Annotated in this window: 46 protein-coding genes (1 of these 46 only partly in view); 23 read left to right on the top strand and 23 right to left on the bottom strand. The window is 41.0% G+C overall.

Features of this window, described 5'->3' with window-relative positions:
* Positions 1-93: 93 nt before the first annotated feature.
* Together H6G08_RS15245 and H6G08_RS15240 are read right to left on the bottom strand one after the other, a co-directional pair.
* On the bottom strand, positions 94-849 hold the full coding sequence (locus H6G08_RS15245; protein WP_190544005.1) for a superoxide dismutase: 756 nt from the start codon (positions 847-849) through the stop codon (positions 94-96).
* 298 nt (positions 850-1,147) lie between these two features.
* A complete protein-coding gene (locus H6G08_RS15240; protein WP_190544002.1) occupies positions 1,148-2,659 on the bottom strand; it encodes a group II intron reverse transcriptase/maturase in 1,512 nt (503 codons plus the stop codon).
* A 359-nt stretch (positions 2,660-3,018) separates the two neighbouring features.
* Here H6G08_RS15240 and H6G08_RS15235 point away from each other — a divergent pair, with 359 nt between their 5' ends.
* Positions 3,019-3,246: a hypothetical protein gene (locus H6G08_RS15235; RefSeq protein ID WP_190543999.1), complete on the top strand. Its 228-nt coding sequence runs from the start codon at positions 3,019-3,021 to the stop codon at positions 3,244-3,246.
* Here the strand turns inward: H6G08_RS15235 and H6G08_RS15230 are convergent.
* Entirely contained in the window at positions 3,230-4,651 is a 1,422-nt protein-coding gene (locus H6G08_RS15230) for an NADP-dependent isocitrate dehydrogenase (protein WP_190543996.1), read from the bottom strand. The genes H6G08_RS15235 and H6G08_RS15230 overlap by 17 nt on opposite strands.
* Positions 4,652-4,997: 346 nt before the next feature.
* Between H6G08_RS15230 and H6G08_RS15225 the strand changes: the two genes are divergently transcribed.
* Together H6G08_RS15225 and H6G08_RS15220 are read left to right on the top strand one after the other, a co-directional pair.
* On the top strand, positions 4,998-5,711 hold the full coding sequence (locus H6G08_RS15225; protein WP_190544041.1) for a GUN4 domain-containing protein: 714 nt from the start codon (positions 4,998-5,000) through the stop codon (positions 5,709-5,711).
* A 189-nt stretch (positions 5,712-5,900) separates the two neighbouring features.
* Positions 5,901-7,019 carry an ABC transporter ATP-binding protein gene (locus H6G08_RS15220; protein WP_190543993.1) on the top strand — a complete coding sequence of 373 codons (1,119 nt, stop codon included), beginning with the start codon at positions 5,901-5,903 and terminating at the stop codon, positions 7,017-7,019.
* 384 nt (positions 7,020-7,403) lie between these two features.
* Here the strand turns inward: H6G08_RS15220 and H6G08_RS15215 are convergent, their stop codons facing one another.
* On the bottom strand, positions 7,404-8,303 hold the full coding sequence (locus tag H6G08_RS15215) for a type IV pilin-like G/H family protein (protein WP_190543990.1): 900 nt from the start codon (positions 8,301-8,303) through the stop codon (positions 7,404-7,406).
* 452 nt (positions 8,304-8,755) lie between these two features.
* Here H6G08_RS15215 and dapB point away from each other — a divergent pair, with 452 nt between their 5' ends.
* The 3 genes from dapB to H6G08_RS15195 all read left to right on the top strand — a co-directional run bounded on the left by dapB (position 8,756) and on the right by H6G08_RS15195 (position 12,088).
* On the top strand, positions 8,756-9,592 hold the full coding sequence (dapB, locus tag H6G08_RS15210; RefSeq protein WP_190543987.1) for a 4-hydroxy-tetrahydrodipicolinate reductase: 837 nt from the start codon (positions 8,756-8,758) through the stop codon (positions 9,590-9,592).
* Positions 9,593-9,733: 141 nt separating this feature from the next.
* Positions 9,734-10,450 (top strand): DUF8619 family protein, encoded by a 717-nt coding sequence (locus H6G08_RS15205; protein ID WP_096643954.1) that lies wholly within the window; start codon positions 9,734-9,736, stop codon positions 10,448-10,450.
* Between the two features lie 402 nt (positions 10,451-10,852).
* Positions 10,853-12,088, top strand: a complete 1,236-nt coding sequence (locus H6G08_RS15195) for an RNA-guided endonuclease InsQ/TnpB family protein (protein ID WP_190543981.1) — start codon at positions 10,853-10,855, stop codon at positions 12,086-12,088.
* Between the two features lie 51 nt (positions 12,089-12,139).
* Here H6G08_RS15195 and H6G08_RS15190 read toward each other — a convergent pair whose 3' ends face one another.
* The 5 genes from H6G08_RS15190 to H6G08_RS15170 form a co-directional block, all read right to left on the bottom strand.
* On the bottom strand, positions 12,140-12,760 hold the full coding sequence (locus tag H6G08_RS15190; RefSeq protein ID WP_190543978.1) for a precorrin-8X methylmutase: 621 nt from the start codon (positions 12,758-12,760) through the stop codon (positions 12,140-12,142).
* A gap of 151 nt (positions 12,761-12,911) precedes the next feature.
* Positions 12,912-13,721, bottom strand: coding sequence for a TPM domain-containing protein (locus H6G08_RS15185; RefSeq protein ID WP_096643952.1), 810 nt, complete (start codon positions 13,719-13,721; stop codon positions 12,912-12,914).
* Positions 13,722-13,977: 256 nt separating this feature from the next.
* Complete coding sequence (locus tag H6G08_RS15180; RefSeq protein WP_190543975.1) at positions 13,978-14,520, bottom strand: DUF948 domain-containing protein; 543 nt, start codon at positions 14,518-14,520, stop codon at positions 13,978-13,980.
* 14 nt (positions 14,521-14,534) lie between these two features.
* Positions 14,535-14,912: a YtxH domain-containing protein gene (locus H6G08_RS15175; protein WP_190543972.1), complete on the bottom strand. Its 378-nt coding sequence runs from the start codon at positions 14,910-14,912 to the stop codon at positions 14,535-14,537.
* A gap of 154 nt (positions 14,913-15,066) precedes the next feature.
* Entirely contained in the window at positions 15,067-15,399 is a 333-nt protein-coding gene (locus tag H6G08_RS15170) for a hypothetical protein (protein ID WP_190543969.1), read from the bottom strand.
* 129 nt (positions 15,400-15,528) lie between these two features.
* Here H6G08_RS15170 and H6G08_RS15165 point away from each other — a divergent pair, with 129 nt between their 5' ends.
* Complete coding sequence (locus H6G08_RS15165) at positions 15,529-16,917, top strand: 1-acyl-sn-glycerol-3-phosphate acyltransferase (RefSeq protein ID WP_190543966.1); 1,389 nt, start codon at positions 15,529-15,531, stop codon at positions 16,915-16,917.
* A 269-nt stretch (positions 16,918-17,186) separates the two neighbouring features.
* Here H6G08_RS15165 and H6G08_RS15160 read toward each other — a convergent pair whose 3' ends face one another.
* The 5 genes from H6G08_RS15160 to H6G08_RS15145 all read right to left on the bottom strand — a co-directional run bounded on the left by H6G08_RS15160 (position 17,187) and on the right by H6G08_RS15145 (position 24,157).
* Complete coding sequence (locus H6G08_RS15160; protein ID WP_190543963.1) at positions 17,187-18,059, bottom strand: SGNH/GDSL hydrolase family protein; 873 nt, start codon at positions 18,057-18,059, stop codon at positions 17,187-17,189.
* A 342-nt stretch (positions 18,060-18,401) separates the two neighbouring features.
* On the bottom strand, positions 18,402-18,557 hold the full coding sequence (locus H6G08_RS37200) for a hypothetical protein (RefSeq protein WP_190555607.1): 156 nt from the start codon (positions 18,555-18,557) through the stop codon (positions 18,402-18,404).
* A 170-nt stretch (positions 18,558-18,727) separates the two neighbouring features.
* Positions 18,728-20,248 (bottom strand): pyruvate kinase, encoded by a 1,521-nt coding sequence (locus H6G08_RS15155; RefSeq protein ID WP_190543960.1) that lies wholly within the window; start codon positions 20,246-20,248, stop codon positions 18,728-18,730.
* Positions 20,249-21,037: 789 nt separating this feature from the next.
* Positions 21,038-22,681: an acetolactate synthase large subunit gene (locus H6G08_RS15150; protein WP_190543958.1), complete on the bottom strand. Its 1,644-nt coding sequence runs from the start codon at positions 22,679-22,681 to the stop codon at positions 21,038-21,040.
* A gap of 108 nt (positions 22,682-22,789) precedes the next feature.
* Positions 22,790-24,157: an NAD-dependent succinate-semialdehyde dehydrogenase gene (locus H6G08_RS15145; protein ID WP_190543955.1), complete on the bottom strand. Its 1,368-nt coding sequence runs from the start codon at positions 24,155-24,157 to the stop codon at positions 22,790-22,792.
* 523 nt (positions 24,158-24,680) lie between these two features.
* Between H6G08_RS15145 and H6G08_RS15140 the strand changes: the two genes are divergently transcribed.
* Complete coding sequence (locus H6G08_RS15140; protein WP_190543952.1) at positions 24,681-26,012, top strand: cytochrome P450; 1,332 nt, start codon at positions 24,681-24,683, stop codon at positions 26,010-26,012.
* A gap of 134 nt (positions 26,013-26,146) precedes the next feature.
* Here H6G08_RS15140 and recQ read toward each other — a convergent pair whose 3' ends face one another.
* Both recQ and H6G08_RS15130 read right to left on the bottom strand, forming a co-directional pair.
* The gene (recQ, locus tag H6G08_RS15135) at positions 26,147-28,309 is read right to left on the bottom strand and encodes a DNA helicase RecQ (protein ID WP_190543949.1); all 2,163 of its coding nucleotides are present in this window, start codon (positions 28,307-28,309) and stop codon (positions 26,147-26,149) included.
* A 307-nt stretch (positions 28,310-28,616) separates the two neighbouring features.
* The gene (locus H6G08_RS15130) at positions 28,617-29,729 is read right to left on the bottom strand and encodes a S1C family serine protease (protein ID WP_190543946.1); all 1,113 of its coding nucleotides are present in this window, start codon (positions 29,727-29,729) and stop codon (positions 28,617-28,619) included.
* Between the two features lie 812 nt (positions 29,730-30,541).
* On the opposite strand from H6G08_RS15130, the gene H6G08_RS15125 reads away from it, so the two are divergent.
* Together H6G08_RS15125 and H6G08_RS15120 are read left to right on the top strand one after the other, a co-directional pair.
* On the top strand, positions 30,542-31,267 hold the full coding sequence (locus H6G08_RS15125) for a sigma factor (RefSeq protein ID WP_190543943.1): 726 nt from the start codon (positions 30,542-30,544) through the stop codon (positions 31,265-31,267).
* Positions 31,268-31,315: 48 nt separating this feature from the next.
* Complete coding sequence (locus tag H6G08_RS15120) at positions 31,316-32,458, top strand: DUF1822 family protein (RefSeq protein ID WP_190543940.1); 1,143 nt, start codon at positions 31,316-31,318, stop codon at positions 32,456-32,458.
* A 98-nt stretch (positions 32,459-32,556) separates the two neighbouring features.
* Here H6G08_RS15120 and H6G08_RS15115 read toward each other — a convergent pair whose 3' ends face one another.
* Positions 32,557-35,307, bottom strand: coding sequence for an ABC transporter substrate-binding protein (locus tag H6G08_RS15115; RefSeq protein ID WP_190543937.1), 2,751 nt, complete (start codon positions 35,305-35,307; stop codon positions 32,557-32,559).
* A gap of 526 nt (positions 35,308-35,833) precedes the next feature.
* Here H6G08_RS15115 and H6G08_RS15110 point away from each other — a divergent pair.
* The 6 genes from H6G08_RS15110 (at position 35,834) to H6G08_RS15085 (ending at position 42,011) form a co-directional block, all read left to right on the top strand.
* A complete protein-coding gene (locus tag H6G08_RS15110) occupies positions 35,834-37,270 on the top strand; it encodes an aspartate ammonia-lyase (protein WP_190543934.1) in 1,437 nt (478 codons plus the stop codon).
* Between the two features lie 73 nt (positions 37,271-37,343).
* The gene (locus H6G08_RS15105) at positions 37,344-38,315 is read left to right on the top strand and encodes an Npun_F2552 family protein (protein WP_190543930.1); all 972 of its coding nucleotides are present in this window, start codon (positions 37,344-37,346) and stop codon (positions 38,313-38,315) included.
* 885 nt (positions 38,316-39,200) lie between these two features.
* Complete coding sequence (locus H6G08_RS15100; RefSeq protein ID WP_190543928.1) at positions 39,201-39,386, top strand: TLTLP motif-containing protein; 186 nt, start codon at positions 39,201-39,203, stop codon at positions 39,384-39,386.
* A gap of 489 nt (positions 39,387-39,875) precedes the next feature.
* Complete coding sequence (locus H6G08_RS15095; protein ID WP_190543925.1) at positions 39,876-40,388, top strand: inorganic diphosphatase; 513 nt, start codon at positions 39,876-39,878, stop codon at positions 40,386-40,388.
* 330 nt (positions 40,389-40,718) lie between these two features.
* Positions 40,719-41,102: an aspartate 1-decarboxylase gene (gene panD / locus H6G08_RS15090; protein ID WP_190543922.1), complete on the top strand. Its 384-nt coding sequence runs from the start codon at positions 40,719-40,721 to the stop codon at positions 41,100-41,102.
* Positions 41,103-41,114: 12 nt separating this feature from the next.
* On the top strand, positions 41,115-42,011 hold the full coding sequence (locus H6G08_RS15085; protein ID WP_190543920.1) for an MBL fold metallo-hydrolase: 897 nt from the start codon (positions 41,115-41,117) through the stop codon (positions 42,009-42,011).
* Between the two features lie 84 nt (positions 42,012-42,095).
* Here H6G08_RS15085 and H6G08_RS15080 read toward each other — a convergent pair whose 3' ends face one another.
* The 6 genes from H6G08_RS15080 to H6G08_RS15055 form a co-directional block, all read right to left on the bottom strand.
* On the bottom strand, positions 42,096-43,169 hold the full coding sequence (locus tag H6G08_RS15080) for an anthranilate phosphoribosyltransferase family protein (RefSeq protein WP_190544038.1): 1,074 nt from the start codon (positions 43,167-43,169) through the stop codon (positions 42,096-42,098).
* Between the two features lie 109 nt (positions 43,170-43,278).
* The gene (locus H6G08_RS15075) at positions 43,279-44,226 is read right to left on the bottom strand and encodes a LysR family transcriptional regulator (protein WP_190543917.1); all 948 of its coding nucleotides are present in this window, start codon (positions 44,224-44,226) and stop codon (positions 43,279-43,281) included.
* 216 nt (positions 44,227-44,442) lie between these two features.
* Positions 44,443-45,741, bottom strand: coding sequence for a HEAT repeat domain-containing protein (locus H6G08_RS15070; RefSeq protein ID WP_313941857.1), 1,299 nt, complete (start codon positions 45,739-45,741; stop codon positions 44,443-44,445).
* Positions 45,742-46,132: 391 nt separating this feature from the next.
* Positions 46,133-46,324 carry a type II toxin-antitoxin system RelE family toxin gene (locus H6G08_RS38700; RefSeq protein WP_339381695.1) on the bottom strand — a complete coding sequence of 64 codons (192 nt, stop codon included), beginning with the start codon at positions 46,322-46,324 and terminating at the stop codon, positions 46,133-46,135.
* A gap of 67 nt (positions 46,325-46,391) precedes the next feature.
* Positions 46,392-46,604 (bottom strand): RelB antitoxin-like protein, encoded by a 213-nt coding sequence (locus tag H6G08_RS15060; protein ID WP_096644422.1) that lies wholly within the window; start codon positions 46,602-46,604, stop codon positions 46,392-46,394.
* 260 nt (positions 46,605-46,864) lie between these two features.
* Positions 46,865-47,293 (bottom strand): QcrA and Rieske domain-containing protein, encoded by a 429-nt coding sequence (locus tag H6G08_RS15055; protein ID WP_190543914.1) that lies wholly within the window; start codon positions 47,291-47,293, stop codon positions 46,865-46,867.
* Between the two features lie 399 nt (positions 47,294-47,692).
* On the opposite strand from H6G08_RS15055, the gene H6G08_RS15050 reads away from it, so the two are divergent.
* The 7 genes from H6G08_RS15050 to H6G08_RS15020 all read left to right on the top strand — a co-directional run.
* Entirely contained in the window at positions 47,693-49,249 is a 1,557-nt protein-coding gene (locus H6G08_RS15050; protein ID WP_190543911.1) for a ferredoxin--nitrite reductase, read from the top strand.
* Positions 49,250-49,368: 119 nt separating this feature from the next.
* The gene (locus tag H6G08_RS15045; protein ID WP_190543908.1) at positions 49,369-50,688 is read left to right on the top strand and encodes a CmpA/NrtA family ABC transporter substrate-binding protein; all 1,320 of its coding nucleotides are present in this window, start codon (positions 49,369-49,371) and stop codon (positions 50,686-50,688) included.
* 57 nt (positions 50,689-50,745) lie between these two features.
* Complete coding sequence (ntrB, locus tag H6G08_RS15040) at positions 50,746-51,585, top strand: nitrate ABC transporter permease (RefSeq protein ID WP_190543905.1); 840 nt, start codon at positions 50,746-50,748, stop codon at positions 51,583-51,585.
* Between the two features lie 90 nt (positions 51,586-51,675).
* Positions 51,676-53,664, top strand: coding sequence for an ABC transporter ATP-binding/substrate-binding protein (locus H6G08_RS15035; RefSeq protein ID WP_190543902.1), 1,989 nt, complete (start codon positions 51,676-51,678; stop codon positions 53,662-53,664).
* Between the two features lie 241 nt (positions 53,665-53,905).
* On the top strand, positions 53,906-54,754 hold the full coding sequence (locus H6G08_RS15030; protein WP_190543898.1) for a nitrate ABC transporter ATP-binding protein: 849 nt from the start codon (positions 53,906-53,908) through the stop codon (positions 54,752-54,754).
* 540 nt (positions 54,755-55,294) lie between these two features.
* Positions 55,295-56,797: a NarK family nitrate/nitrite MFS transporter gene (locus tag H6G08_RS15025; protein ID WP_190543895.1), complete on the top strand. Its 1,503-nt coding sequence runs from the start codon at positions 55,295-55,297 to the stop codon at positions 56,795-56,797.
* A gap of 101 nt (positions 56,798-56,898) precedes the next feature.
* Positions 56,899-57,671, top strand: the 5' end (the start) of a protein-coding gene (locus tag H6G08_RS15020; RefSeq protein ID WP_190543893.1) for a molybdopterin oxidoreductase family protein. The gene runs 1,417 nt beyond the window's last position; only the first 773 of its 2,190 coding nucleotides appear in the window; the start codon lies at positions 56,899-56,901; its stop codon lies off the right edge, out of view.

The following is a 57,671-nucleotide window of genomic DNA, read 5'->3' as shown; positions in this document are numbered from 1 at the left end:
TAAGTGCTTCTTAGAGAATCCCCCGACTTTTTGTTTAAATGAGCGTAGCGAAATTTAAACAGTCGGGGGAGTGTCAAAATAGCTGATTGTGATTTAAGCAGATTTACTTGCAGCCGCAAATCGCTGATTAATCTCATCCCAATTTAAGACATTCCACCAAGCTTCTAAGTAATCAGCGCGGCGATTTTGATAGTTGAGATAATATGCGTGTTCCCAAACATCATTACCCAAAATGGGGTATAGTCCTTGGCTTAAAGGCGTATCTTGGTTAGCTGTAGTCGTCACCTCTAGCTTGCCAGCTTTATTACGCACCAGCCAAACCCAGCCACTACCAAATTGGGCTGCACCTGCGGCGTTAAATTGTTTTTTAAAATCAGCGAAACTACCGAAATTTTCTTTAATTGCAGATGCGATCGCACCTGTGGGTTCCCCACCACCTTGGGGTTTCATAATTTGCCAAAACATTGAATGATTAACATGTCCGCCGCCATTATTGCGGACTGTTTTCCGGATATCTTCTGGCACTCGATCCAGTTGACGTAACAAGTCTTCTACAGTTTTACCTTTCAGTTTTGGATATTTTTCTAAAGCAGCATTGAGATTTTTTACATAAGCAGCATGATGCTTATCGTGATGAAACTGCATTGTTTTCGCATCAATATGTGGTTCTAATGCGTCATAGGCATAGGGTAACGGTGGTAATTGAATAGCACCAGTGGTATCTGGTTTTGGTTCGGGGCTAGTTTGGCTACCGCTAGGAGATTGTTCGGCAGAAGCACAAGCTTGTAAAGCTAAAGTCCCCGTACCTGTAGCAAGTAAAAACAAAAAATGGCGTCGATTAATAGTCATAAAAAATTTGCAGCCAAATCAATGAAAATATCTCGATAGCTTTTATTTTCGATGATTAAGGCTGCAAAAAGATAGGAATTTGGGCATGGGGCATTGGGCATTGGGCATTGGGCATTGGGCATTGGGCAGAGACGCGATGAATCGCGTCTGTACAATTGTCCCCCTTCCCTTGTCCTCCTTGTCCCCCTTGTCCCCCTTCCCTAGCCCCTAACGTTAGAGTCGATGGGCGGTATTATCCGCCGCACCTCTCTGTTCAATCTGGGCGTGCAAGTTTCCCTGCACCCAGCTTTCGATGTCCTTAGCTTTCGCTTTTACCCATGTGGATGTAATCGTGGCAGCTTTCGTGTATAGCCAGAAGGTTGTTGTTTTTCCAGTTATTATGGTTTCCATCGACATGATGTAGATGTACCTTCTCATCACTAAGCAGTTTTAATCCACAGTATCCGCATTTATGGTTTTGCCGTTTTAGGGCTTTAGAGGTAGCACTATCATAGAGTTTGCTGTTTCGCTCGCTCCAGTAGGTTAAATCTCCGTCGAAAGGTGATTTCTCGCCTCTGACTTTGATGTGCTTATTCTCGGAGTAGGGAACTTTAGGGAACGCTTTTTCCATTAGTTTTTTTGTGGATTGGCGGTTTTGCTTAGGTTCCCTGTTGAATACCTTGGCTGCTCTTTCTTTGATGTTGTTGAGCGTGAGTCGGTTTCCATCCATCTTGCAGTAGCAGTGGTATCTTCTCCAGCCTCTAACTACAGGGGCTAGTTTCATAGCCTTTGTTGTAGCTCCATAATTCGAGTTGTTGACGATGTGTTTTACTTTCTTGCGGAAGGTTTTGAAGTTATCCATTGAAGGGAAGCATCTAAACTTTCCGTTGCCTTGCACTCTAAAGTGCCAGCCGAGGAAATCAAACCCATCTGTCGAGGCGGTTAGCTTGGTTTTCTTTTCACTTACTTTCATCCCTCGTTCTGCGAGAAACTGGCTTATTTTCCCAAGTATTTCGTCGGCGTTGTCTTTGGGTTTGAGCAGTATTACCATGTCGTCCGCGTAGCGGACTGATGGGTGTATGCTTTCTATTCCGTTGAGCGCGATGTTGGCTAATAAGGGACTTACCACTCCCCCTTGTGGGGTTCCTTGTTCGGGATATTCTGGGTTGACTCCTGCTTTTAGACATCGGAAGATTCCGAGTTTGATGCCTTTTGGGGCGACGAGTCGTTCCATTATGGCTGAGTGGTTTATCCTGTCGAAACATTTTTCGATATCGAGTTCTATGACTCGCTTATCTTTTCCGTTTGCGTGGGAGTTTAGGTTATCATACAGGTGTTTTTGTGCATCGTGTGCCGAGCGTCCTGGTCTGAAACCGTAGCTTCTAGCGTGAAACGTTGTTTCGTGTGCTGGTTCTAGCGCATATTTGGCTAGGCATTGCCAAGCCCTGTCTGCGATGGTGGGGACTTTGAGAATGCGGGTTTTTCCATCCTTTTTTGGGATTGGAATTTCCCGTAGTGCTTGATGGCTCCAATTGTTGGCTTTAGATTTGAGTTCTTCACTCAGTTTCAGCCTTTGCTCAAAGGTGAGCGATGCCTTACCATCAGTTCCTGCTGTCTTTTTCCCAGCGTTTAGCTGTGTTACTTGACGGATTGCCAGTAATATCGCCGAGGTGGATTTCAGTATAAGCCTTTGCAGGGACTTTGCTTTCCGCGTGTCTCCGACTCGAACGGCTTTGTACACTCGTTTTTGTAGGCGGAAGAGATTTTTGCGGAATTGCTTCCACGGTAGGTTCTTCCAGGATTCACTAGCATTGTTGCTGTGTCTAATCAAGCTCTGACTCCAATTTGTGTATTCTGAACACCTCGACCCAGTTACGGGTCGTCCTACCCGAATTAAGGGATTTCCGCTACTCGTCTAGCCTACTTGGGGTTCGACCTCCCCTAGACCCTTAGTTCGTTTTTCTTCGTTCCCTCGGTTAGATTGTTATGTCCCGTTAGGTGGAACCAGTTCAACCACTGGATTCCCTAGACTCTTGCCATGTCCTAGACATAATTATGGCGGGAATGCGGTTTGTCTCCAGTCAGGTCAGGGATTTTATTGTTGTGCCCTTGCCTTTTAGTGGGTTGCTTTTTTAGGTTCTGTTTTCACCGTAGGGACTCCCTGTTAGCGCCAGTGTCATCCCACAACTGATGTCTGATTGCGCCCTGTTCCCAGCTTCACTCTCCAGAAACCGAGTCTGGTCGGTGTGGGCAGATAAGGAGTCACAACTGAGTCTGTTGGGCGGAGCTTTCATCCGCATCAGACCGAGAGTTCAACCCTTAGTGACAGTAATCTGCTGTCGGGTTGGTGTGATTATGTGCGGGCTGATTACCGCGATTCATCACACAACGAATCGCACGCCTAGCCAAAATGCTTAATGATTGCGTCGGCGAATTCAGAACATTTCAAGGGTTCTACTGCTGGTTCGAGCAAGCGTGCTAAGTCGTAGGTGACTTGACGATTTGCGATCGCATCTCCTAAACCTTTCTTAACTAAGTCTGCGGCTTCTTGCCAACCCAAATATTCCAGCATCATGACGCCAGACAAAATCACAGAACCGGGATTAATCCGATCTAAACCGGCGTGTTTGGGTGCTGTACCGTGGGTAGCTTCAAAAACTGCGCAAGCATCGCCAATATTCGCCCCTGGCCCCATGCCTAAGCCGCCGACAATCGCCGCAGCCGCATCGGATAGATAATCGCCGTTTAAGTTCATTGTCGCCAGAATTGAATATTCATCAGGTCTGGTTTGGATTTGTTGAAAAATACTATCAGCAATCCGGTCGTTGACCATGATTTTATCTTTCCACTTGCCGTTGCCGTGGCTATCCCAAATTGCGTTAAGAACTGTTTCAACTTCCTTGACAATTTGCGTTTTTTTCTCTTGGGTTAGAGCATCAAATCCCGGATCTATTTGCCGCGCGTTGTCTTCTAAGGAAATATTCGGGTTTTTTTCCTTATTACTCAAAATCCAAGATTCCCGTTCGGTGACTGTTTCTTGGCGGAATTCGCTGGTGGCGAGTTCATAACCCCAATCGCGGAAAGCGCCTTCGGTGTACTTCATGATGTTGCCTTTATGCACCAAAGTCACTTGCTGTTTGTCTTTGGGCAATGTTAAGGCATGTTTGATGGCACGGCGTACCAAACGCTGAGAACCCTTTTTACTGATGGGTTTAATACCAATACCAGCATCTAGGGGAATTTGCTTTTTCCCGTGTTCTGGGGTGGCGGGGATAAGATCCTCATTGAGAATTTTAATTAAGCGATCGCCAATTTCGCTGCCTTGTCGCCACTCAATTCCCAAATAAATATCTTCTGTATTTTCCCGATACACAATTACATCAAGCTTTTCGGGGTTTTTGTGGGGTGAAGGCGTACCGGCATAATAGCGGCAAGGACGCACGCAAGCATACAAGTCAAAAATTTGTCTGAGCGCCACATTTAAAGAACGAATGCCACCACCCACAGGAGTGGTTAACGGGCCTTTAATAGCAACACCATATTCTTCAATTGCTGTTAATGTATCTTGAGGTAAATACTGATAAGTACCGTATAAATCGCAAGCTTCATCGCCAGCATAAACCTTAAACCAACTAATTTGCCGCTGACCGTTATATGCTTTTGCTACCGCCGCATCAAGTACCTTTTGGGCAGCAGGCCAAATATCTATGCCCGTTCCATCGCCCCGAATAAAGGGGATAATAGGGTTATCGGGTACAACCGGCTCACCATTCTTGAAGGTAATTTTTGCACCAGTTGTAGGGGGTTTAATCTTGTCGTACATAACTTACACACTCCTGATTGATTGGCTGTTGGGATTAGGGCATAGGGCATTGGGCATGGGGCATTGGGCATGGGGCATTGGGCATTGGCAACAAGGCAATAGGCATTTATCCCCCTTGTCCTCCTTGTCCTCCTTGTCCCCCTTATCCCCCTTATCCCCCTTCCTAGCCCCTACCTATTGAAGCGCAGATTATCCCCTGATAGGACTTCAAGTATGGGATGAAGTGAAACGATCGCAATTTTGTACGATCAAAAATAGTAAACTACATTTCGCTATCAGTGTTTCACTTTTGGTAAAACCTTATAGCGATCGCTTTTTCACGCACCCGCTAAAACGAGTAATTGGCATGACAGACCCAATGATTGTATCAGGCCCTGCTAATGACATCGACTCCCTCCGACAAACGTTAATCGCTGGGTCTATTCAAGTCCAACAACAAATTATCTCAAAGTTAGCTGACTTGGGTAATGAGGGATTGGATGTATTGATAGAATTCTTACGGAAACGTTCTGACACCCCGGCAACTTGGATTGATGGCAAAGCCTACCAAGTACTTTACAATTCTGATGCACCATTAGCCAAAGAATTTCTGCTTTCTTCTTTTCCTGAGGGCATTGTACCTCTAAAATCAGATTGCGGGATAGATTACCATCCCTTACAGCAGCTATTGGCTAGTCAAGACTTCCAAGCAGCAGATCGTCTCACCATCCAAAAGATGTGTGAATTAGCAGGCCCAGCAGCTTTACAAAGAAAATGGTTGTATTTTACGGAAGTTGACAGTTTCCCTATTATTGACTTACAAACCATTAATCATCTGTGGTTAGTCCACTCTGAAGGTAAATTTGGCTTTTCTGTACAGCGAGAGATTTGGTTAGCTTTGGGGAAAAACTGGGATAATTTTTGGCCGAAAATAGGTTGGAAAAATGGTAACAATTGGACACGCTATCCTCATGAATTTATTTGGGATTTAAGCGCCCCGAAAGGCCATTTACCTCTATCTAATCAATTACGTGGAGTGCGCGTCATTGCTGCTTTATTTGCTCATCCTGCTTGGAAGTAGTCATCATACCAATTTTGGATTTTAGATTTTGGATTTTAGATTTTAGATTTTAAACTGGGGATGAAACTTCTCAGCGTGAGACAATCTAGAAATCTCCAACAATACTAATTAATCCAATTTGGTATATTCATGAGTCCTGATTTCTCAAGGACAACTGACAATTGACAACTGACAACTGACAAATGACAAATGACAAATGTTCGTCTAGAAGACATTAAACGTAGATTCAACAACGTCACAGCCATCGAGGATATTTCCTTTGAAATTCCCGATGGTGAATTTTGGGTTTTGGTAGGGCCTTCAGGGTGCGGTAAATCGACCATTTTACGCACAATCGCCGGTTTAGAAACAGCTACATCTGGTAACCTGTTTATCGGCGATCGCTTAATGAATAACATACCCGCTAGACAACGGGATGTGGCGATGGTATTCCAAAACTATGCTCTGTATCCGCACATGACGGTAGCGCAAAACATTGCTTTTGGCTTGCAGATGCGGAAAGTTGACGCGAAAATTATTCAGGAACGGGTGATTAATGTAGCGCGATCGCTTTCTTTAGAACACCTATTAGATCGCAAACCCAAACAACTCTCTGGGGGACAGCAACAACGGGTAGCCTTAGGGAGAGCGATCGCCCGTCAGCCCCAAGTATTCTTATTAGATGAACCTTTGTCTAATTTAGATGCCCAATTACGCGATGATACAAGAGCAGAGTTAAAACAACTGCATCAAAATCTAGCCATTACAACTATATATGTTACCCACGATCAAGTTGAGGCTATGACCTTGGCAGATAAAATTGTGGTGTTAAATCGCGGGCGAATTCAACAAATTGGCGACCCTCAAAGTATTTACGCTCTACCTGCAAATCAAATGGTGGCATCTTTTTTAGGCAATCCACCAATGAATATTTTACCAGCAATTTATCAGTATTCAGGGTTTAATATTAGCGGGCAATTATTAGAAATTCCTCCAGATTTACAGGCAAAATTACCCTTATCTCAAGGGCAAAGTGTAGATTTAGGAATTAGACCAGAGCATATTCATATTCACCAACCACAACCACAAGCAAACCAAGATGACACAGTTGTTAACTCATCACAGTTGATGGTGGAAGTCAAGGTAGTAGAACCTTTGGGAAGGGAAACTTTGATTCGCGTCAGTTTACCCGATTCATCCGCATTATTGAACGTGCAGCTTGGTGGTGGCGTGCGGTTGCGTCCAGGCGATCGCTTAACTTTACAATTAGATTTAAATCAATTGTTTATCTTTGACTCAACTACTGGTGAGAGAATTTGGCCTAATTAATTAATTTGCCAAACATCTGGGAAATTGAGCCATATTCTGCCATGTATTCAAGCTAATTACTAATTCGTAAAAAAAATAAATTATGCCAAATTGTAGAGGCGGGGTAACTCCCATACTTGTCAACGTAACGTAAAACCCCTATCCTAACTGGCTCCCATGCTCTGCGTGGGAGCGATGATCCTGAGGCTCTGCCTCAATTTATTAGCTTTCGAGGCAGAGCCTCGCAATACGCATTTCCAGCCGGAGGCTGGAAACGAGATAGAGAAAGGTTTTAAACTTAAGTTGACACCAATGGGGGTTACCCCGCCCCTACGAGTTACGGGTTTGGTAAGTTAACGATCGCAATATTTTTTATTTGGAAGTCCCGTAAATTGAGAATTCTTGTTAATTGTTCACATCAACATAGCCAGCAGGACATTGTATATCTTCTTGTGATAGCTGAGGTTGTGGTGGCAGATCATGAGTTGGCTGAGTACTTTCACACAGTTTAGCCAAGGTAATTGCTTCACCAGTTGCAGCATCTTTCTTCAGATAAGCTATCCCTGTGTAAGTATGCAATCCTTCTATTTTTGCTAAAGCTATGTTCTGGACAGCAGCCTTGTCATCAATAACAACAACACTGTAATCGTAGCCTTCTGTACTAGGGTTGATGCCTAGTCCTAATTTGTCTAAATCTGGGGCAAATTGGCCATTTTCCAAAAAGAAGGCTTGTTGTGCGCGATTCATTGAACCAGTATACTGTTTTCCCTCTGCTTCTTTGGCTTTATTTGCTGAGTTGACTACTGTAATGCCAGCAGGAAGTGAAGCAAGATCAGAAACTTTCTGCAATGATTGTGTATTTGAACCGAACTCGGAAGAGTTTGCAGATACACCATTATCCATTCGTAACTGATTATCTGATGTCAATTCAAAAATTGCTATTTGTGGAGTTGGATTAGCAGAATTTGAGATAGTTAATTGATTTGGTTTAGTCTGATCGTTTACTTGATAGCTAGACTCTGTAGCTTCATTAGAATTAGGCGCTATAACGAACAGCTTTCCTTCAGGAGTAAAAATGAACTTAGTTGAATCTTGTTGCTGCCACTGACCCAATAGGCGGTTAGGCTGAGATTTTTCTGTAGTCGTATTTGCAGCAGTACTTGATGAAGAAGAATTGCTGGCAGGTTTTGATGCTACTAAATTCCACAGACCAAAACCTGCAAGTGCCAGTATGATTGTAGAACCAGAACCAATTAAAATCCATTGCCAAGGCTGTAGGTTAATATTTGTTTGTGGAGAATTCATAATGTTATTGTAATTATTGAAAAGTTATTTTTGTAAGCCACATCAAGTGGGTAAATATTTTTAAGTATTTAAATATTTATATTTATTTGCTATTTTCCTTTTGGTTAGGTTTAGCTTGACTTGTAACTGAATTATTTCTGTTCATTCTGTAAACAATTGAAATTTAAATGACAGTATTAATAATGTTATATAACGTCTGTAAACATATATACATGAGTGGATATACGTATATAAATCATTATTAACCCGACATATAGCCGTAGCCAGATAGATTAGGACATCAAGCTAAAATAAAATCTTGACAATAAAAACCTTTCCAGTCTGTCAACAGTCAACAGTCAACAGTCAACAGTCAACCGTCAACCATCAACAGCCACAACATAAGAAAATCACCGTATACAAAGAGATTGCTCTACAATTCCTTTGTTGGTTAAAAAAGTTATGCTCAATTTATGACGAATCAAGCTCCTATCCCAGTAATTGTTAATGGTGCTGCTGGCAAAATGGGCCGTGAAGTGGTAAAAGCTATAGCGCAAGCACCAGACTTAAACCTAGTGGGTGCAATCGATCATAGCCCTGAACATCAAGATAAAGATGCTGGTGAATTGGCTGGTTTAAGCGAACCCTTAGAAGTACCAATTACCAATCAATTAGAACCAATGCTGGGATATGTAGCTGGGGACAGACAAGGGCCGCCAGGGGTAATGGTAGACTTTACCCATCCTGATTCAGTTTATGATAACGTTCGCAGCGCGATCGCTTACGGGATTCGTCCTGTAGTGGGAACTACCGGGTTAAGTCCAGCACAACTGCAAGATTTAGCAGACTTTGCCGATAAAGCCAGTACAGGCTGCTTAGTTATTCCCAACTTCTCTATTGGTATGGTACTGCTCCAACAAGCCGCGATCGCCGCTTCCCAATATTTCGATCATGTAGAAATTATCGAACTACATCACAATCAAAAAGCCGATGCGCCTAGCGGTACAGCAATTCAGACCGCACAATTACTAGGGGAAATGGGTAAAACTTTTAACCCTGCCGTTGTTCAAGAAACAGAAAAAATCGCTGGTGCGAGGGGTAGTTTAGCAGAAGAAGGCATTCGCATTCATAGCGTGCGCTTACCGGGATTAATTGCCCACCAGGAAGTAATTTTTGGCGCAGCTGGTCAAATTTACACTTTAAGACATGATACAAGCGATCGCGCTTGTTATATGCCAGGAGTCCTACTGGCAATTCGCAAGGTCATACAGCTAAAGTCATTAGTATATGGATTAGAAAAGTTACTATAAACTTTAATGGTCATTTGTTAGAGACGCGATTAATCGCGTCTGTACATTGGTCATTAGTCATTAGTATTTCTCCCCTGTCTCCCTTGTCCTCCTTGTCCTCCTTGTCCCCCCTCCTCCCTTCGTCCCTCATAACCAGTACTCATGCTTGTCCCACTGACTCGACAAAAATTTGAACAAGTCATTCCTTTAATCGCCAGTGGCCCCCAGTATAAGTACTACTGGGGAAAATTTTCCAGCTTCATACAGAGGCTATTAATTTCTGTAGTCGCTGTAGTTGTGGTTTTACTAGTCAAAGTCTTATTCAAGTTTGAGTTTGATCTCATCGTATTTATCCTGGGGATAATTGGCGCATTTTTTTGGCTTTGGTATCCCGTGTTTCAGGCAAGTATCCGGAATTCCAAATGCCGTCGTTACAAGTACTGCGGTTTTTTCCGGGGTCGAATACTAGATTGGTGGATTACAGATCGGTTGATTGGTAAACAAGAAACTGTTAATAGTAAAGGGGAATTAGTAATTGTCGAAAACCGAGAAAAAAGAATTAACTTAGAAATCGGCGATGATACAGGATTTACCATTGAGTTTGACGCACCACTAAAACCTGCTTACAAAGTAATTAATCGGGGACTAGTTGCCGAAATGGTAGTCATGTCTAACCGCCCAGATTTAAGCAGAATTGAAGAATTCAGTGATGTTTATATTCCGAATCGCGATTTGTGGGTGAGCGATTACCCTTATGTGCGACAGGATTTTTTTAGCGAAGTTAGCATTCGCTTGCGTGAAGATGCAGACGAAGATAGGCCGCGTCGCCGTCGTCGTCCACAAAGACGGCGGGATGAAGATTATGAAGACGAATATTAATTCACAACTGTTTTTTCCCCTGCTCCCTGCTCCCCTGCCTATAAAGCAATGAGATACCTTTATAAGGAAGGCAGGCTGAAAACCCTTGAGGAACAGGCGCACAGCGCCGTATTCCGTACTTTAGGCAAGGGATGAAAGCTGCCTGGAAGTGTTTACGCCTCCGTGACGCAATATTTTCTAATCATCGCCTCTAAATATTCACTAGCGCTTACGTCGTTTGTTGCGGCTAATTCTTGCACAGAATGCCAAGCGGTATCTGTGAGCATAACACCTCTTTTCTTCTTCGTTTCATTGTATAAAACAGGTGTATTTTTTACTCTTTTCTTACCCTTTCCTGTTGACATACTTAGAACATTCACCCATACTATATACAGTATAAGCAAAACAAGGGGGTGAGTCAAGTTGCTAGTTCTAGAGTACAAAGTCAAAGCTAAAAAACTTCAATATTTAGCAATTGAGGAGGCTATCAAAACAACTCAATTCATTAGAAATAAATGTTTGAGATATTGGATTGATGCGCCAAGAGAGGCAAAAATTGATAGATTCGCACTCAACAAGTATTCAACAGAACTACGCAATGAATTTAAATTTGTGGCTAACTTAAACTCAATGGCTGTACAATCATCAGCCGAAAGAGCATGGTTAGCCATATCGAGGTTTTACGAGAATTGTAAAAAGAAAGTAGCGGGTAAAAAAGCGGAAAACGCGGTCTTGGGGTCTCCCCAAGTGGAGCGATTTTCCAAGACAGGCTATCCCAAATTCCAACATAATAATCGCTCAGTTGAGTATAAAACGTCAGGATGGGTGCTAAACCCAATTAAACGCCGTATAACCATTACTGATAAAAAAGGTATTGGAGAGTTAAAACTGCTGGGTAAGTGGGATATTCAAACCTACCCTGTTAAATCAATTAAGCGTGTTAGGTTGGTTCGTCGTGCTGACGGCTATTACTGTCAGTTTTGTATTGATGTTGAAGCTTCAGATATTCAACCACTAACAGGTAATGAAATCGGTTTAGACGTAGGAATTGAGAGTTTTTACACTGATTCTAACGGACATCAAGAAGCTAACCCTAAGTTTTTTAGAAAAGTTGAGAAGTCTGTTAAACACGCTCAAAGACGCATTTACAAAAAGAAAAAAGGTTCATCAGGACGTAAAAGAGCTAGAGCTATATTTGCCTCTAAGCACTTAAGAATAAGTAGGCAACGGAATGAACACGCCAAGAGAATGGCGCGTAACGTGTGCAAGTCTAACGACTTAGTAGCCTATGAAAACCTGCAAGTGCGTAACTTACTCAGAAACCATTGTTTGGCTAAGTCAATTGCTGACGCTAGCTGGTATTTGTTTAGGCAATGGATTGAATATTTTGCTGGTAAATTTGGTAAATTAGCGGTTGCTGTTGCGCCACATTACACATCACAAAAATGTTCAAATTGTGGCGCAATTGTGAAAAAATCTCTATCAACTCGCACCCATGTTTGTAGCTGTGGATGCAATTTGCATAGAGATGAGAATGCAGCAATTAACATTTTAAATCTTGCTTCTGAAGCTAGGACGGGGCACGTCCAAAGTAACGCTGTAGGACTCGTAACCTCTACTCTTTTAGGCGAAAGCCTATTAGAGCAAGTGACGAGGTAGATTACAGAATCTCCGTGGCTTTAGCCCGGAGAGTGTCAATAGTTGAAATTCTTATTTCTGATCTTGTCCGTAAGCTTGCCAAGCCAAGTCTATCAACCCATCCATAATTGCCGCCGCTACAACCGCATTTCCTTTGCGGCTGTCAATTGTGATATTGGGCACTAAAGATTCTTGTAAGCGTTCTTTAGCAACATCCACATCCACAAATCCTACGGGAGTTGCAATTACCAAAGCTGGTCTAATTTCTTCCGCTTCAATTAAATCCACGAGTGTAGTTAGCGCCGTTTGTGCCTGACCTACCACAAAAATACCTTCTGGATAACGTTGCGCTAAAGTTTCGATTCCCCCAGCTACGCGGCTTTTTTCTTTTTGCGGACGGATGGGAGTCTCCAAACTAGAATATACCGGATTGGCAAAGGTATTTTGAATATCGTAGCTAATGCCTACTTGTACTAGGGGCACATCTACAACAATACTGCTACGTGCCGCTAAGGCTGCTGCACCAGCCTGTAAAGCATGTTCAGAAAAGCGAATTAAAGACTTATACTCAAAATCGGCTGTGGCGTAAATTACTCGTCGGACAATTTCATACTCTGCTGGCGAGAATACGTGATCGCCAATTTCACCATCAATAATTGCTAAACTTTGAGCATCAGTTACGTGCCATTCCATTATTATTTCGCTCTCTCAATTTCAGCTTTCAGCTTATCAGCTTCAAACCATTCCGAGAATAGTGCCCTTTAACTTCGCTCTCAGCGCATGTTAAAGGGCACGGTGTTTAAGGGCACAATCACGTTTGATATAATATTTTCTGCTAATCTCCTTAAGATTCAGCGTTAGAAGAAGGACGATTGAAAACTGGTGAGAGATAAGCTACTAAAGCACCGATGAGGAATCCAGCGATATTGCGGAATAAAGGTAGCCAATCGCTAGTTCTGGTTACAACTGGGCCAATACCGAAGGCAATAAACAAAATCCCCCATAAAGGCGAAAAAATTAAAGCCCATTGCCATGAAAAAATTTGTCCTTCGCGCTGGGGTTGAGATGCAAATCCGCAGACTATACCGCCAATCACCGATGTAACTAGGGTGAGAATCCACTGTTCTCGCGGTAAACCGGGAACAACTTTACAACCACCATTAACTAAACAACCTTTAACTGAATCTAAGGCTTGGAGAATAGCTTGGTCTTCACCTTGTTCGCGGACAAAATACAAATTACCAAAACGGGTTTGTAATTCTATCCAAAAAGTTCGCGGTAAAAGTTCGTAAACTGCGTCACCCACACTAAAGCTGAGAATGTTACCACCACGGGAATCAGCAACTAACAAAATACTTTTGTCATCTAATCCCCAAAAATTGATGACAGCTCGACCCGGAGTCCGGTCATATTGGGTTAATACTCGCAATTTCCAACCAGTTTCTGTTTCAAACTGCTCTAAATCGTGAACGAGCTTTTCTTCTTGTACATCAGTGAGCGATTTGGCTAAGTCTACAACTGGAGTTGGTGTACTGGGTAATAACTCAGGATTGTCATAAGCCAGTGCTGGGGGAGTATGCATCGCCCAAATTGACCCAGCCAAGAAAAATGCTGCAATAGATAGGATAATTCGTCGCCAAAAACAAGACTGCATGGACGTTTTTATACAAATATCAACAGTAGAAGTGAACAAGTTGTTTTAAAAGGTATGGGAAAAGTGATAGTTCTTTACACTTGTTTACTTTACTCTAATCTTGGGTAATTAATCTATAAGGTGTCAGTTGTCAGTTGTCAGTTGTCAGTTGTCAATAGTCAATAGTCAATAGTCAATAGTCAGTGGTCAGTTGTTAAGTATCAATACTTTATCTCCCCTGCTCCCTGCTCCCTGCTCCCTGCTCCCTGCTCCCTAGTTACTCTTGGTCGTCAAAACTTTTTTCCCAGTCAGGATTGTCGTTGTAACCGTCATTATTGGTGTATATTTCTGATTTAGAACGGCGATTTTCCGATCTGAGTGTTTCGCGATCGCGTAGATTTAAAGGTTTTTTCTCAGGAATCGGTAAGCGCTCAAAAGATGAGCGTCGAGAAGGTTTTGGACGGGTGAAGGTTTTCCAGGCGGTTTTCACACCCACGAAAATACTGCGCGTGTTGACTTGAATATTCTGAGCTTGTTTTCTGGCACCATCTAAGCTTTGATCGACTTGTTTAACCACTTGACTGGCGCTTTTAACACCTTCGCTGACATCATCGGTTAAATCAGTAATTTCTAAGCCAGTAGTGCGAATCGCATTTAAAGTTGGCGGTAATTCCCGTGAGAGGGTATCAAAGAATTTTTCGGCACTGCGAGCGGCACGGGCGACTTCTTGCAATGCAGGAATAGCCGCTACTAAAACAGCCGTGAGACTAGCAGCGACTAAAAGTATGGAAAGTCCCAGCCAAAACAGGGGATCGGTCACGGTTATGCTATCTATTAACGTTCTAGATGCTGGGTAAGAGAATCGGAGTCTTCTTCTGTTTGCGCATCGCTGTGGCGAGTTTCAACAACGTTTTGCCGTTTTAAGACTTGGCTTTCTCTTTGAGAGGCAATAATACCAGCTGCGATCGCATCTCGCAGCCGATCTAATGTTTCATCCCAGTTACGTAGTGCATTGGCAGAAAGACGATCTGCCTGTAACTGTACGCTTGTTGATAAATCTTCTGCCAATTCTGGTAAAGCATCAGCAGATTTTTTTAATAGTTTACGTGTTTCGCGCCCTGTGCGTGGAGCGACAAGCAACCCGGTTAAGGCTCCGATAGTTGCTCCTAGCATCATACCGCCAATAAATACTCCAGAACGGTTGTTAGACATTTTTATATTGGTTTCTCTCCTTACACTCATTTTAGGTGGGTTTTCTTTCCTTGCAAGACTCCAGTGATTTTATTTATTAAAGGGCATGGGGCAATGGGCAAGAAGAGACGCGATTCATCGCGTCTCTACAATTTTCCTCCCTGTCCTCTCAGCTTTAAGAATTGCGAATTTGCTGTAATGTTAATAGCTTGCTACTCAGATAACGCTGCCAGATTTGTCTTCCTAAAATCAACAGGCTCATAATTTGCCGTATTTGCTGAATTTGTAGCTCTAGGCGTTGATTTCCTTGTCTTAGATGATGAATATTCTGCTGCAAACAATAAATTTTTTCTGGGGCTGTATATAATAATGCATGACTACATTTTTCATAGTTAGTTAATGTATCTGATATCAGGCGCAAGATTCGCTTAAACTTCCATACGCGCCAAGCAATATAAAATAACAGTAAAGAAATTAAAGTATTTATAACTACAACAAGTGTGACCATTTTGACTGGTGTGTTAATTATAGACAGTAAGCATGTAAATAAACTGTTGGTGAACTATTGGCGATCGCTCAATTTTAAAAGTGTCAAAATCAAGGAGGCGACGCTAAAAAACATCATCTGGAGTTTAACTTGCCGAAATCGATTCAATCCATTCAACCACCACTAAAATTTATTCCTCCGCGCTTTAACGCAGTCATACTCCAGATTACTAGATGGTTGTTACCATTAATGCTGCGCTTGCGGTTGCGGCCTTGGTTACCTGCTGGTATCGTCCAAATTGAAGCTAAAAATGCTGAGGTATTAGTTCAGCTTTATCAACAATTCCAAGCTGGCAAAATTAGGTTTTTACTAGCCTTTCGCCATCCAGAGGTAGACGATCCATTATGTATGTTTTATCTACTATCGCGGATTGTGCCACAAGTTGCTCGTCAGCAGGGAATAAAATTAGCATATCCAGTTCATTCTCATTTTCTTTATGACCGAGGGATGACTTTGTGGGCTGGCGATTGGCTGGGGTGGTTTTTCTCTTGTTTAGGGGGTGTAGCCATTCGCCGGGGTAAGCGCTTAGATAGACAAGCGATCCAAACAGCTAGGGATTTATTTGCTAATAGTAATATGCCGATCGCAGTTGCACCAGAAGGTGGTACTAATGGTCATAGCGGCTTTGTTAGTCCTTTAGAACCTGGTGTTTCTCAATTGGGGTTTTGGTGTGTCGAAGACTTAGTTAAGGCACAACGTCTAGAAACAGTTTTGATTGTACCCGTTGCTATTCAGTATCGCTACGTTAACCCACCTTGGGCAAAGCTGGAACAGTTATTGCAAAAATTAGAAGCTAAAAGCGGGTTATCATTATCGCCAATTGATAATAGTATCAATGCACAACCAGAAATTTATTATCAACGCCTCTATCGATTGGCGGAACATGTAATTTCCGAAATGGAGGAATTTTACCGCCGTTTCTATCATAAAAATTTGACTGATATCCCAAATCAAGATATTAATTCTCGTCTTCACCGCCTCATGGATACGGCTTTACAAGTACCAGAGGAATATTTTAATGTTCAGGCTCAAGGAAATTTTATCGATCGCTGTCGTCGGTTAGAAGAAGCTGGTTGGAGTTACATTTACCGCGAAGATGTAGCGGATATCGCGGCGTTATCTCCTATACGACGGGGTTTAGCAGACTGGATTGCAGAAGAAGCAGACTTACGAATGCGACACATGCGTTTAGTGGAAAGTTTTGTAGCTGTGACTACTAACTATCTGCAAGCACAACCAACTGCGGAACGCTTCGCTGAAGTGACGTTGATTATATTTGATATGCTGTCACGAATTAGCGATACTAAAACACCTGCGCGTCCGCGTTTAGGTTGGCGAAAAGCTAAGATTAGCATCGGTGAACCCATTTCTGTGACAGAACGCGCTGCAAATGCCCAAGGCGATCGCCAAGCCACTAGACGCGCTGCAAGTCAATTAACACAAGATTTGCAAGTTACCTTAGAACAATTAATTAAGTAGGGTGGTGCAATTAAAGATAACTGGCGAGGTTTGTCATTTGTCATTTGTCATTTGTCATTTGTCATTGGTAAGGGTTTCAAGCATGTTTACATTGCACGACATAGTTTGTTGCAATTGCCGACTTACTTAGAGCAATTTGAAAAAAGAATGCAACAGATGGTAGGGGCACGGCATCCACAATCTTCTCGTATATACAATAATATTACTTGTGCCGTGCCTCTACAGTGTTGTCTATTTACCTGAAAATTGCTGTAATGTGTTGCGAGTATTTACCGCGTTACAGAAATAGCTTTTAGAGCTGCATCTGCCAATATACGATGTGCTGCTGTTGTCGGATGAATCGCATCCCAAAATAAAAATTGATCTGGATTGTTACAGCTAGTAACACTAGATAAACAAGAAGCAGTCACATTAGTAAATCCAAATTGTGCAGGTTGGGTAATTGCATCTCGATAGAGGCGATTAGTATCAAATTGGATGATATTTTTCCCGGAACCAAATTTTTGTTGCAAGGAATTAACCGATTTACTCAACTCTAAATTATGTTGATTGGTGACTGCACTTAAGCTGTTAGCTTTTGCAGTATTGTAAGTAGCAGGAATTTTCCCTAAATCTGGTAAATTAGCAACCAAAACTGTTTTCGCCCCGGCTGTTAATAAGGAATCAAGTGCATTTGATAAATTGGCGATCGCTCCATTGGTGCTAGTCGTACCGTAAAGATAATCATTGGCTCCAGCCCAAAGGATGTAAAGGGCATTTGGGTTTATCTTTGGTTGAGATTTTGTATAACTATTAACTTGTGCTAATGCTCCAAGAATACCGTTAGCAGTACCGTTAATAGTCGTCGCTCCACCAAGAGCAAAATTAATATTCTTGCTAGGATTCAAGCCTAATTTAGTACCAAGATGTTCCACCCAAACTGGCCCGTTAGAATAACGTCCTTGAAAGTAGGGCGGGCTAGGGGGATAAACTCCGTTTGTAGCTTTGAAGATATTACCTGTATCGGAAAGACTATCCCCAAAAACATAGATTTCATTAATGTTTTCTTGAGAAAAGCTTTGAGAATTCTGGGTAGAAGCCGCAAATATAACCATAATAAATGTTAAAAAAGCCAGTGCTACTGCAAAAAGTTTCTTGTTCACGCCGAAAGTTTTTGTTTAAAAACTAGGGAAAAATTTAACCAAGCACAAGAAATATATATCAAGCACAAGATATATATATAGGGTGGAAGCATCCTAATTTTGATGCAATACCCTTGAGGTTATTGCTATACAAACAAAGCCTGCTCTTGCAGGCTTCGTATTTATAGCCCCACCTTTGGGGTGAGGCATTTTTACTTATAGTTAAGGGAGCTTATATCTTAAATTTCTCCCAAATATAACTGCTTGATACCGCGATGGTATTGCTTTTCTTGGTTCTAGGTAGCAGCTTACTGGCTGCTGACTTCTTAAATATAACAAGCTAAACTTCACTTCTTTGGAGTATTAACCGTACTTTGTTTGGATGGTTATACTAGGTTGAGAATGGGCATGGGGCATGGGGCATGGGAAATAGAAGTTTTTCTCTATATTTGGTTGTGATACCAATTTAAATAATGTTGGCAGTACATGACTATATTCTAGAGGGCATGGCAATGCCATGCCCCTACCGTCTGTGGCATTCTTTTTTCAAATTGGTATGAGATTTTCTCGTGAAAGACTAGTTTGATTTTGGTAGAGGCTTAATGTTCTGGTTGCTTGTTTTGGTAATCAATCAAGTTGTTTCACCAAGGAAAAATAATGGCGATCGCATTTAATTGGGTGTTGTCTAATTACCAGGAATTTAAAGCGCGCAATTGGGGTGTCTTTTTCTGTTGATGGGCTTCCATTCTGGTTAAAACATCATCCAAAATTGTCACAGCTTCGGCAATAAAGGGGCCTTTATTTAACATGACACATTCCGCCCGTTCTGCCATTGCAGCGTCGGTAATTTCTGCGCGTGAGGGAATTCCTTTTTTCACGAGTTTTTCTAAAACCTGTGTCGCCCAAATTACAGGTACATGGGCTGCTTCACACAGCCAAAGAATTTCTTCTTGAATTTCTGCTAACCGTTGATAGCCAATTTCAATTGCTAAATCTCCTCTCGCAATCATAATTCCAAATGATTGTTTACCTGCTGCTTGTACAATTAATTCGGGAAGATTGCGTACAGCTTGCGGTGTTTCAATTTTAGCGACAATTGCAGGGGGTTGATTTGGCCTTCTGCGTTCTAATTCCCATTGCAAATGCTCAATATCTGCTGGTTGTTGAACGAAGGAATAGCCAATGATATCCGCATGAACTGCGACAAAATCTAAATCTTGCAAGTCTTTATCTGTTAAAGGATTGAGCTGCAAATCTGTATCTGGAAAGTTTAAACCCTTTTCGTGGGGAATTTTGTTACCTTTTAAGTCAGCATAGGTGATGCGTAACAAAACGCCATCGGGTGTGATAGATTCAACTTGGGCACCTATATTACCATCATCAATCCAAACAGTAGCGCCAACTTTTAATTGTTCTAGAACTTCGGGAATAGAACAGTTAGCTTGAAAGCAGTCTGAGGAGATTGTGGTAGGTAAATTACCAGTGAGTAAGATACTGTCTCCTCTGTATAAACGCTTAGGAGAATTAGGCGCGATCGCCATGCCAATGCGCGGTTTGGGGCCTGCTAAATCCATCAGCACTTTGCAAGGATATCCTCTTTCTCTCTCGGCTATGCGCACGTTAGCAATCATCGCTGACCATTCGGTAGCGCTATCATGGGCACAGTTGATGCGTACACAATCGCATCCACGTTGTAGCAAATTTCGCACTAAGTCATAATTGCTAGCTGCTACGGTGGGTAAGGTAACCATAATTCTTACCCGACGATTACCAGGTTTGTTACCAAATAAGTCATCTGTATTTTCTTTGAGTAGGCGATCGCCTGCAAAAAATTCCTCTAATGATGGACGATGAGGTAATGAATCGGGATCGGCTTGGCAAATTGCACCCAAAGTTGCGATCGCTGCATCTAAATTTGGCAATACCCTCGATTCAATCCGTCCCAAGGAAGACAAACCCCAAGGTATCAAGGCTGCTTGCAATGGACGCAAATCGTGTCGCCGCAAGGCTAAATAATAGGCGAGATTTTTGCTACTGCTGATAAAAGTTGACCTTTGGATCTGCGATCGCCATTCCTGAAAAATTTTGTCTCCCTCTTGTATTACCATCTGACGCAATTGTTGTAGCGTATTTAGCAAATTCTCAGCATTCGATAATTCCATAGCTGAATAATTATGTCCAATTTGGCGATTTTTATCTAACTTAAACATCACGCTTTACCTTTAAAAGATATTTGCTCTTGTAACCAATAGAACATTGATTATCAATTAAATATTTAAGTCGATTGTGATAAGAATCACTATTTTACAAGGTTGTTTTAATATATTAAATACATGTTGTTTAATGTTTTTTTAACCAATGCTTAACCGGTGATTAATATTGGAAAATTATGTAAAGTCAGTATTTTTCAACAATTCACAATTAAGGATTAACTATTAATAAGTTTTCAATATTTTTTAATATAAATATTGGATATATACTCAAGACTACGATCCCAAAAGTCAGGGTTTACTTACTATCTACCGACTTTTATTTTTTGATGAGAAAATAATAATATTATTATTGATTTAACGATGGTAATAACAATTTAAATAGTGTTGGCGGCACATCAATATATTCAAGAAGGCATGGTATTGCCCATACGTGTCAACTTAAGTATCTCTAGCTTACCCAACAGACCGCCCACAGGCTGTAAGCCTGGGGCTAACGTTACAAAGCCCACCTGCGTGGGCTAGATTTTCTTAGCCCACGCAGGTGGGCTTTGTTCAATTAGCCGCACCCTTGGAGGGTGACGGCGGTTTATTGGGTAAGCGAGGGGTTGGGGATGAGGACAAAACCTTTTCAACCAAAAGGGTTTCACGTTAAGTTGACACCTATGGCCATGCCCCTACAATCTGTCGTATTCTTTTTTCAAATTGGTATAAAATGCAATTAGCCGTAAGGGTACGGCATCAACAAAGATTGAGATTGCTGCACCCTTACAGAATGTGGCTAAATAACTACACCGAACAGCTTAACTCACCGGCTTTTTGCGTAAAGCGGCGATTTTCGCGATAGTCTACCGGACAATCAATTACCGCAGGTACATCTTGCGCTAAGGCTTCTTTAAGTACAGGAATTAAATCAGTAGCAGCTTCAACTCTGTAACCTTTTAAACCCATACTTTCAGCTAATTTGACAAAATCGGGATTACCAAACCGAACAAAAGCAGATTGTCCGGGGCCGAAATGATTTTCTTGTTTCCATTCAATTAACCCATAGCCACCATCATTAAATATGAGGGTGACAAAGGGAGTACCCACACGCAAAGCTGTTTCTAATTCTTGACAGTTCATCATAAAACCGCCATCGCCGGTGACAGCGACTACTTTGCGGTTCGGGTAGACAAGTTTTGCAGCTAAAGCACCGGGAATCGCAATTCCCATTGCCGCAAAACCATTAGAAATAATGCAAGTATTGGGGCTATGACAATGATAATGGCGAGCCATCCACATTTTATGCGCGCCAACATCAGAGATGACAATATCATCTGGCCCCATGACTTGACGCAAATCATAAATTAATTTTTGCGGTTTAATGGGGAAACCATCATCATGGGCGTGTTCTTCGTAATCGGCGCGAATATTTCCGCGTAAGCTGATAGCGTAGGGATTAGGTTTACCTTGTCTATCTGCTAATTTTAAAATTTCAAACACCGAATCAGAAATATCACCAATTACTTCAGCACAGGGAATATAACTGCTGTCAATTTCCGCCGCACTTAAGCCGATATGAATAACGGGAATTTCCCCGTCAGGATTCCATTTTTTGGGAGAAAATTCGATTAAGTCGTAGCCAATCGCAATTACTAAATCTGTGTTATCAAAGCCACAAGTAATAAAATCTCGTTGTTGTAATCCTACTGACCATAGGGCTAAGTTGTGGGTATAGGGAATGACACCTTTACCCATAAAAGTATTAGCTACAGGAATATTTAATTGAGTAGCAAATTGGGTAACAGCATCACTAGCTTGGGCACGAATCGCCCCATTCCCAACTAAAATTAAAGGATTTACGGCTTGAGAAATTGCGGCGGCGGCTGCACGAATACTCGCAAAAGATGCATAAGTTTTTTCAATTTTATCTTTGTGTAATGGCTTGCCTTCTACAGACATAGCCGCAATATTTTCGGGTAAATCGATATGTACAGCCCCAGGCTTTTCTGATTGCGATCGCTTAAAGGCTTTGCGGACAACTTCTGGTGTAATACTAGGGCGGACAATTTGTTTATTCCACTTAGTAACCGGGGCAAACATTGCCACTAAATCTAAATATTGGTGGGATTCAATGTGCATTCTATCTGTTCCCACTTGTCCGGTAATGGCGACTAAAGGCGCACCATCCAGGTTAGCATCAGCAACGCCTGTCATCAAATTTGTTGCCCCAGGGCCAAGAGTAGAAAGACATACCCCAGCTTTTCCCGTCAAACGTCCATAGACATCAGCCATAAAAGCTGCACCTTGTTCGTGACGAGTAGTGATAAATTTAATCGAAGATTTTTTTAAGGCTTCTAAAACATGCAAATTTTCTTCACCAGGAAGACCAAAAACGTATTCTACACCTTCATTTTCTAAACATTGAACTAATAACTCTGCTGTATTCATTTGATTTCCTCTATTTTGTCAGTAGAGACGCGATTAATCGCGTCTGTACAATTGTCAGTTGTTGCTTGACTATTGACTATTGACTATTGACTATTGACCATTGACTATTTATTTGACCCACACTGTTTTAACATTGACAAACTCATGTATCCCCTGGATACTCAATTCTCTGCCATAGCCAGAACGTTTTATACCGCCGAAAGGTAGACGGGGGTCGGATTTGACCATACCGTTGATAAATACGGCACCGGCTTCGATTTCTTCGACTAAGCGATCGCATTCTTGTTCGTTAGTTGTCCAAGCGCTTGCGCCTAAGCCAAAGGGTACAGAATTAGCCAGTTTAATCGCTGCATCAATATCAGGGACGCGGAATAGTAACGCTACTGGCCCGAAAAATTCTTCTTGGGCGATCGCACTATCTTGGGGGATATCTGTGATAATCGTCGGTGCATAGTAATTACCAGGACGATCGGCTATTGCCTGTCCACCGGTGAGGACTTTTCCGCCACTTTTGACAGCAGCTTGCACTTGTTGGTCTAAATCCTGGAGAATACCAGGAGTCGCCAAGGGGCCTAAGTCAGTGTCTAGTTGCATAGGATCGCCAACTTTTAAGGCCAGGAATTTATCTAACAACAGTTTTTCAAATTTATCAGCGATCGCTTCTGCAACAATAAAACGTTTCGCTGCTATACAAGATTGCCCGTTATTTAACATTCTTGCTGTAGTTGCTGTGACAACTGCTGCTGTTAAATCAGCACTCTCTAACACGATGAAGGGGTCACTTCCACCTAATTCTAAAACTGTCTTTTTAATTTGCTTTGCCGCCGCTACTGCTAAAGATATGCCTGCGGGTTCGCTTCCGGTTAAGGTAGCAGCTTTAACTCTGTCATCAGTCATGATATCGGCAACTTGCGCCGCCCCAATTAACAGAGTTTGAAACGCACCTTGGGGAAAACCTGCCCGTAAAAATATATCTTCAATTGCTAAGGCGCATTGAGGTACATTAGAAGCATGTTTGAGTAAACCTACATTACCCGCCATTAATGCCGGTGCAGCAAAGCGAAACACTTGCCAAAATGGGAAATTCCACGGCATCACAGCCAGAATTACACCTAAAGGTTGGTAGCGGACAAAACTCTGACTTGCATCGGTTTCTACGGATACATCAGCGAGAAAACTAGCAGCATGTTCGGCGTAGTAGCGACAGACAAGGGCACATTTTTCAGCTTCCGCGATCGCAGCTTTCAAAGGCTTACCCATTTCCAGAGTCATCACTTGAGCAAATTCAGCCTTTTCTTGCTCTAGAATATCAGCAGCTTTTTGCAGCCATTGCGATCGCTCTTGAAAACTAGTTTTGCGGTAATGCTCAAAAGCCTGACCGGCTAAATCCAACTTAGCAGCGATTTCGGTATCATTCAGCGCCTCAAAGGTTTTGAGCGTCTCCCCAGTAGCGGGATTAATGGTGGCGATAGCCATTACCTGACCTCCCGTTTAAAAATAACTTGAGCAGCTTCTGAGTATTACACAGATAAATTGTGGAAGCTACCAACCAAATTGTAGTCTTTTAATAAAGAAGTCGTGGGTTAATATTACGATTTCAAAATAAAAATAGAAATAAACTATACAATATGTTCTGTATTTATACTTGAACCTATAGCAATCTTAAACAAGTCATAAATACTCATCAAAAAAGGGAATAGGGAATAGGGAACAGGGAACAGTTTTTCTTATTCCCTATTCCCTCTAGGAGTAAAAGACCCCTAATTCTACAAAGTAGCAAGTTTTAGGTGGGGTTTAAATTCACAGACATTACATTCTGTTCCCTGTTACCCGTTCAGAGTTCCCTCTTTAACTTTCTAGTCCCCCTTGTCCCCCTTGTCTCCCTTGTCCCCCTTGTCCTCCTTGTCCCTTTTGTTTACATATCAAATATGATTGCTATATACAGGAGTTAAATCTCAACTTCACTCAATTCCCGCGCCAGCAAAACTCACCGAATTTTATGTCACTTCCCGATAGTCCCAAAATTCCCAAATTTATGCAGCTATTGCAGTGGATTTATAATCCATTGCATCTCATGTCCGCATCTAAGAAAAGTTGTGGCGATTTATTTACCCTATGGCTAATCAACAAACAGCCAATGGTATTTCTTAGCCATCCCCAAGCTATTCAAGATATTTTTACCACTCATGCAGAAAAGCTAGACTCTCGAAGTACAGCCACAATTTTACAACCATTATTAGGGGATAATTCCTTATTACTCATCACAGGAAAAACTCATCAACGTCAAAGAAAATTATTAACACCGCCTTTTCATGGCGATCGCATGAAGGCTTATGGCGATTTAATTACAGGACTTACCAAAGATGCGATCGCTAAATGGCAAATTGGCGAACCTTTCTCTGCGGCTAAATCCATGCAAGAAATTACTTTGCAGGTAATTTTACAAGCGGTATTTGGACTACAAAAAGGCGATCGCTACAATCAATTGCGAACAAGCTTATGCTCAATTTTGGAGTTATCATCTTCTTCCTTACGCTCTTCGTTATCTTTTTTCCCTGCATTACGCATAAATTTAGGACGCTGGAGTCCTTGGGGAAATTTTCTCTATCAACGTGAAAAAATTGACAAATTAATCTATGCAGAAATTGAAGAACGCAGAAATCATCCAGATGCCAGCCGCAATGATATTCTTTCTTTGATGATGTCAGCCCGTGATGAAAATGGCGAAGCCATGACTGATGTAGAGTTACGCGATGAGTTAATGACTTTACTTCTCGCTGGGCATGATACTACAGCTTCGGCTTTAACATGGGCATTATACTGGGTTCACCATCTACCCGCAGTCCGTGAGAAACTATTAGCTGAATTGAATAGTTTTCACGATGCAGATTTCAATGAAATCGCCCGTCTTCCTTATTTAACGGCTGTATGTCAAGAGACACTGCGGATTTATCCAATTCTGATGATGACAATTCCCCGCATTGTCAAATCACCTATAGAAATTATGGGTCATAAATTTGCACCAGGAACAAACTTAACTGGCTGTATTTATTTAATACATCATCGTCCAGATTTATACCCTGAACCAGACAAATTTATCCCAGAAAGATTTTTAGATAAACAATATTCACTATATGAATATCTACCTTTTGGCGGTAGTAATCGGCGTTGTATCGGAATGGCTTTTGCATTATTTGAAATAAAACTAATTTTGGCGACAGTTGTAGCGAATATGGATTTAAAATTAGTCGAAAATTATCCAGTTAAACCTCAACGTCGCGGCGTAACCTTAGTACCTTCAAGTGGCAAATGGTTAATTCGTAATTCGTAATTCGTAATTACAGCAGATTGCCAGTGAGGTACAGATTATCGTTGATTGTAGGGGCACTGGCACTGCCATGCCCCGAAGCGCGTACCTTATTTACCTGAATTTTGAATTTTGAATTTTGAATTTTGAATTAATAATTACTTCCCCTTTTCTCGTCGCCATTTTCCCCTGACTAAGCGAATTTCATCATAACTATAATTCTCTCCCAACTGTTCGCGAATTGGTGTGAGTGCAATATCACCCAACACTTCTAAAACTTGCCAAATTTTCTTTTGCTTTTCTAAAGGAACTAATTGATTTATATCTACTGGTTGATTTTTGGCAATTAAATCTTCTAGATGACGAATAATAGTTGTTGGGCGAAAATTTCTTTTTTGGGCTATTTCTTCAACGCTCAAACCACGTTGATATAATAGTAATGTCGCTAATTCTGTATCAGAAGGTAAGGTATTTCTCACCATCGGTTGAGAATTATCTGGCGGATCTATCAAACCTTGTTCTTGACGATAAGCGCGAATTTCTGCAAGAAATTTTTCGCCATATTGCGCGAGTTTATGACTACCTACACCAGAAAGTTTCGCAAACTCCGTTAAATTTCTTGGTTGTACCTGCGCCATTAATTTCAAGGTGGAATCTTGAAAAACTACATAAGGCGCTACAGATTGTTCATCTGCAAGTTGTTTACGGAGCGATCGCAATCTTTGCATTAACAGTTCCGCATCCGCAGCTTTTTCGCTTCCCTCTTCCCAGGTAATCTTTTGCACTGTAGGAACAGCCAAGCTAACTGTGCGCTGTCTTCGCATGACTTCCCAACTCAAGGCGTTCAGCTTTAATACAGAATAGCCATCGGTAGTTTGTTCTAATAAACCTTGATGTAAAAGCGATCGCCCCAGTATTCGCCATTCATCCACAGTTCTATCTTTACCAATTCCGTATGTAGACAGCTTATCATGTTCGTTTTGGATAATTTTCTGACTTTTCCCACCCCGCAACACATCAATAATGTGCAACATGCCAAATCTTTCTTTACAACGCGCCACGCAAGATAGAAATTTCATCGCTTCAATTGTCCAATCTTGCATTGGTTTGGGATAGCGACAATTATCACAGTTACCGCAATTTCCCGCAAAGCGTTCGCCAAAATAACTTAACTGAATTGTCCGCCGACAATCTGTACCCTCGGCGTAATCTATCATTTGTCTTAATTGTTGTTTGGCGATTAATTGTTCTTGCGGATCGGTTTTTTGGTCAATACTCCATTCAATAGTTTTAATATCACCAAAACTAAAAAAGATTGTACAGCGCGAGGGTTCCCCATCTCGACCTGCCCGCCCTGATTCTTGATAGTAACTTTCTAAATTACGGGGGATATCAAAATGAACTACTAACCGCACATCTGGCTTATTAATCCCCATTCCAAAGGCGATAGTCGCCACCATAACGCGCACATCATCGCGAATAAATCGCGTTTGATTTTTACTGCGTTCCTCATCAGGTAAACCTGCATGATAAGATAAAGCAGAAATCTTATCTTTTTGCAGTTTAAATGTTAGTTCTTCTACTTTTTTGCGCGTTAAACAATAAACAATAACTGCACCGGAAGTTTCTCGAATTAATTCTAATAACTCTGCATAAGCATATTTAGTTTTCCCTCGGACTTCATAATAAAGATTTTGGCGATTAAAGCTAGCAATGTGGATACTCGGTTGCTTTAACCCTAATTGTTGAATGATATCACTACGGACGCGATCCGTAGCCGTAGCAGTCAACGCCAAGGTGGGAACATTGGGGTAACGTTTGCGCACAGATCGTAACTGACGGTATTCTGGGCGGAAGTCGTGTCCCCATTCCGAGACACAATGCGCTTCATCAATTGCAAAGGTAGAAATCCCCATTTGGTGATTGATTAAATCGAGAAAGGGGAGAAATCTTTCACTCAGTAGCCTTTCTGGCGCAACGTAGAGTAATTTTACCTTACCTGCGAGGATCGCTTCTTCCCGCGATCGCACTTGGTAAGCATTCAAACTACTATTCAAGAAGGTGGCAGAGATATTATTATTGCGCAACCCTTCCACCTGATCTTGCATCAAAGCAATCAACGGCGACACCACCACCGTTAAACCCTTCTTTAACAGCGCAGGTAGCTGAAAGCACAAAGACTTACCACCACCCGTAGGCATCACCACCAACAAATCCCGATTTTGCAGCGCATCTTCGATAATTTGCCGTTGTCCCGGACGGAATCGGTCATAACCGAAGTGATATTTTAGCGCTTGTTCGAGGTTGGGATACTGAAGCATAGCGATCGCTGTTTCTAAACCCTGCTGCGTGAGTTGTTATGATAACAGGATTTTAGCAATCTCTCTGAGGAAAAGGCACAAGGGAACGCAAACAAGAAAAATATGGGGGATGCAATTTGAACAATTTAGGACTTACGCAACTGTCACAAAAAATGAAAATTTTTTCTCTGTAGTCAGGGCTTCATACCCATTTAATATGAAGATGCATACAATTAAATTAATTTAGCCTGCGCAAGCAAGCTTTGTTTGTATAGCCCCAGGCTAGAAGCCTGAGGGCTTGAATATGCAACTTCACAGAGAATAGATTTTAGATTTTGCTAGCTATAATTTCTTGACAATTTTTCAGAAACTTTTCCACCTCAGAATGTTGCGGAAAAAGACTTTTAACTAACTTAAATCGCTGCAATGCTTGTGAGTAATTTCCTTGATTGTAAAATTGCAGACCTTCCTGATATTGTCGATTAACTAAACTTTGTTCGTTAATAATACCAGCTTTTTGGAGGAACTCTTGAATAGTATTACTAGTGAACAGAAAGATATAATTATTGCTGTCAGGTACACCAAAAGTTACCATACCAATAACTTCACCTTGTTCATTTAATACTGGCCCGCCAGAATTTCCAGGTGCAGCAGCAGCACTAATTTGAATCACAGGTATATCAGGATCGAGGTTTTTTTTGGCAGAAACTATTCCCTTAGTAAAAGTAGCTTCTTGAAAAGAATTTTCTTTCCAATCAACCGGAAGTCTTTCTACTACACCTGGATAACCAACAGCTATTACTTGATCCATCAGCTTGACTTGCTCAGAATCTGCTAGCTTAAGAGCAGGAGCATTTTTTAAATTAACCTGAATAATAGAAACATCCTTACCTTCACCCACAGGATCGCCAGAAATAATTATTTTGAAAGGAAGTTTCTCACCATTAGGTAAATAAACTAAGTTTATAGGTTTATTTTCAATCCACTTCAAATCTTTTTCAACATCTTCTAAATTCTCTTTATCAGTCTTTAATTGGTCAGATAATTCTGACTTTAAGATGTATTGACATTCCTCTGCGCTGAACTGTGTTACATGAGCATTGCTAGCAATAGTGCCACTTCGATGCACAAAAAAACCAGAACCATGACTAATGATTTGGCTTAATTTATAAACTTTGCCATTTTTTGGCAAGTAAACTTTAGCTTCACAGCCTAACACTACTCGGACTACTGATGGCTTAACAGTCTCCGCTACTAAATTGTCTGGTGATAATTTAGCTGGATTATTCTTAACTGTTTTCGCCTGACTAGACTTTGTTGCTACTTGATATTGTCCAGTTTCAGTAGTTTGAGATTTAGCGGTATTAAAGGGAATTAGAGTAGTAAATAATGCAGATAACCACAGGAAGGTTTGAAATCGTAGTTGCGCTTTTGACAACATAATATTTACCCTGGATTCACGAATTATCAATGTAAGACTTGCTGATTGTCTTGTTATTTACTTCTGAAGTATTCTCTAACTTTTACGCAAAAGAACAGATTTTTTAGTTATTTGACTAGAGTAAATTTTTGTTAATTACTCAACGTCAGTGTAAAATCGTCCTCCGAGAAAACTCATCAGCGATATTGAGAAAGTAATGCTTGCTTACCCTCTCAATATCTAATTCCGAAAAACTTCAAAGCTTTTACGCAAATTACCTAAATTTTTGCTCGCTAACTTGGCGAGAACAAAGCAAATTATATATTTGGCTCTGACACTACTTATAAGTGTCAACTGAATTATGGGAGAGACTTTTCCGGTTGATTGATTCGGGTAGCTGCGTAGCTGCGTAGGTTGGGTTGAGGAACGAAACCCAACAAAGCCGCGATAATGTTGGGTTTCGCTTACGCTCTACCCAACCTACAATTATCGTTAGCTGAACTGTATTGGTTGATTGATTCAGGGTAGTCGTTGATTGATTCAGGGTACAAAACCCAACACCCCTAATGCTTTGTATATGTTGGGTTTGGTTCTCTTCTACCCATTTGTCGCTGCTGTAGATAATTTGATGTGAGTACTTTGTTACACCTCAACGCCAACAGCAGTGTAACTACATCCCCTCTACCTCAATTTGTAAACTTATATTAAAAATTTAGGCTTTTGCGTCAAACCCTTCCACATCTCCAGATTAGACATTAGAGGTTCAACCAACGTGGGTATACCTAAGTATATAAGGCATTAAAACTTTTATCTGGCCCCGGATGATGACTATTATGACCTTTGATGAGCCATTTAATGATGAATTAAAACTTCTCGCCCTAGAAGTTCAAAAACAACCACCTCTAACTCCTAAAAGACAGCTGGCTTTGAATAAGCTGCTGCAAGCAATTCAACAACCATCAGAAACTACAAGACTTAAAACAAGTCTCAGAGCAAAATATCCAAAGTTACGAAATGAGTTTCAAGACCTATTTGATGAAGCACTGCAAGAAACTTTAATTGCAATTAGCAAAGGTATTGATAGTTATAATCCTCAACAGCAGCGATTTATTAGTTGGGTTATTGGCATTTTGAAGAATAAGTTTTCTGATGTTCAAAAAAAATACTCACGGACAGGCTTCAAATTCATGCCCCATTCAAAATCTCAACATCGAAACTTACCAGTACAAATCATATCTTTTGATGGATTAGAAGAATTCGTGGTTGATTCTGAATTAGAAAAATCAATTTATTATGAAGAACAATTAGCACAAAAAAAATTAGCATCCAACTGTGATTTTCTTAGAGAACTGCTAATAAAAGACCCAGATAATCAATTTCAAAAGCATATCAAGGGCAAACCAGAGCTAACTTTTCAATATATTGCTAAAGCTTTATATATAAAAGGTATAAAAATGACTTATCTTTCCAAAATGTTAAATTTACCTAATACCACCCTTACTAGTTTTTTCTCCAGAGAATTGGAACGATTAAAGCCATATTTTCAGGAAAAATTATAGGTATCGATGTAATTTACAAAATCAATGACAATTAACCGAGGATTAATCATGACTAACTCTGCTGAAACTTTAACCTTTACCGTACCTCTTTCTTTTAGCGCACATTCCTTAGCACAACAGTACAGTAAACAACATCATCAACCAGAAAAAGCCAAACAAGTTTATCTTAATACTTTGGCTATATATGCAGTAGAACATTACTTTAAATGCATGGGATTTGAAAGCGATTGGGAAAATAGCGATAGTCGTAATTTGATAGTGCAAAAATTTCTAGATATAGCGGATTTAAATATCAAGAATCTGGGTAAATTTGAATGTCGCCCTGTATTAACACATGCCGAAGTTTTCACAATACCCTCTGAAGCTTGGGAGAATCGCATAGGTTATGTAGCAGTACAGCTAAACTCATCTTTAAGACAAGCCACACTACTAGGATTTTTACCACAATTAGCACCAGAACAAGAAAATGTACCTTTAAAAGATTTGCATTCCCTAGAGGAATTTCCTGATTATTTAAGCGAGAAAAGAAAACAATTACAACAGATTGCAGAAATCCCCAAAATTGTGCATTTAGAAAATTGGTTAAATAATATTTTTGATGCAGGTTGGCTAGCTGTAGAAGAACTTATTCGCAATCAAACACCTAGTATGGCTTTTCGGTTTCGTAGCATAGCATCTGCAAGAGTTGATCCCAATGATACTCACAGTATTAGGCGTTTGATTGCACAGTTATACGCTAAACAATCACAAAATATTTCTCTAGCTGAATTAGAACCTAGTACAGCCTTAAGCCAACTTATAGAATCTACTCAAGATGAGCAGATTCGCTGGAAAGCAGCTGAACTTTTATGGCAAATAAACCCTCAACATCCCGATGCTGGCGCAAGAAGAATAATTGATATAAGTATGCGTTTAGGAGGTATTCCAGTGGCGCTGATGGTTGCAGTTTTACCCACACCTAATACTAGAAGATCCATTCTACTGCGAGTTTATCCAATAGGTAGCCAATCTTTTGTACCCGCAGGTTTAAAATTATTGGGTTTAGATGAAGCTGGTAACATTTTTTATCCGGTTACAGCTAAGAAAGAAGACAATTATATTCAGTTCATATTTAGTGCAGATTTAGGCGATAAATTTAGTGTCAATGTTACTTTGGCTGATGCTAGTGTAACTGAGTTTTTTGTTGTTTAAAATTTGAAATGTAAATAACAATATGTTCAGATCCCCGACTTCTTAATGAAGTCGGGGATCTATAATATTTAGCGCAGATTTGGCGGATAAATTTAGTGTCAAGGTTGCTTGGGCAGATTATATTTAACAAACTTGCAGGAATTATTACTAGTACATTTAACTTTTACCAATACCCCAATTTCATCTGAATTCGTATCGTTACGTATACGTTCGCCATATTGAGTAAATATTACTGGTTTCGTAGCACCTTGAATTGAAGAATCATCGGGTTGCAAAAGTTTGTCTTTAAGCTGCTGGCGATATGTTTTAAGCATTTGGGGATTGTATTGTAAGTTTATTTGCGTTAAACCTGCAATAATTGCTTGAGTTGCATCATACGCCATAGCGTTTCGCCAGTCTACTTCTACATTATTACCCCAAAGATTATTAGCCTCTCTATTGAAAGGTAATTGCTCGTCATCTGAGTGCCAAGGAACAGCAAGCACCAAATTACTTTTTTCTACAGTCTTTTTCTTGGTTTTACTGTGGTATAAAGAATCTCCACCTATTAGTATCAGATTTGGATTTGGAATCTGAGAAACTTGCTCAATAATGGTTAATGCATTATCTAAAGTTGTACCTTTAGCAGAAGTAATCAGTAGTAAAACAGTCGGCGTATTGGTTTCTATTTGTTTTAGAATATCTTTTGGTTTTTGAGTCAACAGATCGAATTCTGCATCATACTGTGCTAACGCAAACGAATTTTGAAAAGTCTTTTTTAAAGAGTCGCTATAAGGATTACCTTTAGTATATGCAACAATAAATTTTAAATTTTGACGCTCGCTTTGATTTAATGATCTCAATCTTTCCTGAACATAACTAGACAAAATTTTTGCACTACTATTGTCATTAATAGTAGTGCGAAAAATTTGAAACCCATACTCATTTATGTCAGAAGAGGTACTGCTAGGAGAAATGACAACAATTTTATTATTATATATCTTTAAAGATGCAATAGTAGTTTTGCTCGAATAGTGACCGATAACTGCTAATATATTCCTATCAAGTTTAATAATATTTTCTGCTAGTTTGGCTACATTGTCTGCGTTATCCTGATCGTCTACTATTTCAACTACTAATGGTTGCTTATTAATACCACCTTTGCAGGTATTCAAAGCTGTACTGCTATCATTTTTAATAACATTAATAATATTATCCACACTACCGCAATTTAGTCTGCTTTGAGCATGGGCGACTCCTCGTAAAATGTTTTCAGAACGCTCAAGGTCTTTAGTCATAGGAACGCTTACTGCAATTGTAATATAGTTTTGGTTTTTTTGTTCCTTTCTTAGCTCTGCTATAGCATTATTTAGATAAATTAGTGTTTCCGGATCATTTTTTTGTAATTTTAAATATTTACTAAAATAATCAATAGCTGCTTTCCACTGTTTATTTTCAAATGAATTAATTCCTTGCTCTTTTTCACGATTTGTATACTTTTGATCTGGTGAGATTAATGTTTTTTGACCACGACTAAAGAATTGTTCGTTAGGGTTAATATTTGCAGTAGAAATTGGTGAAACTGCTGTAACTGTAGGGGTAGAAGGAGGATTGGGAATCTTTACTGAGCAATTATTACTTAGTGTACATTTTATTTGAGGAAATAAGATAACTATAAAGCAGCATATCAAAAATAAAAAGATATATATCGCTAAATTGATATTACGCCGAAGCTTTTTTATGCCACGGTTGAGCTTATAAATGTTAATCAAGTGAGGCCAAACTGGCGACTTTGCTGCGGGGTTTTGATAAATAACAGGTAGCCAGGAAGCGCAAGGATATTGATTTTCTATACTCTGTAAATTCTCTTGTGCTTTGCGCACAGCTAGATAAAACAATTCACCTTGGGAAAATAACTGCAAGAATTCTTTTAAAAATTGATATGCGACTTCATCTGGTACCAGTTCCCGCATAATAATTACTTGGGGAATTTGAAATTGCATCAATTTATTTGCTAAACCTGAACCATCGCAAGAACTGAAAATTACTAATTTTAAGCCGTTTCGTATAGCGCCTCTAAATGCATTTCTTAACTCTCTCATAGATGGACTATCGCTAGGGTTGATCTGCAATTGTCCATCATTGTTTGTATTTATACTCCAACTATGTCCTGAAAAACAGACAATATCCCAAGAGTACTCATTTTGTAATTCTTGACAAAGTTCTTGGCGCGTTGGTGTTGGTAATTTTTTGACTCTTGCACCAGGTAAATTGTTGAATAAGTTTCCATCACGTTCAAAATTATTGGTATTTGGATCGGTATTTTGATCGCTACCCAAAATAGCTAAAATTCTTACAGGTCTTTTTAGTGGTTTAGAATGTGTATGTATATTAGGTTGATGTATATTAAAAGTTGTACTTAGGGAGAACCAAGCTTTAGGAAAAATTTCAAATAAATCCCATAAATGCCAAGGTAGCTTTTTTAGTATTTCATTGTCGGTCTGGAAAATGACCTGAATAGGTTCGGTTCTTCTTAGGTGTTGTTCTATGTAAATACGCAATGTTTTCATAGAAGGATGATCAAACCACTCTTCGAGACGCATTTCCAATCTTCGAGCAGCTTCTCTACACTCTGCTATGGTAGGAAATTCGTTGTTCTGATCTGGGGGAATTTGAAAGTTTAAAAAAGGCTGATCTAAATTATTATAAATTTCTTGGAAATTATGATAAAGCTCTGGAATATCAGGTGCAGGAGGAAGATTTGCTATTTTTGGATCAATGAGTCTACCTTTCTGACGAATTTCCACCTGGACTGTAAAACCTTGCGCAAAATCACCATTAATGATATTGAGTTTAACTACTTTAGCCATTAATATTTAATTATTTTTTATAATTAAGTTTAATTATTACTGATGTTAGTTCTCTCTTGATTAATTATCATTTTCTTTTGATTAAAGAATTTATTTTTTAAAAAATTTTGGTTTAAATTTGGCAAATTGACAGCAACACATATGATTATCATAATTAAGTAATCTATCTAAAGTAGTAGATTATCATGATTTACTCATTTTTGTGACTAGTCTGAAAGAATAACTTACAACCCTGATATATATTGGCTGTAGGGGCACGGCATCCATAATATTCTCGCATATACAATAATCTTACTGGTGCCGTGCCCCTACAATGTGGTCTATTTACCTGAAAATCACTGTATATTCATTTTTATATTGAATTGGTATGACATAGATTTTGTATTTTCTCTGAATGCATCAGTCTTAATAAATTATTTTTGCACCGCAGAGGCGCAGAGAACACAGAGAGAGAAAATTGAGTTTTCACATCTTCGCCTAAGCATGGGATGATCTTTGTTCTGAGATTGTCTACATTATCGGCACTATGACTCAACAAGCAAATTCCCAATTTCGCATCGAACGGGATTCAATGGGCGATCGCCAAATTGCAAGTAATGTTTATTACGGTATCCAAACGCTGCGGGCTATCGAAAACTTCCCTATTAGCGGACTTAAGCCGTTATCTACTTACGTAGATGCTTGTTTATTAATCAAAAAAGCTACAGCAATTGTTAACGGCGAACTGGGTTGCATTCCCCAAGATATTAGTCAAGCAATTGTGCAAGCATCAGATGAGATACTTGCAGGAAAGTTGCGCGATCAATTTGTGGTTGATGTCTACCAAGCTGGTGCGGGTACTTCTCACCACATGAATGTAAATGAAGTGCTGGCGAATCGGGCTTTGGAAATTTTAGGGGATGAAAAGGGCAATTATAAAAGAGTAAGCCCCAATGACCATGTGAATTATGGACAGTCTACCAATGATGTGATTCCTACAGCAATCCGCATCGGTGGGTTATTGGCACTGACGCATACATTACACCCAGCTTTAGATAATGCGATCGCCTCTCTTGATGCCAAAGCGGTAGAATTTCAAGATATCGTCAAATCTGGTAGAACTCATTTGCAAGATGCTGTACCTGTGCGGTTGGGTGAAAATTTCCGCGCTTGGGCTTATATCCTTGCAGAACATCAAAATCGGATTTACACTGCTTCTGGCGATTTGATGGTGTTGGGTTTGGGTGGAAGTGCTGCGGGTACAGGGATGAATACTCACCCCCGTTATCGGGCGCGGGTGGTGGAAGTTCTCGCAGAATTGCTAAATACACCTTTAGAACCTGCACCTCATTTGATGGCGGCGATGCAAAGTATGGCACCATTTGTAAATGTTTCCGGTGCTGTACGCAACTTAGCTCAAGATTTAGTCAAAATTTCCCACGATTTGCGGTTGATGGATTCGGGGCCAAAAACAGGATTTAAGGAAATTCAACTCCCGCCAGTACAACCCGGTTCTTCAATTATGCCAGGGAAGTATAATCCGGTGATGGCAGAGATGACATCGATGGTATGTTTTCAAGTTATGGGTTACGACAACGCGATCGCACTTGCTGCCCAAGCTGGACAATTAGAATTAAATGTGATGATGCCTCTGATTGCCTACAATTTAATTCAAAGCATCGAAATTTTAGGTAATACCATCGCCGCCTTGACGGAACGTTGCATTAAAGGCATTACCGCGAATCAAGAACGCTGTTTAGCTTATGCTGAAGGTAGTTTAGCTTTAGTTACCGCCCTTAATCCCCACATTGGTTATCTGAATGCAGCATCTGTAGCCAAGGAATCCTTAGAAACTGGTAAATCCTTAAGACAGATTGTATTGGAAAAAGGATTGATGAGTGAGGCGGAATTAGCCACCGTGTTAAATCTGGAACAGATGAGTGGTATCTTACCCCTCACACCAGAAGCAGACAATTTAGATTAGAAAGATAATAGGAAGATACAAGAAAGAAGAATTTCTTCTTTCTGTTATCTTTACTAATCTGAATTTATTATCCATGCAGACCCAAAAACCATCGGTCAGTTTAATTCGTGCTACTTCTTACGAACGCGAGTCTCTACGTGAATCGTTAACAACGCTGCTGGAACCTTTAGGGGGAATGGCGGCTTTTGTGAAAAAAGGCGATCGCGTTTTGCTCAAGCCTAATCTCCTCACTGGGGCGCGTCCAGGTAAAGATTGTACCACACGCCCCGAACTGGTTTATGCAGTTGCCCAGATGGTCATAGAAGCAGGCGGTAAGCCATTTTTAGGCGATAGTCCCGCTTTTGGTAGTGCTAAGGGTGTAGCGATCGCTAATGGCTATGAACCAATTTTAGAAGAACTCAACCTGCCAATTGTAGAATTTCACGGACAGCGCTACGAAACTGTCAGCGAAAATTTCAACCATTTATTGTTATCCAAAGAAGCAATAGCGGCGGATGTGGTGATTAATTTACCCAAAGTCAAATCCCATGCCCAGTTAACCTTAACTTTAGGGGTAAAAAACCTTTTTGGCTGCGTTCCTGGGAAAATGAAAGCTTGGTGGCACATGGAAGCTGGTAAAGACGCTAACCGCTTTGGCGAAATGTTGGTAGAAACAGCTAAGGCTATTAACCCCAACTTAACCATTTTAGATGGCATTATCGGTCATGATGGCAATGGCCCTAGTAATGGAGAACCTCATCCCTTGGGAATTTTAGCAGCTGCCACCAATGTTTTTGCCCTAGATCGAGCAATGGTGGAAATTCTCAATGTACCACCCTCTCAAGTTCCTACCGTCGCCGCTTCCCAAAGATTAGGCTTATGTCCCGAATTGGCTGAGATTGATTTTCCTCATCTAGAACCTGATTTACTCAAAGTAGAAGATTGGAAACTACCAGATAAGTTAATCCCCATCGATTTTGCCATGCCGCGCGTGATTAAATCCACCTTTAGACATCTATATATTCGGTTTATTAAAGAACCAATGACAGCCTACGGTAGACGGTAGTTGCAATTATGCAATCTTGACTACAAAAATCTTCAGTTGTTCAAGAGTAATCTATATCTACCCTCCGATTGCTTAACTAAACCGCCCTCGTTTTGCGGCGGTTTTCTCATTGAGAATTTTGTTATAGAATTATTTATGTAAAGTTTTTTATCTGCCGAAATTGGTTGTAATTGTTGTTCTATATCTTTAAGACGATATTCAGCAAAATTTTCTATACATACAGCTAATTAATTGATAAATCTACCTATATATAGATTTACAAAATAACAAAAGTAATATTTTCGATTGAGAACCTAAAGTTTCAATGGTTGTGAGTGCAATAACTGAATTAATACCTCTAACTAAGATAGATATATCTGTATTTATCCGGTGTCAATTCATAGAGCAAAAACCTACCTCAACAGCGAGAAGGAAAACGAAAATTGATTTACGTATAACCACTGTTGAATTGTGCGTGAAATCAAGCCATAATCGGTACTTTTGCTGTATTGGTGTGAAGTAGCACAAATTCAGCAATTATCCTTAGAACTACCTTAGACAAGGGTTTTAGAGATGTTATACTGATGCAATCAGGTTTCAATTCTGGAAAAAATCAGCAGCAATAACTGTAATTTATAGTGCATTATTACCAATCATGAAATATTCAACAATTCCTCCCTAGCGCAAGTATTAATTAATATTAATGAACGCCTGAATGGGGAAAATGTTTGTAGCGAACAATGTATTCAATTTTCCAGCCAATAAACAGAATTTATGCTAGTTACCAAAGTGGTTAAGATTCTGTATTAATTCAGGGTTCGCAGCTAAAAATTAGTTAGAATAGTAGTAATACTCTCGTCAAGAGAGCATAACTTGAAGTGATTTGGTGAATTTCAATTTTTTTGTATGAATTCAAATAGCCAGTCTGCCAATACCGATACATATTCCCATAGGTTGGCAGACATTGTGGGAACTGCGATCGCTCTTTTAACTTTGACATTACCAGTTTTTGTCATTGCCCACTATTCTTCCACAAATTTACCCTATAATCAGCCATCTCTGACTTATAGCTTGCCACGAATGGACGATTAAACAATCTCAACAAAAAAATATTCACAAAACAAGCATTGCAGAGTCATTAATACTAAAACATCAGCACGTACTCAGCACCAAAGAGAATGAAATAAATTTCCTTTGATGGTGTTAAGCATAACTCCGATGCTGTTTCAGATTGTGGCTAGTTATCTAGTTAACACTGGCGCAACTCCAGGTTGTTAAAAACCCAAAAATCCCATTAATCACAGTCAATGGGACAAATAAACAAAAAAAGCGGCGATAATTTAGCGATCGCCGCTTTTTTGTCATTGGTCATTTGTCATTAGTCATTGGTTAAGAATTCTCGACGATTGACTGTTGACTGTTGACTGTTGTACAGACAAGGGTTATCGCGTCTCTAACAAATGACTGTTGAGCGCCAATCGAAAGAATTCTTTAAGATTTGTCCATCTTGGCCATAAAATTCTACACGGGGAGCCTAAATAATTGCACCCAAAATCTACCTGTTATGAGAGGAACCTTGTTGTGGATTTATCCCTAATACCACCCCAACCAAAACCCGGTTTGCTGAATGTTCTCATTGAAATTCCCGGTGGGAGCAAAAATAAATACGAATACGATAAAGATCTTCAGGCTTTTGCCCTAGACCGAGTCCTGTATTCTTCGGTACAATATCCTTATGACTATGGCTTTGTACCCAATACTTTAGCTGATGACGGCGATCCTCTAGATGGTATGGTCATTGTCGATGAACCAACCTTTCCTGGCTGTATAATTGCTGCACGACCAATTGGTTTGTTAGAAATGATTGATGGCGGCGATCGCGATGAAAAAATCCTTTGCGTTCCTGACAAAGACCCACGCTACGCTCAAGTAAAATCATTAAAAGACATACCATCGCACCGTTTGGATGAAATTGCTGAATTTTTCCGTAGTTATAAAAATCTGGAAAAGAAAGTAACTGAAATTCTCGGATGGCAAGATGTTGAGCAAGTAACAGCATTAGTAGAAAAGTGTATCAAAGCTGCTCAAGCCTAATCGGTTAAAGTAATGGGTAATATTTCAGTTGTCAGTAATTCATAAACTAACTTTTGCATTGTTGACGATTGATTCATTACCCATTACTAATTTGCTAGAACGAGTAATCCTGAGTCGCTTTGCTAATTAATGAGCTAAAAGCTATATGTCGCCATCCCTAAAACAAAAGAAGAAGCACAGAACAAACCAATGAATAACTAATGACAAATGACCAATGACAAATGACCAATGACCAATGACTCTTGAACATCACCAGAGTCAAGCAATCATCAATAATAACAACTTTTGCTATTTGCAGAACGCAAAAATTGCTACATAAACCCAAATCAAATGCAGCGAACTCTCCTTTCGGCAAAAATTCATAACTGTACCCTGACAGGGGCAAATGTTAACTATGTGGGAAGTATTAGTATAGATAACATTCTGTTGCAAAAAGCGGGTATATTACCTTACGAACAGGTACAGGTAGTTAATAAGGCGAATGGCGAGCGCTTTGTTACCTATGCCATACCTGCGCCAGCTTACTCAGGAGTAATTGAGCTAAATGGGGCAGCTGCACGTCTAGGCATAATAGGCGATCGCCTGATTATAATGGCCTACGGGCAGTTTACTCCGGAAGAGTTACAAAATTACTCGCCTACGGTTGTCATTGTAGACGAAAAAAACCAACTGTTGGAAGTACGGCACTACGATGACCTGCTCAGTAAGGTCTAAAATGCGAGGACAATGTCAAATTTTGAACTGTCAGGTTCCCAGAGCTACTTAACTGAGACGGAAGCTACCCCCCTCAGTCATCCCGCCACAGAATTTTTGGTGCAATTCTGGGGTGTGAGAGGTTTGATTGCTACCCCAGGAAATAACACCAATCGCTACGGTGGAAATACTGCTTGTGTAGAAATGCGCGTAGCCGGAAAAGAATTGATTTTTGATGGGGGTACTGGCTTAAGAGTACTGGGTAAAACTTGGCAGCAAAGGGAACAGCCAATTGAAGCGCATATATTTTTTACTAACTCCCAATTAAATCGCATTCAAGGCTTTCCCTTTTTTGCCCCTGCATTTATCGCCAAAAATAACTTCCACATTTACGGTACAGCCGCTTCTAATAGCGCTTCGATTAAGCAATGTCTGTACGATCAAATGCTTCAGCCGCACTTCCCCTATCCTTTACAGGTGATGCAATCACAATTGCATTTCCACAATCTCACTTCAGGGAGCAAGGTTAGCTTAGATGATGTAACGATTTATACGGCATTAATTAATCAACATCAGCGATCGCTTGGCTATCGTATCAGCTGGCAGAATTTGAGCGTTGCCTACATCACAGATTTGCCCAAAAATCCTGATGAAATCGAGCAAGAACGGATTTTACAGCTAATTACAGGGGTAGATTTATTAATTGCTAACGGTACTTATAATCCGCCGACAGCACACAATCACGATTTAGCAGATTTGCAATGGCAAACTGCTGTAGATTTAGCGCATCATGCCACAGTCAAAAGCTTAGTCATCTCACATTATCATCCAGATGATGACGATGATTTTCTCGACAGCGTGCAATCTGAAGTTAAGTCTGTATTCCCCAAAGCATTATTAGCCCGTGAAGGGATGGTTTTATCGCTTTAGGGCATTGGGCATTGGAAGATGAAGCAATCAGGAAAACAACTGACAACTGATCAATTGTACAGACGCGATTCATCGCGTCTCTGACTATTGCCCATTGACAACTGACAACTGACAACTGACTCTGGACAATTGACTGAGTTGTTTGAGTTTGTCTGCTACTACGCCACTCATAAATAATTCTTTGGCTGTGGCTATACCCGATCGCATATCGGGAGAAATACCACTACGCCATAGATAAAATCCACCATTCCATAAGGCGGTTTCCATTAATTCTGTGGCTGTACCTGCTAAAACCGCTTGCATTTCCGTCAGCAGTTCTTCGGTTGTGCCCAGGGGGACGTTTTTCGCTGGGATATCATAATCACGGGGCGCGAGGTGTAGTCTTTCTATTTCTCCTGTTGGGGATGATAAGCCAATAATCGCTGTGCGATCGCGTGGTAAGTCGCAGCTACCTTCCAATCCTTTAACCAATGTATATTTTGTGATGTTGTGCAACCCAAGCGTGGATTGAAATAAGGCTTCTGTTGGCGGATGGACAAACCCTGGAATTATATGTACATCCCCGGCGTAAGGACACCAAATTAGCTCCATTGTGGCAAAAGGCGGACGTTTGCCTAGTTGGTCGCGGTATTCCCAAAGACTGTTAATTAAGGGAAAATGCTGAGGCGTATAAACAAAGCCAATGCCAGTTTCTGCAAATACCTGCTGGGTTTTTTCTAGTGACAAGCTTGTCCAATTGACTCCTAAACCCTGCCAAATTTCTGCTAAGGGTAAACCGTATTTTGTCGGTAAGCGATCGCCTCCATGCATCACCACTGGTTGACCCACAGTAGCTAATAATAAAGCCGTAATTGGGCTAATAGGTGCCGTGCGGGTTCTGCCATCATAAGGAATACCAAAAACGATGACTGGTTTCTCAGTAGCGATGGGTTGAAGTTTTGGCCCTAGTTCGTTGTAAGCATCTAACATTCCCGCTAACTCGTCTGCTGTAGGACGTTTGATGCGGTGAGCAATGAGAAACGCCCCAATTTGGGCTGGGGTCGCTTCACCTAGCAATATCATCTTAGTAGCTGTTGCAGCTTCAGTGCGAGTTAGATTCTCTCCTGTATGATTTCCGCTACCAACCTTCTGTAGAAATTGCCTAAATAGATTGCTCATAGGAGTCAACAGTCAATGGTCAATAGTCAATGGTCAATGGTCAGTGGTCATTAGTCAATAGTACTGAGACTTCGGACTCTTGATTTGGGACATTTGACTGATGATAGCTTTAAGAAGCCGATCGCTGTTGATTAATTTGTGGTGGGATATTGTCGCGTACTAGTTGCCAAAAGTGTTTGATTGGAGGAATTTGCAAGCGATCGCCAGTTGTTACCATGACTACCCGACGGGTCAAACTAGAAGTATCGGGTACAGTACCATTATTATTACTGGCTAAGGGGCGGACGGCTAACGTCGGGTCAAGTTGGGCTTCCATTAATGCAGAATGGGGTAGCAAAGCTATGAGTTCGCCTTGACGCACTACTCCCCGGAAAGCATCTAGAGTGTTGACTTCTAAAGCCGCTTGCAATGTCGCTTCTAGTCGCTCAAATCTATCTTGAATTAAGCGTTGCATCCCATAACCATCTTTAAAGACTACTTGGGGATAACGCACTAATTCTGACCAAGGAATACATTCATATTGGGCTAATGGATGTTTTGCTGAGGTAAGAACTTCTATCGGTTCTTCATAGAGTACTTCTACCACCATTTCTCGCCCTGTGGTTAAAAAGCGATTGTTCATCACAATTGCTAAATCTACCAAGCCGTCTTTGAGGACTTTTAAAGCGCGATCGCTACCTAAGGAGGTGACGCGCAATTGCACATCTGGATAGTCGCGGCAAAATTGCTGCAACACTGGTGGTAAATAGGAGGCGCACAGGGAGTGAATTGCTGCAATGCACAATTCTGGCTGCTTCCCTGCAATTAAATCTGTTAACTCCTCAGTTGCAACTTGCCATTCTTGACAAATTTTGCGCACGCGAGGAAGTAATCGTTCACCTCCCAAGGTTAACTTGGCGTGAGTGCTGCGATGAAACAGTTCTATGCCCAAATCGGCTTCTAATGCCTGGATTTGGCGGCTGATGGTCGATTGGGTTACCCCACATTTACGTGCTGCTTGTTGAAAGCTGCCGGTGTCCGCGATCGCTATAAAAGCTTGCAACTGCTCTAGTCGCATTTTTTTGTAGCCTGAATTACATTTATGGCTTCCATTAACTTAACGGTTTTTTTACCTCAATTTGGTACAGTTTGTTACAAGTGGTGAGCTTTGCAATATTTTAATGTAAATTTTTCTCCAGTCATCCACGACTTATACCAATTCTCCAAAATATCGCTACCCATAGGCAGCAGGGGGAGAATTATTTGTAGCCTGAATTTAGAGAAATGGTATTACTTACCATTCAGCTAAAGCGATCGCTACTCCTGTTTGTAAATCGGATGCGATCGCAGTATTATTCGCTAGCTGCTGTAATTGTTGATGGGCGCTTTCTGGTGCGAGATTTTTCAAAGCCGCGATCGCATGAAGTCTCACGGCTGGTTCGGAATCGGCTAAAAGTAAAATTAAGGGTTCAATCGCTTGGATATTACCTAACTGTCCTAAAGCCAGCGCGATCGCACTTTTAATATGGGCAATTTCTTTAGCTGGATGCTGAGATTGCAGGATTTCTAGTAAAATTTCTGTGGCTAGTGCAGTTAATTGTGGTTTTTGCACTCTCCCTAAAACTGTGACAATTTCTTGCCACAATCTTTCTGATTTTATTTGTACAAATGCTTGTTGCAGATACTTTAACCCTGTCGCAGTTTCTAACCAACTTAAGGCGCGAATAATTTCTAATTGCAGCTTCAGCGATGAGTAGGGTGATAGTAGCACTGGAAATAAGCAATCAGCAGCTTTGTCACTACCCATCCGCGATAAAGCTATGGCTGCTGCACAAGCTACATCTTCGCTTAAGTCATGGAGTTTAGGTTGCAGCTGAGTCACTAAATCTAATGTTTGACATAAATCAGCGCGAGAAGCTAAACCTTGCACTGCGGCGAGTCTCACGGAAGTAGAGAAATCATCCAAAGCTTTTAATAATACTGGCGGGATGCGTTCATCGTGAAAGCTGCTGAGGGCTTCAATGGCTGCTAACCTGACTGTAGGTTGGGTGTCTTCCACAACAGTTAACAGAGGTGCAATGGTTTCTTTACGGCGGATGTAAGCAAGCGATCGCACTGCTAACAGTCTGGTACTTTCCTCAGCTAATAATTCAGTAATTTCCGCAATTGCTAAAGTATCCATTTGACCCAAAGCAGTAGCGGTCATTAACTTGAGTTCTTGATTATCGCTGGTTTTCAACAATTGCACCAAAGAAGCAATGGTATCCGGTTGCTGAAACTCACCTAAAATTCGCGCCGCATACCAGCGTACTTCTTCTTCTGCATCTTCATCTTCTAAGATGGCAATTAATGGCGCGATCGCAATATTTCCCAACTGAGTAAAAACTTTGGTAATCTCCCAACGTTGCTGAAAATCTCCCTGTTCTAAAATCGCCATTGCTAATTCCAGCCATTGCTCGCGATTTTGCTCAATTTCTGGATTTTTAGAGTTGGCTTTTAAAGTCAACTGTTGTAAATATAGAATCAACGATGACCAATCAGCTGCATCACGTGCTAACTGCGCCTGCATCAAAAGCTGGTTGATGTTATTCACAACTTTTCAAAACCCCTATATTGCTAATTTGCATATTGTCATAGACTACTACCGACGGACATTTAATTGTTCGCCAGTTCTAATATTTTATTTTTTTAAACGATAGAATTTATTTACGACAAGAACACCATTATATCAAAGCTAATTTAGCACTTACCGCATCAAGGCAAGTATTTAGAAAGACAAAACTTACAGCAGATTGCAAAGGCGTGAGGTAGAGATTAAGGGGAGCATCCCGCTTTTTTAATCAATACCCTAGAAGGGTATTGCTACACAAACAAAGCCTGCCTCCGCAGGCTTCAAAAACTTATAGCCTGCGGAGGCAGGCTTCGTCTTTATAGCCCCAGGCTTCCAGCCTGCGGGCGTTTGAAAAACTGGGATGCACCCCAGATTAAGGAAAAATCCTATAAATATCTTTACGATGTGCGACTCGTTGGCAAATTAATGTTTGTGTTTCTTTATCAACAGTAATACCTATTCTGTAATTGCCTACGCGAATCTTATATTTATCATCGTATCCCTGCATTTTTTGCAAATAACCTAATTCAAAGGGATTTTCTGACTCTAGTTCTTGAAAGACAATTGGTTCTATCCTTGCTCAAACATCTTCTGGTAAATCCACCAAATCTTTTAAAAACCTTTTAGTATATTCAACTTTCCACATTCTTATTTTTCAAATATTGGTAATATTTAACTGCTTCATCTTTAGAAAGGCGTTCATCATCTTCCGACTCTGCCATTAGCTTTACCAAGCCGTAGTTTTCTAATATTTCTTCAATTTTTTCAAAGTCAGCAATAGGAATTTGTACAGCAATAGGTTGCTGATTTTCATCCATGACGTAATTTTTGGTTATTTCTAGCATTTTTTTGTTTTTGAATAAGTCACTACAAAAGATGATGTCGTATCAACACAATTACTCAGTATTTCTTGGATACAAATATTGGACTTACGCGATAACTCTCCCAAACCCTTTTTACTACCCTTCGGGAAGCCACTTCGTGTCTACGTGTTCTTTGCGTTCTAGCCTGCGGGAACGGCTTCTCTACGAGACGCTGCGCGAACGCCGTAAGTGGTTCGTTTTTTCATGCTTCTGCGTAAGTCCTAAAATAGTAGAAGTTAATCCTATGACTTCACCACCACCGAATCACCTTCAATCTTAGCAGTATAGGTTTTTAGTGATTTATCAGCCGGGCCTTTCAGAACTTTACCATCTGCGGCAAATTCTGAGTCATGACAAGGACAGGTAAATTTTTTCCCGGCTTCATTCCATGTCACCGGACAACCTTTATGAGTGCAGTTAGGGTTTACAGCAATCAAATTGGCTGCTTGCGATTTACCAATTACTAAGACAGCACCAACTGGAGAGTCTTTCGCCAATAACTGACCGCTTTTGTCTAATTCTGCTACAGAGCCTACTTTTTGCCAACCACTATCGCCTGTAGATTTTGCTTCTGGTGTGGCTGTTTGCTCAGAACAAGCGGCGATGGCTACAGGTAAAGAACTCGCTAGTAAACCTAAACCTACCCAATTAATGAAATCACGACGTTTCATGAGAAATGTTACTTTTAAGAATTTTGAAGTTTGGCGGAATAGCGATCGCTTTCCATCAGCGATTATATTATGCAGAAAATGCATCTGACGATTACATTTTTGGCAATTACTTTAAATTTTCGTAGCGATTTATACGATTTTAGCGAAAATCCACCCTTAACCTTAATAGTATGTAAATCGTTACACTTTCAGTACCCGAACATTCCTTACACAACTACCCAATGAATACACGGAAACATTTTTCCTGAAGCAATCATTTCCGCACCAAATACCTAAATATAGATTATCACTGCTTTTGCCCTAGTAGACAGAGGAATGGTCAAACTACGGGTTAGTTCATGATAGGCAAAAACTCGCTTTGGTTGTCCGGGATTCAAAACTTGCAATGAGAGTCAGCTCATGACAGACACAGCAACTAGCACTACAGCCAGCCTCAATAAGTTCGAGAAATTCAAGGCTGAAAAAGATGGACTTACCGTCAAAGGTGAGATAGAAAAATTTGCTAACCTTGGCTGGGAAGCAATGGATGAAACAGATCGCGATCATCGCCTGAAGTGGGTGGGTGTATTTTTTCGCCCAGTCACCCCTGGTAAATTTATGATGCGGATGCGGATACCCAACGGTATTCTCACCAGCGATCAAATGCAGGTGTTAGCAGAAGTAGTGCAGCGTTACGGTGACGATGGTAGTGCTGATATTACCACCCGCCAGAATATCCAATTACGGGGTATCAGAATTGAAGACTTACCCGAAATCTTCAATAAAATGCACGCCGTTGGTTTAACCAGCATTCAATCAGGGATGGATAACATCCGCAACATCACAGGCGATCCGGTAGCGGGATTAGATGCGGATGAATTGTTTGATACGCGGGAATTGGTGCAACAAATTCAGGATATGCTGACCAACAAAGGTCAAGGCAATCCAGAGTTTACCAATCTTCCCCGTAAGTTTAATATTGCCATTACAGGTGGAAGAGATAACTCTGTCCATGCCGAAATTAACGATTTAGCTTTCGTTCCTGCGTTTAAAGAAGGTATATTAGGCTTTAATATCCTAGTAGGCGGATTTTTCTCAGCCAAGCGTTGTGAAGCAGCCCTTCCCTTAAATGCTTGGGTTGCACCTACAGATGTAGTTGCGGTATGTAGAGCGATCGTAGAAGTATTTCGTGACAACGGCTTCCGTGCTAATCGCCAAAAAGCGCGGCTAATGTGGTTAATTGACGAGTGGGGTTTAGATAAATTCCGCTTGGAAGTCGAACACCGTCTAGGGAAAGCATTTTTACCCGCAGCACCAAAAGATGAAATCGACTGGGAAAAACGCGATCATGTTGGTGTATACAAACAAAAGCAACCAGGGTTAAATTACGTAGGTTTACATATTCCTGTAGGACGGTTTTACGCTGGGGATATGTTTGAAATTGCCCGTTTAGCCTCAGTTTACGGCAATGGGGAAATCCGGTTGACAGTAGAACAGAACGTAATTATTCCCAACATTCCGGATTCGCGGTTAGCAACATTTTTAACTGAACCACTACTAGAAAGATTTGCCATTAATCCAGGGTTATTAACGCGATCGCTAGTTTCTTGCACAGGCGCACAATTTTGCAACTTTGCCCTGATAGAAACCAAAAACCGCGCCTTAGCCACCATTCAAGCCTTGGAATCCGAGTTAATTCTCACCCGCCCCGTCCGCATTCACTGGACTGGCTGCCCTAATTCCTGCGGACAACCACAAGTAGCCGATATCGGCTTAATGGGAACAAAAACCCGTAAAAACGGCAAAACCTTAGAAGGGGTTGACATCTACATGGGCGGTAAAGTCGGCAAAGATGCCCATTTGGGAACATGCGTTACCAAAGGTATACCCTGCGAAGACTTACAGCCAGTATTACAAGATTTACTCATCCAGCATTTCGGCGCAAAGCTCAAAGCAGAAGCCTTAGTTACCCATTAGACAAGGACAAGGGGGACAAACAATTCAAAATTCAAAATTCAAAATTCAAAATTAAGAATTTTATTTGACTTTTGCCCAATGCCCAATGCCCCATGCCCATTACCACTAACAACTAACCAATGACTAATCTCTCGCGTAGAAAATTTATTTTCGCTTCCACAGCTGCGGCTGCGGCTTCTATCTTGGCTCATGGTTGTTCTTCTAGTGATTCCACTACAACAGGTGAACAATCTCCCTCAGCAGCGCCAGCAGCTAATGTTTCTACCTCGGCTAATGCACCTAAAGTTGAAACAACCAAAGCCAAGTTAGGATTTATCCCCCTGACAGACGCCGCACCTCTGATTATTGCTAAAGAAAAGGGCTTCTTTGCTAAATACGGTATGACTGATGTTGAAGTCATTAAGCAAAAATCTTGGCCTGTCACCCGCGATAACTTAAAAATCGGTTCTTCAGGTGATGGTATCGATGGAGCGCATATCCTCAGCCCCATGCCTTACTTGATGACAATTAATGATAAAGTGCCCATGTATTTATTGGCACGGTTAAATACTAACGGGCAAGCTATTTCTGTTGCTAATAAATTGAAAGATTTTAAAGTCGGCTTAGAAAGTAAAGCTTTAAAAGAGGCTGCGGAAAAAGCTAAAGCTGATAAAAAATCCATGAAAATGGCGATAACATTTCCTGGTGGAACCCACGATTTATGGATGCGCTATTGGTTAGCTGCTGGCGGAATTAACCCCGATCAAGATGTAGTTTTGGAACCTGTACCACCACCACAAATGGTAGCCAATATGAAAGTTGGTACAGTTGATGCTTTTTGTGTAGGCGAACCTTGGAATGCTCAATTGGTAAGCCAAAAGTTAGGTTACACAGCTTTAGTTACAGGCGAATTATGGAAAGATCATCCAGAAAAAGCCTTCGCTATGCGCAAAGATTGGGTTGATAAAAATCCTAACGCCGCACAAGCATTATTAATGGCAGTTTTAGAAGCACAACAATGGTGTGATAAAGCAGAAAATAAAGAGGAAATGTGCAAAATCTGTGCCGATCGCAAATACTTTAATGTTGCCGCAGCAGATATTTTAGAAAGGTCTAAAGGTAATATTGACTACGGTGATGGACGTACAGAGAAAAACTTCGCCAATAGCATGAAATTCTGGGCTGATAATGCTTCCTATCCTTATAAGAGTCACGATACTTGGTTTTTAACAGAAGATATTCGCTGGGGCTATTTGCCAAAAGATACCAAAGTCAAAGAAATTGTCGATCAAGTCAATAGAGAAGACTTATGGAAAAAAGCTGCCCAAGCAATTAATGTACCTGCGGCGGAAATTCCTACTAGTAGTTCGCGGGGAGTTGAGACTTTCTTTGATGGTGTGAAATTTGACCCAGAGAAACCAGAAGAATATCTCAATAGTTTGAAGATTAAGAAAGTTTAATTATAACTGTGATCGCTGTTTGTTGAATCAACTAAAATTACACAGGAGAAAAGAAAAATGACAGCTATTGCGGGCATTCGGATTAGCAAAAAAAAGTCCCAAAAAGCTATTAGTAAATTATTCTGGCGAAAAATTGCGCCACCAATAGCAGCGCTAGCAGTTTTTCTGGTGATTTGGCAGCTACTTTGTTTAAATCCTAGCTTTAAGTTACCAGGCCCAATTGAAACAATAAAAGAAACTTGGAATCCGTTTATTATTCAGCCATTTTTTGATAATGGTGAAAGTGATAAAGGTTTAGGTTGGCAAATCCTCAATAGTTTAGGTAGAGTCGGTTTAGGATTTTCTCTAGCAGCAATTGTTGGTATTAGTTTAGGAATTGTCATCGGTGCTAATCCATTACTATTTAATGCTGTCGATCCCCTGTTTCAAGTATTGCGTACTGTACCGCCCCTAGCTTGGTTACCTATCTCCCTAGCAGCATTTCAGCAAGCTAATCCTTCAGCAATTTTCGTCATTTTTATTACCTCAATTTGGCCGATTATTATTAACACTACAGTCGGCGTCCAACAAATTCCCCAAGACTACGTAAATGTCGCTAGAGTTTTACGCCTCAAAGGTTTTAAGTACTTCTGGAAAATAGTTTTCCCCGCTACTGTTCCCTATATCTTCACAGGTTTACGTATCGGAATTGGTTTATCTTGGTTAGCAATTGTCGCGGCAGAAATGTTAGTTGGTGGCGTCGGGATTGGCTCATTTATTTGGGATGCCTATAACACAACGACAGAGACCAATTTAAGTGAAATTATCTTAGCCCTTATCTACGTTGGTTTAGTGGGCTTAATGTTAGATAGATTAGTAGGTTTTATTGCTAGCAAAGTTGTTGCAGAGCAGAAGTAGTCAATAGTCCAAAGTCAAGAGTCAAAAGTAGATTATTGACTCTTGATTCTTGACAAATGACCAATGACGAATGACTAAGGACTAATAACAATGACTACTTTTGTAGAAGTCGATCATGTCGATCGCGTGTTTGATTTACCCAATGGCAGTAAATATATTGCCCTGAAAAATATTGAGTTGAAAATTAAACAAGGTGAGTTTGTTTCACTCATTGGGCATTCTGGTTGTGGTAAATCTACCTTGCTAAATATCATTGCAGGTTTAGATCAAGCCAGTATTGGCGGCGTAACGTTGGAAGGGCGAGAAGTTAGAGAACCCAGCCCAGACAGGATGGTAGTATTTCAAAATTACTCCCTGCTTCCCTGGTTAACGGTACGGGAAAACATCGCCCTAGCAGTGGATGAAGTTTATAAGGATCAGCCCAAAGGTGAAAGACGGGGTATTGTTGAAGAACATATCGACATGGTGGGGCTGCGCCTCGCCGCGAATAAACGCCCCAGCGAATTATCTGGAGGGATGAAACAACGAGTTGCGATCGCGCGTGCTTTGGCTACCCGTCCCAAGTTGTTATTGCTAGATGAACCCTTTGGGGCGTTAGATGCGCTGACAAGAGGTAGTTTGCAACAACAACTGATGAAAATCTGCAACGAACACAACGTTACCTGCGTGATGGTGACACATGATGTTGATGAAGCGCTATTGTTGAGCGATCGCATCGTTATGCTCACTAATGGCCCGGAAGCCCACATCGGCCAAATTCTCGAAGTCCCCATCCCCCGCCCCCGCCAGCGTTTAGAAGTCGTAAATCATCCCAGCTATTACAATCTGCGGAACGAAATGATTTACTTCCTCAATCAGCAAAAACAAGCAAAAAAACGCCAAGCTGCACAAACTCAAGCACCCGTCATCATCTCCCGCAACGGCTTAGAAAAGGTAAATCTAGACATCGGCTTTCTACCCCTCACCGATGCTGCACCCTTAATCGTGGCTCAAGAAAAAGGTTTCTTTGCCCAGTACGGCTTAGAACAAATCACCCTCAGCCGCGAAACTAGTTGGAAAGACATAGCCAAAGGTGTAGGTACTGGCAGATTAGACGCAGCCCAAATGGTTGCCGGTATGCCCCTCGCCCTCACTTTAGGCGCTGGTGGTAAAAAGTCCATTCCTATAGTCAACGCCCTAAATCTTTCCCGCAACGCTAACGCCATCACCTTCAGCAAAAGATTATATAACCAAGGTGTGAGAACCCTCGCTGACTTAAAAACAGCAATTAACGCTTCTCCCGACCAAATTTTAACTTTGGGAATCGTCCATCCCACATCCATGCAGAACCTAATTCTGCGTTACTGGTTAGCAGCCGGGGGAATCGATCCCGACACAGACGTTAGCCTGACAGTCATCCCGCCCACAGAAATGGTTTCCCAACTCAAAGCCGGCAATATTGACGGTTACTGTGCTGGCGAACCTTGGAACTACCGTGCTGTTCATGAAGATGTCGGTTTTATCGCCGCTACCGCCTTAGAAATTTGGTCAGGACAGCCGAAAAAAGTTCTGGGAGTGCGGGAAGAATGGGCGCAGAAATATCCAGAAACTTATTTAGCTTTAGTCAAAGCCCTCTTAGAAGCTTGTAAATACTGCGACGACTTCCGCAACCGCGAAGAAATTGTCGAATTAATCTGTCGTCCTGAATACCTAAATACAAATCCTGCATACATCCGTCCTGGTTTTACCGATCCCTACGATCGCGGTGACGGTACAGCACCCCAAGAATTAGCCAGATACAACCAGTTTTACCTCAATCAAACCAATTATCCCAACCGCACCGAATTGTTATGGATGGTAACTCAGTTAGCACGTTGGGGTTTAGTCAGCTTCCCCAAAAACTGGGTAGAAGTAATTGACCGAGTATGCCGCACAGACATATTCGGCGCAGCTGCACGCGATCTTGGCATTCTCGACATCGGTCAAGACGATCCCATTCATTTATTTGATGGTAAAGTTTTTAACCCATCAGAGCCACTAGAATACCTCAACAGCTTGGAAATCAAACGGCGAATCCGTGTTGAAGAAGTATTTATTTAGTCAATGGTCAATGGTCAATAGTCAATGGTCTATCGCATCAATTTTACAGAGTAAACTGATTCTCTCTTTCTCTTCTTCTTTTCTTTCTTCGTGTACTTCGCGTCTTCGCGGTTCGTTTTTTTTATCTCTCTGTGTCCTCTGCGTCTCTGCGGTTAATAAATTCTTTTGAACCGCAGAGGCGCAGAGGCGCAGAGAAAAAAGAGATTTTACATAGCAATAACTAGCTTAAATATAAATAACCATGCAAACAGCCAAAAAAACCACCAACACAACCCAAACCAACCACCTACAAACACAGAAAGCCGAAAACTTTCTTGTAATCGAAGGCGTCAGCAAAATTTACCCCACCCCCGAAGGCCCTTACACCGTATTAGATGGAATTGACCTAAAAGTTCGTGAAGGTGAATTTGTTTGCATCATTGGTCATTCTGGCTGCGGTAAATCAACTTTACTCAACATGATATCCGGGTTCAACACCCCCACCGATGGCGTTGTTCTTTTGCAAGACCAACCCATCACCGAACCAGGCCCCGATAGAATGATGGTATTCCAAAACTATTGCCTTTTACCTTGGCTAAACGTTTTTGATAACGTTTACCTAGCGGTAGATTCGGTATTTCCCAAAAAAACCCAAGCCGAAAAAAGAGCGATCGTCAGAGAACATTTAGCGATGGTAGGGTTAACAGAAGCTGCTGATAAAAAACCCAGCCAAATTTCTGGGGGAATGAAACAGCGAGTTGCGATCGCGCGCGCTCTCTCCATCCGTCCCCAAGTTCTGATTCTCGATGAACCATTTGGCGCATTAGATGCAATCACCAAAGAAGAATTACAAGAAGAACTATTGCAAATCTGGCGCGATCATCAAGTCACCGTATTGATGATTACCCATGACATAGATGAAGCCCTATTCTTAGCCGACAGAGTTGTGATGATGACAAATGGCCCATCTGCACAAATTGGGGAAATATTAGAGATTCCCTTCGCTCGTCCGCGCAATCGTCGCCGCATCATGGAAGACCCAGAATACTATAACTTACGGAACTATGCTCTAGACTTCTTGTATCGCCGTTACGCTCACGACGATGAATAATCACAATTAGAACAATTCTTTGGCAATGGTATTGAAAAATCTAGCCTGCGCAGGCAGGCTACCCTGCGGGAAGCCGCTACGCGTCTATGTAATTATAGCCCCAGGCTTACAGCCTGAGGGCGTTAATAAGCAGCCTCACATAGAATTGGTAGAAGTATGATTTTTAACGCATAGCTCTGATGCCATTTTTACATTAATACCAACAAACTGTAATTGTAGATACAAATCAACCTGCTAAGTAAGCATAATTTAGTATTAACAACATCTTACGTACTCCCGAATATTTCACTAGTCTGGGAGTCATAATTTCAGCTTTAAATCCAGCGTCAATAGATAGCCAGAAATATCCGAATTTAACAGGGTAATTCAATAATTAAAGACCTCTATATCTAGATGTAGATGTAGCAGATTGTTTTGGTTTTAAATACCAACTTAATTGTCTTTAATTTTGAATTTTAAATTTACGACTATGCTTGGGGTCAATTTTAAATTGTTAACCCTGTATTGCTCCATGCAGTTTTGTAATTGAGGAAACTTTGAATGCTCAAAGGATTATTTTCATTCAGGGATCGCTATCGTATCCTGCATCAGACTTGGTTTGCTTTTTTTCTCACCTTTGTCTGTTGGTTTAACTTTGCTCCCTTTGCCACAACTATTGGTAAGCAACTAGATTTAGCACCTGAGCAAATTAAAACTTTGGGCATTTGTAACCTCGCTTTAACAATTCCTGCAAGGTTAATTATTGGGATGTTGCTGGATCGTTTTGGCCCCAGAATTACCTATTCAATACTATTAATGTTCGCGGCTGTTCCTTGTTTAGCAACAGCATTATCCCAGGATTTTAATCAATTAGTAATCAGTCGCTTACTGATGGGAATTGTGGGTTCTGGGTTCGTTGTTGGTATTCGTATGGTAGCGGAATGGTTCCCACCCAAAGAGATGGGAAGCGCTCAAGGTATTTATGGGGGTTGGGGTAATTTTGGTGCTTTTGGTGCAGAATTTGCCTTACCCATGATTGCTGTAGCCACAAGCTTTTTAGCTGGTGGTGCTTCTAACTGGCGTTTAGCGATCGCACTTACAGGTATCGTTGCTGCTATCTACGGCGTAATATATTACAACAGCGTTCAAGATACGCCGGCTGGTAAAGTTTACAAAAAACCGAAGAAAAATGGTGCTTTAGAAGTAACTAGCATTAAAAGCTTCTGGGCAATGATTATCTCCAATTTTGGGTTAATATTTGCCTTGGGTTTATTAGCTTGGCGTTTAGAACAAAAGAATATTCATTTTTTGACTTTAAGTCAAATGTATTTGGTTTGGTTTCTCTTAGCAGGATTATTCGCTTACCAAACCTATAAAGCTTATCAAGTTAACAAAGAATTGCTAATAGGAAAGAAAACTTACCCAGCTTTGCAACGCTATCATTTTAACCAAGTTGCATTACTTGAATTCACTTATGTAACTAACTTTGGTAGTGAATTAGCAGTAGTTTCTATGCTCCCAGCGTTCTTTGAAAAAACCTTTGCCTTAGAGCATGTAGTCGCAGGGATGATTGCTGCAACATATCCCTTTTTAAATTTAATTTCTCGTCCTAGTGGTGGCTTAATTTCTGATAAATTTGGCTCGCGCAAATGGACAATGACAATTATTAGCGCTGGTATTGGTATCGGTTATTTAATGGCACATTTTATCAGTAGTAGCTGGCCAATTCCGTTAGCGATCGCAGTCACAATGTTTGCCGCTTACTTTGCTCAAGCTGGTTGTGGTGCAACCTACGGCATTGTACCTCTAATTAAAAAAGAAGCTACCGGACAAATTGCCGGTAACGTCGGTGCTTACGGCAATTTTGGTGGTGTAGTATACCTCACAATTTTCAGCCTCACCGATGCATCAACCCTCTTTACCACAATGGGTATAGCTGCTTTAATTTGCGCCTTTATGTGTGGCTTCTTCCTCAAAGAACCTCAAGGTTCCTTCGCTGGTGCTTATGAAAGCGACTCATCAGAAACGATCGCAACACCTCCACAGATTTTAGCTGAAGAGTAATTTTGGGGCATTGGGCATGGGTGATTTGTCACCTGTTTATGTATCCCTAATCCCTAGCCCCTAGTCCCTAATCCCTAGTCCCTAGCCCCTAGCCCCTACTTATGAGTGAATTTACCAAAACCCTTTGTCCTTACTGCGGCGTTGGCTGTGGGTTAGAAGTTTCGCCCCCAGCGCAACCAGGAAAAGCGACTAATCGGGATAGTCAAGGAACTCCAATTTGGCGCGTGCGAGGAGACAAAGCGCACCCATCTAGTCAGGGGATGGTTTGTGTTAAAGGTGCAACTATCGCTGAGTCGTTAGATAAAAATAGGCTCCATTACCCAATGGTGCGAGACTCTTTAGAGCAAGAGTTTCGGCGCGTCAGTTGGGATGAAGCGTTTGATATCATTACCAAGCGCATTCAAACGGTGCGTTACACCCAAGGTTCAGAAGCTATCTGTATGTACGGTTCTGGACAATTCCAAACGGAGGATTATTACATCGCCCAAAAACTGATGAAGGGATGTCTGGGTAGTAATAATTTTGATGCCAATTCGCGTTTATGTATGTCTAGCGCTGTATCTGGCTACATTCAAAGCTTTGGCGCAGATGGCCCTCCTTGTTGTTACGACGATTTAGAGTTAACCGACTGTGCATTTTTAATTGGTACGAATGCTGCTGAATGTCACCCGATAGTTTTCAATCGCTTGGCGAAGTATCACAAGAAAAATCGCAAAGTCAAAATGATTGTTGTCGATCCTCGACGCACACCCACCGCAGAAGCAGCCGATTTGCATTTAGCTATTCGTCCAGGTACAGATATTGACTTGTTAAATGGTATTGCTTACCTATTGATGCGTGGGAATGCTATTGATGTTGGGTTTATTGACGACTG

Origin of the sequence: Calothrix anomala FACHB-343, assembly GCF_014696435.1 — a bacterium.
Taxonomy (GTDB): Bacteria; Cyanobacteriota; Cyanobacteriia; order Cyanobacteriales; family Nostocaceae; genus Aulosira; species Aulosira anomala_A.
The sequence above is the reverse complement of the archived record's forward strand: the minus strand, read 5'-3'. Positions and strand labels throughout refer to the sequence as shown.

What these genes read in the sequence shown, in the direction of transcription:
- H6G08_RS15140 (WP_190543952.1), top strand. Translation starts at nt 24,681, where the DNA reads ATGTCACTTCCCGATAGTCCCAAAATTCCCAAATTTATGCAGCTATTG.
- H6G08_RS15230 (WP_190543996.1), bottom strand. Translation starts at nt 4,651, where the DNA reads ATGTACGACAAGATTAAACCCCCTACAACTGGTGCAAAAATTACCTTC.
- H6G08_RS15080 (WP_190544038.1), bottom strand. Translation starts at nt 43,169, where the DNA reads ATGAGCAATCTATTTAGGCAATTTCTACAGAAGGTTGGTAGCGGAAAT.
- H6G08_RS15225 (WP_190544041.1), top strand. Translation starts at nt 4,998, where the DNA reads ATGACAGACCCAATGATTGTATCAGGCCCTGCTAATGACATCGACTCC.
- H6G08_RS37200 (WP_190555607.1), bottom strand. Translation starts at nt 18,557, where the DNA reads ATGGCATTGCCATGCCCTCTAGAATATAGTCATGTACTGCCAACATTA.
- H6G08_RS15085 (WP_190543920.1), top strand. Translation starts at nt 41,115, where the DNA reads ATGTCAAATTTTGAACTGTCAGGTTCCCAGAGCTACTTAACTGAGACG.
- recQ (WP_190543949.1), bottom strand. Translation starts at nt 28,309, where the DNA reads ATGCTTCAGTATCCCAACCTCGAACAAGCGCTAAAATATCACTTCGGT.
- H6G08_RS15190 (WP_190543978.1), bottom strand. Translation starts at nt 12,760, where the DNA reads ATGGAATGGCACGTAACTGATGCTCAAAGTTTAGCAATTATTGATGGT.
- H6G08_RS15170 (WP_190543969.1), bottom strand. Translation starts at nt 15,399, where the DNA reads ATGGTCACACTTGTTGTAGTTATAAATACTTTAATTTCTTTACTGTTA.
- H6G08_RS15205 (WP_096643954.1), top strand. Translation starts at nt 9,734, where the DNA reads ATGCTTGTCCCACTGACTCGACAAAAATTTGAACAAGTCATTCCTTTA.
- H6G08_RS15025 (WP_190543895.1), top strand. Translation starts at nt 55,295, where the DNA reads ATGCTCAAAGGATTATTTTCATTCAGGGATCGCTATCGTATCCTGCAT.
- H6G08_RS15150 (WP_190543958.1), bottom strand. Translation starts at nt 22,681, where the DNA reads ATGAATACAGCAGAGTTATTAGTTCAATGTTTAGAAAATGAAGGTGTA.
- H6G08_RS15030 (WP_190543898.1), top strand. Translation starts at nt 53,906, where the DNA reads ATGCAAACAGCCAAAAAAACCACCAACACAACCCAAACCAACCACCTA.
- H6G08_RS15235 (WP_190543999.1), top strand. Translation starts at nt 3,019, where the DNA reads ATGTCTGATTGCGCCCTGTTCCCAGCTTCACTCTCCAGAAACCGAGTC.
- H6G08_RS15075 (WP_190543917.1), bottom strand. Translation starts at nt 44,226, where the DNA reads ATGCGACTAGAGCAGTTGCAAGCTTTTATAGCGATCGCGGACACCGGC.
- H6G08_RS15115 (WP_190543937.1), bottom strand. Translation starts at nt 35,307, where the DNA reads ATGGCTAAAGTAGTTAAACTCAATATCATTAATGGTGATTTTGCGCAA.
- H6G08_RS15105 (WP_190543930.1), top strand. Translation starts at nt 37,344, where the DNA reads ATGCAGACCCAAAAACCATCGGTCAGTTTAATTCGTGCTACTTCTTAC.
- H6G08_RS15155 (WP_190543960.1), bottom strand. Translation starts at nt 20,248, where the DNA reads ATGTTTAAGTTAGATAAAAATCGCCAAATTGGACATAATTATTCAGCT.
- H6G08_RS15220 (WP_190543993.1), top strand. Translation starts at nt 5,901, where the DNA reads ATGACAAATGTTCGTCTAGAAGACATTAAACGTAGATTCAACAACGTC.
- panD (WP_190543922.1), top strand. Translation starts at nt 40,719, where the DNA reads ATGCAGCGAACTCTCCTTTCGGCAAAAATTCATAACTGTACCCTGACA.
- H6G08_RS15185 (WP_096643952.1), bottom strand. Translation starts at nt 13,721, where the DNA reads ATGCAGTCTTGTTTTTGGCGACGAATTATCCTATCTATTGCAGCATTT.
- H6G08_RS15175 (WP_190543972.1), bottom strand. Translation starts at nt 14,912, where the DNA reads ATGTCTAACAACCGTTCTGGAGTATTTATTGGCGGTATGATGCTAGGA.
- H6G08_RS15120 (WP_190543940.1), top strand. Translation starts at nt 31,316, where the DNA reads ATGACTAACTCTGCTGAAACTTTAACCTTTACCGTACCTCTTTCTTTT.
- H6G08_RS15145 (WP_190543955.1), bottom strand. Translation starts at nt 24,157, where the DNA reads ATGGCTATCGCCACCATTAATCCCGCTACTGGGGAGACGCTCAAAACC.
- H6G08_RS15050 (WP_190543911.1), top strand. Translation starts at nt 47,693, where the DNA reads ATGACAGACACAGCAACTAGCACTACAGCCAGCCTCAATAAGTTCGAG.
- H6G08_RS15100 (WP_190543928.1), top strand. Translation starts at nt 39,201, where the DNA reads ATGAATTCAAATAGCCAGTCTGCCAATACCGATACATATTCCCATAGG.
- H6G08_RS15045 (WP_190543908.1), top strand. Translation starts at nt 49,369, where the DNA reads ATGACTAATCTCTCGCGTAGAAAATTTATTTTCGCTTCCACAGCTGCG.
- H6G08_RS15110 (WP_190543934.1), top strand. Translation starts at nt 35,834, where the DNA reads ATGACTCAACAAGCAAATTCCCAATTTCGCATCGAACGGGATTCAATG.
- H6G08_RS15055 (WP_190543914.1), bottom strand. Translation starts at nt 47,293, where the DNA reads ATGAAACGTCGTGATTTCATTAATTGGGTAGGTTTAGGTTTACTAGCG.
- H6G08_RS15215 (WP_190543990.1), bottom strand. Translation starts at nt 8,303, where the DNA reads ATGAATTCTCCACAAACAAATATTAACCTACAGCCTTGGCAATGGATT.
- dapB (WP_190543987.1), top strand. Translation starts at nt 8,756, where the DNA reads ATGACGAATCAAGCTCCTATCCCAGTAATTGTTAATGGTGCTGCTGGC.
- H6G08_RS15245 (WP_190544005.1), bottom strand. Translation starts at nt 849, where the DNA reads ATGACTATTAATCGACGCCATTTTTTGTTTTTACTTGCTACAGGTACG.
- ntrB (WP_190543905.1), top strand. Translation starts at nt 50,746, where the DNA reads ATGACAGCTATTGCGGGCATTCGGATTAGCAAAAAAAAGTCCCAAAAA.
- H6G08_RS15060 (WP_096644422.1), bottom strand. Translation starts at nt 46,604, where the DNA reads ATGCTAGAAATAACCAAAAATTACGTCATGGATGAAAATCAGCAACCT.
- H6G08_RS15035 (WP_190543902.1), top strand. Translation starts at nt 51,676, where the DNA reads ATGACTACTTTTGTAGAAGTCGATCATGTCGATCGCGTGTTTGATTTA.
- H6G08_RS15130 (WP_190543946.1), bottom strand. Translation starts at nt 29,729, where the DNA reads ATGTTGTCAAAAGCGCAACTACGATTTCAAACCTTCCTGTGGTTATCT.
- H6G08_RS15125 (WP_190543943.1), top strand. Translation starts at nt 30,542, where the DNA reads ATGACCTTTGATGAGCCATTTAATGATGAATTAAAACTTCTCGCCCTA.